42 protein-coding genes, 1 pseudogene and 1 riboswitch (1 of these 44 running past the window's edge) are annotated in these 40,505 nt (G+C 64.3%); of the genes and pseudogenes, 18 read left to right on the top strand and 25 right to left on the bottom strand.

Annotated features, from left to right (window positions below; all coding sequences use genetic code 11):
• On the bottom strand, positions 1-824 hold the 5' portion of the coding sequence (locus QCE64_RS31660) for an OpgC domain-containing protein (RefSeq protein WP_309926495.1). 325 nt of this gene lie to the left of the window's left edge; 824 of the gene's 1,149 nt are visible here — the first part of the coding sequence; its start codon is at positions 822-824; its stop codon lies beyond the left edge, outside the window.
• A gap of 307 nt (positions 825-1,131) precedes the next feature.
• On the opposite strand from QCE64_RS31660, the gene QCE64_RS31665 reads away from it, so the two are divergent.
• Together QCE64_RS31665 and QCE64_RS31670 are read left to right on the top strand one after the other, a co-directional pair.
• Positions 1,132-1,884 carry a TerC family protein gene (locus QCE64_RS31665; RefSeq protein WP_310008106.1) on the top strand — a complete coding sequence of 251 codons (753 nt, stop codon included), beginning with the start codon at positions 1,132-1,134 and terminating at the stop codon, positions 1,882-1,884.
• Between the two features lie 176 nt (positions 1,885-2,060).
• Positions 2,061-3,506, top strand: a complete 1,446-nt coding sequence (locus QCE64_RS31670) for an acyltransferase (protein ID WP_310008108.1) — start codon at positions 2,061-2,063, stop codon at positions 3,504-3,506.
• A gap of 20 nt (positions 3,507-3,526) precedes the next feature.
• Here QCE64_RS31670 and QCE64_RS31675 read toward each other — a convergent pair whose 3' ends face one another.
• The 8 genes from QCE64_RS31675 to QCE64_RS31710 form a co-directional block, all read right to left on the bottom strand.
• Positions 3,527-3,928, bottom strand: coding sequence for a DUF4186 domain-containing protein (locus tag QCE64_RS31675; RefSeq protein WP_310008110.1), 402 nt, complete (start codon positions 3,926-3,928; stop codon positions 3,527-3,529).
• 7 nt (positions 3,929-3,935) lie between these two features.
• Positions 3,936-4,658 carry a precorrin-4 C(11)-methyltransferase gene (gene cobM / locus QCE64_RS31680; RefSeq protein WP_309926504.1) on the bottom strand — a complete coding sequence of 241 codons (723 nt, stop codon included), beginning with the start codon at positions 4,656-4,658 and terminating at the stop codon, positions 3,936-3,938.
• Positions 4,655-5,389, bottom strand: a complete 735-nt coding sequence (locus QCE64_RS31685; protein WP_310008112.1) for a cobalt-precorrin-6A reductase — start codon at positions 5,387-5,389, stop codon at positions 4,655-4,657. Before QCE64_RS31685 ends, cobM begins: the two co-directional genes overlap by 4 nt.
• 37 nt (positions 5,390-5,426) lie before the next feature.
• Entirely contained in the window at positions 5,427-6,638 is a 1,212-nt protein-coding gene (gene cbiE, locus QCE64_RS31690) for a precorrin-6y C5,15-methyltransferase (decarboxylating) subunit CbiE (RefSeq protein WP_309926508.1), read from the bottom strand.
• Positions 6,639-6,928: 290 nt separating this feature from the next.
• Positions 6,929-7,384 carry a type VI secretion system tube protein Hcp gene (locus QCE64_RS31695; protein ID WP_310008115.1) on the bottom strand — a complete coding sequence of 152 codons (456 nt, stop codon included), beginning with the start codon at positions 7,382-7,384 and terminating at the stop codon, positions 6,929-6,931.
• Positions 7,385-7,520: 136 nt separating this feature from the next.
• The gene (locus tag QCE64_RS31700; protein WP_310008117.1) at positions 7,521-7,718 is read right to left on the bottom strand and encodes a hypothetical protein; all 198 of its coding nucleotides are present in this window, start codon (positions 7,716-7,718) and stop codon (positions 7,521-7,523) included.
• The gene (locus QCE64_RS31705) at positions 7,712-8,068 is read right to left on the bottom strand and encodes a hypothetical protein (protein WP_310008119.1); all 357 of its coding nucleotides are present in this window, start codon (positions 8,066-8,068) and stop codon (positions 7,712-7,714) included. The genes QCE64_RS31700 and QCE64_RS31705 overlap by 7 nt, the downstream gene beginning before the upstream one ends.
• Before the next feature lie 172 nt (positions 8,069-8,240).
• Positions 8,241-8,462 (bottom strand): hypothetical protein, encoded by a 222-nt coding sequence (locus QCE64_RS31710; RefSeq protein ID WP_310008121.1) that lies wholly within the window; start codon positions 8,460-8,462, stop codon positions 8,241-8,243.
• Between the two features lie 644 nt (positions 8,463-9,106).
• On the opposite strand from QCE64_RS31710, the gene cobG reads away from it, so the two are divergent.
• From cobG to cobJ, 4 genes are read left to right on the top strand one after another with little or no spacing between them, the layout of a single operon-like run.
• Positions 9,107-10,387, top strand: a complete 1,281-nt coding sequence (gene cobG / locus QCE64_RS31715) for a precorrin-3B synthase (protein ID WP_310008123.1) — start codon at positions 9,107-9,109, stop codon at positions 10,385-10,387.
• Entirely contained in the window at positions 10,380-11,006 is a 627-nt protein-coding gene (locus QCE64_RS31720; RefSeq protein ID WP_309926518.1) for a precorrin-8X methylmutase, read from the top strand. The genes cobG and QCE64_RS31720 overlap by 8 nt, the downstream gene beginning before the upstream one ends.
• Complete coding sequence (locus QCE64_RS31725) at positions 11,003-11,731, top strand: precorrin-2 C(20)-methyltransferase (RefSeq protein ID WP_309926520.1); 729 nt, start codon at positions 11,003-11,005, stop codon at positions 11,729-11,731. The genes QCE64_RS31720 and QCE64_RS31725 overlap by 4 nt, the downstream gene beginning before the upstream one ends.
• The gene (gene cobJ, locus QCE64_RS31730) at positions 11,719-13,398 is read left to right on the top strand and encodes a precorrin-3B C(17)-methyltransferase (protein ID WP_310008125.1); all 1,680 of its coding nucleotides are present in this window, start codon (positions 11,719-11,721) and stop codon (positions 13,396-13,398) included. The genes QCE64_RS31725 and cobJ overlap by 13 nt, the downstream gene beginning before the upstream one ends.
• 4 nt (positions 13,399-13,402) lie before the next feature.
• Here the strand turns inward: cobJ and QCE64_RS31735 are convergent, their stop codons facing one another.
• The 6 genes from QCE64_RS31735 to cobW form a co-directional block, all read right to left on the bottom strand.
• The gene (locus QCE64_RS31735; protein ID WP_310008127.1) at positions 13,403-13,804 is read right to left on the bottom strand and encodes a type VI secretion system amidase immunity protein Tai4; all 402 of its coding nucleotides are present in this window, start codon (positions 13,802-13,804) and stop codon (positions 13,403-13,405) included.
• A gap of 38 nt (positions 13,805-13,842) precedes the next feature.
• A complete protein-coding gene (locus QCE64_RS31740) occupies positions 13,843-14,343 on the bottom strand; it encodes a type VI secretion system amidase effector protein Tae4 (protein ID WP_310008129.1) in 501 nt (166 codons plus the stop codon).
• 146 nt (positions 14,344-14,489) lie between these two features.
• Positions 14,490-15,071 (bottom strand): VWA domain-containing protein, encoded by a 582-nt coding sequence (locus QCE64_RS31745; RefSeq protein WP_310008621.1) that lies wholly within the window; start codon positions 15,069-15,071, stop codon positions 14,490-14,492.
• Between the two features lie 104 nt (positions 15,072-15,175).
• The gene (locus QCE64_RS31750; protein WP_310008131.1) at positions 15,176-16,195 is read right to left on the bottom strand and encodes an ATP-binding protein; all 1,020 of its coding nucleotides are present in this window, start codon (positions 16,193-16,195) and stop codon (positions 15,176-15,178) included.
• A complete protein-coding gene (gene cobN / locus QCE64_RS31755) occupies positions 16,192-19,968 on the bottom strand; it encodes a cobaltochelatase subunit CobN (protein ID WP_310008133.1) in 3,777 nt (1,258 codons plus the stop codon). The genes QCE64_RS31750 and cobN overlap by 4 nt, the downstream gene beginning before the upstream one ends.
• A gap of 6 nt (positions 19,969-19,974) precedes the next feature.
• Positions 19,975-21,060, bottom strand: a complete 1,086-nt coding sequence (cobW, locus tag QCE64_RS31760) for a cobalamin biosynthesis protein CobW (protein WP_310008135.1) — start codon at positions 21,058-21,060, stop codon at positions 19,975-19,977.
• A gap of 600 nt (positions 21,061-21,660) precedes the next feature.
• On the opposite strand from cobW, the pseudogene QCE64_RS31765 reads away from it, so the two are divergent.
• The 3 genes and pseudogenes from QCE64_RS31765 to QCE64_RS31775 form a co-directional block, all read left to right on the top strand.
• Positions 21,661-21,957: pseudogene (locus QCE64_RS31765) on the top strand (tlde1 domain-containing protein); the annotation flags it as partial.
• Positions 21,954-22,469 carry a hypothetical protein gene (locus tag QCE64_RS31770; RefSeq protein WP_310008137.1) on the top strand — a complete coding sequence of 172 codons (516 nt, stop codon included), beginning with the start codon at positions 21,954-21,956 and terminating at the stop codon, positions 22,467-22,469. The pseudogene QCE64_RS31765 and the gene QCE64_RS31770, both read left to right, overlap by 4 nt.
• Positions 22,470-22,563: 94 nt before the next feature.
• Positions 22,564-22,986, top strand: coding sequence for a cobalamin biosynthesis protein (locus QCE64_RS31775; protein WP_310008139.1), 423 nt, complete (start codon positions 22,564-22,566; stop codon positions 22,984-22,986).
• A gap of 155 nt (positions 22,987-23,141) precedes the next feature.
• On the opposite strand, the gene QCE64_RS31780 is transcribed toward QCE64_RS31775, so the two are convergent.
• Entirely contained in the window at positions 23,142-23,276 is a 135-nt protein-coding gene (locus QCE64_RS31780; protein ID WP_309934929.1) for a hypothetical protein, read from the bottom strand.
• A gap of 244 nt (positions 23,277-23,520) precedes the next feature.
• Between QCE64_RS31780 and QCE64_RS31785 the strand changes: the two genes are divergently transcribed.
• The 4 genes from QCE64_RS31785 to QCE64_RS31800 all read left to right on the top strand — a co-directional run bounded on the left by QCE64_RS31785 (position 23,521) and on the right by QCE64_RS31800 (position 26,509).
• Positions 23,521-24,063, top strand: coding sequence for a hypothetical protein (locus QCE64_RS31785; RefSeq protein ID WP_310008141.1), 543 nt, complete (start codon positions 23,521-23,523; stop codon positions 24,061-24,063).
• 303 nt (positions 24,064-24,366) lie between these two features.
• The gene (cobO, locus tag QCE64_RS31790) at positions 24,367-24,969 is read left to right on the top strand and encodes a cob(I)yrinic acid a,c-diamide adenosyltransferase (protein ID WP_310008143.1); all 603 of its coding nucleotides are present in this window, start codon (positions 24,367-24,369) and stop codon (positions 24,967-24,969) included.
• 5 nt (positions 24,970-24,974) lie between these two features.
• Positions 24,975-26,276, top strand: coding sequence for a cobyrinate a,c-diamide synthase (locus QCE64_RS31795; RefSeq protein ID WP_310008145.1), 1,302 nt, complete (start codon positions 24,975-24,977; stop codon positions 26,274-26,276).
• Positions 26,273-26,509 carry a DUF1289 domain-containing protein gene (locus QCE64_RS31800; RefSeq protein ID WP_309926548.1) on the top strand — a complete coding sequence of 79 codons (237 nt, stop codon included), beginning with the start codon at positions 26,273-26,275 and terminating at the stop codon, positions 26,507-26,509. Before QCE64_RS31795 ends, QCE64_RS31800 begins: the two co-directional genes overlap by 4 nt.
• A 65-nt stretch (positions 26,510-26,574) precedes the next feature.
• Here the strand turns inward: QCE64_RS31800 and QCE64_RS31805 are convergent, their stop codons facing one another.
• Entirely contained in the window at positions 26,575-27,372 is a 798-nt protein-coding gene (locus QCE64_RS31805; protein ID WP_310008147.1) for a CbtA family protein, read from the bottom strand.
• Positions 27,373-27,381: 9 nt separating this feature from the next.
• Entirely contained in the window at positions 27,382-27,615 is a 234-nt protein-coding gene (locus QCE64_RS31810) for a CbtB-domain containing protein (RefSeq protein WP_309820468.1), read from the bottom strand.
• 28 nt (positions 27,616-27,643) lie between these two features.
• Positions 27,644-27,770: riboswitch (cobalamin riboswitch) on the bottom strand.
• 48 nt (positions 27,771-27,818) lie between these two features.
• Between QCE64_RS31810 and QCE64_RS31815 the strand changes: the two genes are divergently transcribed.
• From QCE64_RS31815 to QCE64_RS31825, 3 genes are all read left to right on the top strand, one after another.
• The gene (locus tag QCE64_RS31815; RefSeq protein ID WP_310008149.1) at positions 27,819-28,376 is read left to right on the top strand and encodes a histidine phosphatase family protein; all 558 of its coding nucleotides are present in this window, start codon (positions 27,819-27,821) and stop codon (positions 28,374-28,376) included.
• Positions 28,377-28,456: 80 nt separating this feature from the next.
• A complete protein-coding gene (locus QCE64_RS31820; protein ID WP_309934935.1) occupies positions 28,457-28,828 on the top strand; it encodes a DUF1428 domain-containing protein in 372 nt (123 codons plus the stop codon).
• A 47-nt stretch (positions 28,829-28,875) separates the two neighbouring features.
• Positions 28,876-29,190, top strand: coding sequence for an antibiotic biosynthesis monooxygenase (locus QCE64_RS31825; RefSeq protein ID WP_309820471.1), 315 nt, complete (start codon positions 28,876-28,878; stop codon positions 29,188-29,190).
• A gap of 112 nt (positions 29,191-29,302) precedes the next feature.
• Here QCE64_RS31825 and QCE64_RS31830 read toward each other — a convergent pair whose 3' ends face one another.
• Both QCE64_RS31830 and lhpI read right to left on the bottom strand, forming a co-directional pair.
• Positions 29,303-29,623, bottom strand: a complete 321-nt coding sequence (locus QCE64_RS31830; RefSeq protein WP_309926561.1) for a hypothetical protein — start codon at positions 29,621-29,623, stop codon at positions 29,303-29,305.
• Positions 29,624-29,715: 92 nt separating this feature from the next.
• On the bottom strand, positions 29,716-30,666 hold the full coding sequence (lhpI, locus tag QCE64_RS31835) for a bifunctional Delta(1)-pyrroline-2-carboxylate/Delta(1)-piperideine-2-carboxylate reductase (RefSeq protein ID WP_310008152.1): 951 nt from the start codon (positions 30,664-30,666) through the stop codon (positions 29,716-29,718).
• A 287-nt stretch (positions 30,667-30,953) separates the two neighbouring features.
• Here lhpI and ppk2 point away from each other — a divergent pair, with 287 nt between their 5' ends.
• The gene (gene ppk2 / locus QCE64_RS31840; protein ID WP_309926565.1) at positions 30,954-31,856 is read left to right on the top strand and encodes a polyphosphate kinase 2; all 903 of its coding nucleotides are present in this window, start codon (positions 30,954-30,956) and stop codon (positions 31,854-31,856) included.
• A 43-nt stretch (positions 31,857-31,899) separates the two neighbouring features.
• Here ppk2 and QCE64_RS31845 read toward each other — a convergent pair whose 3' ends face one another.
• The 5 genes from QCE64_RS31845 to QCE64_RS31865 all read right to left on the bottom strand — a co-directional run bounded on the left by QCE64_RS31845 (position 31,900) and on the right by QCE64_RS31865 (position 39,171).
• Entirely contained in the window at positions 31,900-32,124 is a 225-nt protein-coding gene (locus QCE64_RS31845) for a hypothetical protein (RefSeq protein WP_309926568.1), read from the bottom strand.
• A gap of 176 nt (positions 32,125-32,300) precedes the next feature.
• The gene (locus QCE64_RS31850; protein ID WP_404987674.1) at positions 32,301-33,824 is read right to left on the bottom strand and encodes an efflux transporter outer membrane subunit; all 1,524 of its coding nucleotides are present in this window, start codon (positions 33,822-33,824) and stop codon (positions 32,301-32,303) included.
• Complete coding sequence (locus tag QCE64_RS31855; protein WP_309926572.1) at positions 33,821-37,021, bottom strand: efflux RND transporter permease subunit; 3,201 nt, start codon at positions 37,019-37,021, stop codon at positions 33,821-33,823. Before QCE64_RS31855 ends, QCE64_RS31850 begins: the two co-directional genes overlap by 4 nt.
• Before the next feature lie 31 nt (positions 37,022-37,052).
• The gene (locus QCE64_RS31860) at positions 37,053-38,249 is read right to left on the bottom strand and encodes an efflux RND transporter periplasmic adaptor subunit (protein ID WP_309820483.1); all 1,197 of its coding nucleotides are present in this window, start codon (positions 38,247-38,249) and stop codon (positions 37,053-37,055) included.
• A 103-nt stretch (positions 38,250-38,352) separates the two neighbouring features.
• Complete coding sequence (locus tag QCE64_RS31865; protein ID WP_310008156.1) at positions 38,353-39,171, bottom strand: alpha/beta hydrolase; 819 nt, start codon at positions 39,169-39,171, stop codon at positions 38,353-38,355.
• 218 nt (positions 39,172-39,389) lie between these two features.
• Between QCE64_RS31865 and QCE64_RS31870 the strand changes: the two genes are divergently transcribed.
• Positions 39,390-40,400 carry a LysR family transcriptional regulator gene (locus QCE64_RS31870; RefSeq protein ID WP_404986001.1) on the top strand — a complete coding sequence of 337 codons (1,011 nt, stop codon included), beginning with the start codon at positions 39,390-39,392 and terminating at the stop codon, positions 40,398-40,400.
• Positions 40,401-40,505 lie beyond the last annotated feature (105 nt).

The raw sequence follows: 40,505 nt of genomic DNA on the forward strand, positions 1-40,505 counted from the left end.
CAGATCCACGCGATCGCCAAGAAATTGACGATTCGCGGCCCGGCGAGGTCACGCTTGAACGCACTGTCCAGCACCGGGGGCAGCACAAGCAGCTTGTAATACGCCATGCCGGCGATCAGCGCGACAGTGCCCGCGCTGACGATCCAGCCGAAACGATGCGCGCTCACCCGCTGGTACACGGGCTGGCAGCGCGCCAGCACGCCGAGCACGAACATCAGCTGCCAGGCTGCCGGATTGAAGTCCCACAGGTTGTCTTCGGCGGAGGGCAGATATTCGCCGATGGCCGGCGCACACGCCCACAGTGCGAGGCTCAGGCCGAGCAGGATCCAGGGCTTGCTGCGCGCGAGCGGCAGCATCAGCGGCACGGCCAGCGCGAACAGGGCGTACATCGGCAGGACGGCGGCCAGGTACGGCTGGCGCTCGAAGGTGAGAATCTGCGCAATCGACGAGACCGGCTCGGCCATCAGGCTGTCGAGATCGTGTAGCGCGAGATTCGGCGCGTGGCCAAAGAACGGCCGCAGCAGGAAGGACGCGGCCAGCATCAATACGGCGGTGACGAGGAAGGCGCGGTACAGCTCGAACGCCCGCTTCACGAAGCGGCGGCGCGCGACGCTTTCGGAACGGCGCTCGGCGAGCGAGACATAGGCGGTGGCGGTGGCGAAGCCGCCAAGAAAGACGAAGACTTCGGCGGCATCATTGAGCGCGAACGCATGCAGGGTGAAGCGCGACACCATGCTCCCGCCGATATGATCGACGACGATGATGAGCAGAACCAGTCCCCTGAAGAAGTCCAGCTCGACGAGACGTTGTGATTTTCCCTGCATGCGAAAGTGGCGTTTTTTCCCGGAAGTCGGGAAGTGTAGGACGGCCGGATTTTCAGCCGGCTCGAGAGGGTTGGAGTTTACCCGTAAACCGAACTCAACCGCTTCTCAAGAGATGCAAAAATCCGTTTCAAATCCGGTATTTGTGGCCAGTTGGCCATATTTAGTCGCAAGACACGACCCGGCCCGCGGAAGATCGCTATCGTGTGGCGCTTCGATACGAATTAATATTTCAGGTTCCTTTCATTTCTGCAATCGAGCAGGTTAGCATTCCGCCATTGACGTCAATCCCTGACCAGGCCCGCACCGCATGGACTATCTCTTCGCCCTTCTCGCCGATCCTGCCGCCTGGGCCGCGCTCGCGACGCTCGTCGTCATGGAAGTCGTGCTTGGCATCGACAACCTCATCTTCATTTCCATCCTGACCAACAAGCTGCCCGAAGCGCACCGGGCACGCACCCAGCGCCTGGGAATCGGCCTCGCGCTCTTGATGCGGCTTGGCTTGCTCGGCACGGTGGCGCTGATCGTCCGGCTCACGGCGCCGATCTTCGAAGCCTTCGGGCACGGCTTCTCGTGGCGCGACCTGATCCTGATCGCGGGCGGCGTGTTTCTCGTGTGGAAGGCCACCACCGAGATCCGTCATCACGTGACGCACGACGCCGACGACCACGACGGCGCGAACGCGGGGGGCCGTCTGACGCCACTCTCGGCGATCGGCCAGATTTTGCTGCTCGACCTCGTGTTTTCCATCGACAGCATCGTGACCGCGGTCGGCATGACCGAGCACATTCCGATCATGTTCGTCGCGGTGATCGCCGCGGTCGCCGTGATGCTGTTCGCGGCCGGGCCGCTGTCGAGGTTCATCGAACGGAATCCGACCATCGTCATGCTGGCGCTCGGCTTCCTGCTCGCGATCGGCATGACGCTGATTGCGGAAGGTTTCGGCTCGCATGTGCCGAAAGGCTATATCTATGCCGCGATGGCGTTCTCGGCGCTGGTGGAGGCGCTCAATATGCTGGCGCGGCGCGCGAAGACGCGCAAGGCAGGCGCAGCAAGGGATTGAGAGCCTCCAGACGGGCGCATGCTAGCGGACTCTGGCGGTGTGCCAGGCTTAGTTCAGCGTCCGAATAAATTTCCGAGCGTTCGCACAAGGAAATAAAAGCAACCGGGCCAGGTAATATTTTGTATTAAGTCATTGTAGAATCCGCCGAAACGATAATTCCAGACGGCGAGATTCAATTGGCGACAGTTGCAAATACAAAAATAGTCCAGACAGAGGCCAGACCCTACCGTCCCGAGATTGACTCACTTCGCGCAGTCGCTGTCATTGCCGTCCTGATCAGTCACTGGGCGCCCAAAATCATGGGCCCCGTGAATTGGGGACACGCCGGCGTCTACATGTTCTTTGTGATCAGCGGCTTCGTCATTACGCGTGGGCTGCTGCGCGAACGCAACGCAGGTCAAGGCCAGATCAATGTCGTCGCGTTTTACACCCGGCGCGCGCTGCGTATTTGGCCGATCTATTACCTTTCGATGGCATTCTATTTGCTGATCTGGCCTGGAATGAGCGGGTCGGAGGCACTCTGGCACTCCGCATTTCTCTCCAATCTCTTTTTCTCGCTCAACCATGGAGACGGATTTCCAATCCATTTCTGGTCGCTCTCGGTTGAGGAGCAGTTTTATCTGGTGTGGCCGTTCATCACGCTGCTGCCGAGCCGAATCTTGTGGAAGGTCTGCTGCGCCATGATCGTCGCTGCGCCCGTGTCGAGACTCTTCTTCTACGGACACATACACAACGTCGAAGCAACGCTTTACTCCTTGACCAGCAACGTCGATTGCCTCGCGTTCGGTGCACTGCTCGCATTATTCGAGCAGCAAAGGCAGCAAGGTCTTGCTTTTCCTCATGTCGTCACAGGATGCATCGGCGCCGTTCTCACGATGTGTGTTTTCGCCGGCGACCTCACCGGTCACTGGGCCTATGGAATCGTTCTGTGGCCGACGGCCATTGGCTGCCTGACAGCCTCGTTGATTGCCTGGATGGACGGCTCGCCGACTGCGATAGCGATCGCTTGCCGTCCCACCTTGCAATACCTCGGCCGCATCAGCTACGGGATCTACCTCTACCATCTGGCAGTGGGCCGATACCTGTTCGATCAGACCGTGGTTCGGAACATGTCACCGCTGGCTTTTTTCCTGATCGCGTTTGCGATCACCGTCGCGGTCGCATCGGCGAGCTGGTATCTGATCGAAAAGCCGTTCGTGGCGCTGGGACGCAGACATCGCGACGGATCGAAATCTCCGCGTATCGCCATGTCCATGGCGATCGCGTGCGCAGTGCTTCTCGTGCCGCTTGGCATGAACCAGCTCTTCCTTCGCAACGCGCTGCCGGTCGTCTCGCTGCAAACGAAGATCGTCGATTACGGGCCCAGGACCATCGATCTCGCCCACCTGGATCCCGCCGGCACGCCGATCTGGATGAAGATCAACGGCGATTTGCCTCCGGGTACGGTGGCCGTCATTGGCGGTGAACGAATTCCAATGTGGAAGTCCGATGACGTCGTGGCATTCAAGCTGACGCCGGATCTTTTGCTTCGTCCGAGCCATCAGACGGTGTTTCTGGAGCACCGGGGCTTCGTCACTGTTGCGCGAACGGCCCAGGTCGGACTGGAAATCGGCAGCAATTGACCGACGCGCCGCGCTGACCGTCAGAACAGGCTGCGCTGAGGCGCCTCAGGCTCGGACCGCGACGCTTCCGGCAGCGGCTGCGCCCGCAGCCAGCGTTCGATAGCATCGACCACATGCTGCCGCTCGACGGCATCCAGCGCCCGGCCCGCCGGGATCTCATGCCATTTGGCCAGACATGAGCGGCAGCACGTCGCCGTCGCATGCTGTGCGATGAACACCGGATGCCCGCGCATCGGCGTCTGCTTTCCGTCGTTGGGCGGCAGCGGCGGCGCGAGACGCCTGCCGATCATGTCGTGCGCTTGCGCGAGCACCGTCTCCATGCCCTTCGCGCCCAGATACTTCCCTTCCCGCACGCCGAGCGCAAAGCGCCGCCGGAACGCCGACCGGGCGAGTGCGGCAAAAACGGCGTCGAGATCGCGCATGGCGGGGTCAGCTGCCGTAGAGCGTCGAGTCGGCGAAACCGTCGGCGGACAGCACGCGGCCGACGAGAATCATCGCCGTGCGTTCGACGCCCGCCGCGCGCACCTTTTCCGCGATGTCCGCGAGCGTGCCCTCGATGCGCGTCTCGTCGGGCCAGCTCGCGCGAAACACCACGGCCACCGGACAGTCCGTGCCGTAATGCGGCACCAGGTCGGCGACGATGCGCTCGATGTGACGCACGCCGAGATGAATCGCAAGCGTCGCGCGGTGCCGCGCCAGATCCGCGAGCGATTCGCCAGGCGGCATGGCCGTGCGGGTCGCGTAGCGCGTGAGGATGACCGTCTGGGAGATGCCGGGCAGCGTCAGTTCGCGACCGAGCGCCGCCGCCGATGCAGCCGTCGCCGTCACGCCGGGCACAATTTCATAGGGAATGCCGAGCGCGTCGAGCCGGCGCATCTGCTCGCCGATCGCGCCGTACAGCGAGGGATCGCCCGAATGCACCCGCGCCACGTCCTGGCCGGCGACGTGCGCGTCGTGCAACAGCGCGACGATGGTATCGAGATCGAGCTCCGCCGTATCGATGCACTTTTCCGCATGATGACCGGCGAGCACTTCCTTCGGCACCAGCGAGCCGGCATAGAGCAGTACCGGGCAGGTGCGGACCAGCCGCTGGCCTTTGACGGTGATGAGTTCGGGATCGCCGGGTCCGGCGCCGATGAAATAGACGGTCATGCTGTGGATGAGAGTTGAAGTCCGAGCGCATCGAGTGCATCGGCGACGGTGTCGAAACGGCGGTCGGCGGCGGGCAGCTCGGGACGCGCGAGCATGATGACCGGCAGGCCGCGTTCGCGCGCGACCGTCAGCTTCGCCTCGGTCGCGCGTCCGCCGCTGTGTTTGCTGATGACGACATCGATGCGGGCTGCGTCGAACAGCGCGCGTTCGCCGTCGAGGGTGAAGGGGCCGCGCGCATCGATGATCCGCGCGCGTGCATTGCCCGCGTGCGCTTCGAGACAGCGCACGGTCCAGTATTGCGATGCGGGAATCTCGTCCAGATGCGCGAGCGGTTCGCGCCCGAGCGTGAACAGCGGCCGGCCGAATCCGGCGATGCCGGCGACGATGCCGTGCCAGTCGTGAACGAAACGCCAGTCGTCGCCGGACTGTGCAGGCCACGCGGGACGGCGCACGGCCCATAGCGGAACGCCTGTGCTGTCGCAGGCCGCGCGGGCGTGGCGGCTCATTTGCGCGGCATACGGATGCGTCGCATCGACGACGAGCGCAATGCCCGCGTCGCGCAGATACGCGCACAGCCCGTCGATGCCGCCAAAGCCGCCGACGCGCACCGTGCACGCGAGATCGTCCGGTACGCGTCCCAGGCCTGCCAGGCTATAGACGTGACCGGCGGGCAGTGCGCGCGCGAGCGCGAGCGCGTCGCCGGTGCCGCCGAGCAGGAGAATGCGCTTCATGCCGCACCGGCCTTGCGGGAAGACGAACGCAGGCCGCTCATGGCTTGCTCGCTTGCAGCAGCGTGATGGGCAGCGCCTGGCGCCAGGTATCGAAACTGCCGAGCGGCTCCGCCTGCGCAATGGCGATGCGCGTCAGTTCGCCGCCATGCCGCGCGCGCCATTCGACCAGCGCCATCTCGCTCTGCAAGGTCACGGCATTGGCGACGAGCCGTCCGCCCTGACGCAGGCGCGACCAGCATGCATCGAGCACGCCGGGCACGGTCAACCCGCCGCCGATGAACACGGCGTCCGGCGCCGGCAGGCTGTCGAGCGCGGCGGGCGCCTCGCCCTTCACGAGTTGCAGCGCGGGCACGCCGAGCGCGTCGCGGTTGTACTCGATGAGCCGCTGCCGGCTCTCGTTCGCTTCGATCGCAATCGCACGGCAGGCGCGGTGCGCGCGCATCCATTCGATGCCGATCGAGCCGCAGCCCGCGCCCACATCCCACAGCAGTTCGCCCGGCTGCGGCGCGAGATGGGCCAGCGTCACGGCACGCACCGCGCGCTTGGTGAGCTGGCCGTCGTGCCGATAGGCGTCGTCGGGCAGGCCCGGCGTCAGCGGCGGGCCGGCGTGGCCCGCGTGCGTACGGCAGTCGATCGCGATCAGATTGAGTGCGGCGACGCGCGGCTCGCGCCAGTCGTCGGCCCGTTCGTCGATACGGCGTTCGCTGGCGCCGCCCAGATGCTCGAACACGCTCATGCGGCTCGCGCCGAAACCATGCGCGGTGAGCAGCGTGGCGACTGCGGCGGGCGTGGCGCCGTCGGCGCTCAGGACGAGCAGGCGCGCGCCGCGATGCACGTCGGCGAGCAGCGACGCCGCCGGCCGGTTGACGAGCGACACGCACGCCACGTCCTGGAGCGCCCAGTGCAGGCGCGCCGCGGCCAGCGACAGAGACGACGGCGCGGGCAGCACGCGCATTTCCTCGCCGGCGACTTCACGCGCGAGCGTCGCGCCGACGCCGAAGCACATCGGATCGCCGCTTGCGAGCACGCAGATGCGGGTCTTGCCGTCCCCGCGTCCGGCGAGCACGGCGTCGATCGAAAAGGGCCGGGGCCACGGCACGCGGCGCGCGGCGATACGGGACGGCAGCAGCGCAAGATGGCGCTCGCCGCCATGGATGGCCTGCGCTTCGACGAGCGCGCGGCGGGCGGCGCGGGACAGGCCGTGCCAGCCGTCCTCGCCGATGCCAACGACGGTCAGCCAGGTCGACATGCGGCATCTCCTCGATTGGGATCCGGGCCTGTCAGGCAACCCGCTCAGCAAAGCGCCCGAGGGGCCGTCAGGGCCGGATGGTCGGTAAAAGCGGGCATGATACAGGTCCAACGGAGCCCGGGTTGCCCTTGCAGTGGACGGTACGGTTGTTATGTTTCTCGAGCTTCGTGAAGGCGCGTCAAATCTTGATGGCCCGAAGAATCGACTCTCATAGATTACATGGGTACGACCGGTTTCTCGTGGTCTGAATCAAATCGAAGCCCAAGTGGCGGCGCGCGACAGCGCTTGATTCAAGAACGCGCAACGGAAGGCGGCAAATCTGCGCAAGTGAACGCGAACGATCTGTTTGACGTGGTCCGCATACGGGTGACGATGCTCTCTTGGCTGCGGAGATCGAACAAGGCGGTGACGGTTCCGCCTCTCTGCCCCAGGTTCGTCAACAGGACATACTCGTATTTCATTCGAACAAAAGAAAGCGCGACGCGTTCTACGATGGCGCCCCCCGCGCCGACGGGTTCCACGACCGTGACCCTCACGTCATCCATGCTCCACCGCATGAATTCCTGTGGCGTTCCTCCGGCCATACGTGAAAACAGCGCGGCTTTAGGGATGGACCGACCCACGGCGCAGTACTTGGCCAAATTCGGGCTGGCGCGGTCCAGGCGGTGAACGAATTCCACGTCGCGAATGGTTGCCCTCGGTCCGCTTCCTGCATTGCTGTGTGATGCGCCGGACGCCTGATGCAATGATCACTTGAAAGAGATGACATCAATGGCCTTGGGCACGCTCTGCGATTCGCCCTCGATACCGTCAACAAGGATAAAAGTCTCCATGCGTTCCTTTTCTTGAACAGAATGAACTTGTAATGCGCATCAAACAATTTCAGCTGTGAGAGACAAAGCCGATCGACGACGACAAGCCAAGTCCGTCAATCAAACCCTCACTGATACCCTTCATGACAATCATGGCCCTGGCGTTTCTTGCCGCCATACCGATCAAGGCCGGACTGGCAGCGCACGCAAGCATCAGTGCCTCCGGAATGCCCATGTGCATGATTGTGCAAGCCTTTGCAATCAGCATGCCGCCACCCATTTCGGCGTTGAACGCGCCGCCGCCAAAACGGCTGCGGACAGTTCGTCGCCTTGGAAGGAGTAGTTCATAAAGACGATGCCGTCGCCCCAGAAATCCGTGGTGGAGCCCGAACCGGTCAATCCACGCCCTTTAGGCAAGGGCAATTCAGGAAGCTGAAACTGCTTCGGAATTCTCAGGCCAAGAAGATTGATTCCAAACGTGGAAAAGTTGAACTGGTGGGATACCTTCGCGGGATCGACCAGCACGAGTATGCCGCGTGCAGCAGATAAAGGACCCAACGCGCCAGCCACACTGGCACCGGTGTTATATCGCCAACGACTCTTTCTATAACTGATCATTCCTCGATCCGAAGTTGAGCAAGGACCTCCCCATTAGTCCCGATATGACCACCACCACGCCAAACAGGAGCGGCATGAAATCGAACAGGTTTAATGTCTGGTTGACCTTCGGTTGCATACCGGGCGCGCTGCGCAGATAACGCACCTCAAGGCGGTCACCCACCTCCACCGGTTAGGTACTGCTTCCGGGGAAAGTGACCGTTACGCCCTTGTCTGTCGTGAAAGACACTTCCGGGTGATAAGCACCGTGATTCAACTTGACGACTTCGCCCACTGTCACTGTGGATTCGAGATAGAAATCAATATCCATCCAGGTGAATTGACCAAAAATCGCGATCAGGCAAACGCCCAGAAAAACCGTGAGCCAATCGATTCGGGCCGTGCTCCGTTTCATGACCTCTGGCTCGTTTTCACGTGCGCGGGATTTCCTACGTTCCTATCTCTTGCCCGGTTCAACTTGACTGCGCCACAGCCTGATTCGACAACGCTGAAATCGCCGAGTCGTGTTCCGCTTCGCATCGCGCAGAAGGACTGCTGGTCAGGCAAATGCATCATGCGTCACGTCTCCGTGTCATCAAACCATTCATCAAAAATATCGCGATAACGAAAGTATGTGTGTCGCTTTGTGTAACGACATCAAATGCCCGCATGAAGAAAATGTCCGCACACATACAAGCGGGATAAATGCTTGCCCAACAGCATTGACTCGGTTCTTCAGAGGCCAAGGGATCGCGTTGATGACCAGCGTCCCGATAACGTTCATGCGTGCCATGCCGAGCACCGGCTTGAGTCGCGATGTTCGATGTTAGAATTCGGACCTGCCTTGCCTGACAAGGCTTTGCGGCATATTTTGGAGACGCCGGCAGGGCCTGGCGCTTGTACGCAGCGAGTCCGCGCACTCGCGCCCCTGATTCACTGCAAACAGCGCGGCGCGAATGACGCCTCCAAGCCAGGCGACTTGCCAACCGAACGTTTTCGCGCGACACCCACCGGCCGATGCAACCCGGTCAGCGCCACACACGCGAAGCCTCACGGGCCATGCCTTTGATCACACTCGACCATCCCGTGCCTGCGACCGCCCCCCGCATCTCCGCGTGTCCGGGGCTGATGCGCATCGTGCCCGCGCGCGATGGCGGTCTCGCGCGTTTGCGCCTGACGGGCGGCTCGCTGAGCGCCGACGCTGCGCGTGCCGTGGCGCGGGCCGCGCGCGAGTGCGGTTCCGGTGTGATCGAAGTGACCAATCGCGCGAACCTGCAACTGCGCGGCATTCGCGCCGACGCCCACGCGCGCCTCGTCGACATTGCTTCCGCTGCGGGCCTGGCGCCCGCGACCGAGAGCGCCGACGACATCCGCAACCTGATGCTGAGCCCGCTCGCGAGCGATGCCACCCGCACGCTGGCCGCCGATCTCATCGCTGCCATGCAGGCCGATGCCGCGCTGCATGCGCTATCGCCGAAATTCGCGCTGCAACTGGATGGTGGCGAGCAACTCGCGATGCTCGATCATCCGCATGACCTGTGGCTCGCCGCGCTCGATGACGGCGCGCGGTTCGCCTTCGGCCTCGCCGGCACGATCCCGCTGCATGCGCACGACACGCCCGCACTCGGCGTGATTTCCCGTGACGATGTCGTTACTTTCGTGACCGGCGTGCTGCGCCGCTTCCTTGCGCTTGCACGGCCCGACGAGCATCGCATGCGCGATCTGCTGGCGCGCGCCGGCACGCACGCCCTTGCCTTTCCGGAGCCGGAAGCGGCGCTACGGTCGTGGCGGCGCGCCCCCTCCGATGCCACGTTGCGGCTCGGCGCGCACGCCGACAACACCATGGCCTACGCCGGCGCACAGGCTCCGCTCGGACGCCTCGACGCCGCCACGCTCGACGCCCTCGCTGCCATCGCGACGAGTTACGCCGCGGACCGTCTCGCGATGACGCCATGGCAGAGCGTGCTGATCCCGGATCTTGCGCCGCACGCCGCGCACGATGTCCTGCATGAACTGCGGGCACTCGGTCTCGCGACGGAGCCGCGCGATCCGTTCGCGCGGTTGATCGCGTGCGCTGGTTCCGCCGGCTGCGCCAAGAGCCGCGCAGACACGAAATCCGATGCACAACGCCTTGCCCCGCTTCTGCCCGCGCACGCACTGGCGCAGGTGCATCTGAGCGGCTGCGAGCGTTCGTGCGCAGCGGCGCATCCGGTCGCGACCACTCTGCTGGCACGCGCACCGGGCCGTTACGACCTTTACCGCGGCGAGCAGCTCGCCGCCTGCAACCTGACACTCGAAGAGGCAGCCGAACGGCTCGCCCGGAGCACGACCGATGCTTGACTACATCCGCGACGGCGCGGAGATCTATCGCCAGTCGTTCGCGACGATCCGCGCCGAAGCCGACCTCGCCGCCGTCCCCGCCGATCTCGAAAAAGTCGCGGTGCGGCTGATTCATGCCTGCGGCATGGTCGATATCGTGAGCGACCTGCGTTTCTCGCCCGGCGCGGGGCTTGCTGGTCGCCGCGCGCTCGCGGCCGGCGCGCCGGTGCTGTGCGACGCGCGCATGGTCGCCGAAGGCATCACGCGCGCGCGGCTGCCGGCGGCCAATCGCGTGATCTGCACGCTCGCCGATGCCTCGGTTCCCGAACGCGCCCGCGCGCTGGGCAACACGCGTTCGGCTGCGGCGCTCGAACTCTGGCGGCCGGATCTCGAAGGCGCGATCGTCGCGATCGGCAATGCGCCCACGGCCCTGTTCCATCTGCTCGACATGCTCGATGCCGGCGCACCCCGGCCCGCGCTGATCCTGGGCTTTCCGGTGGGATTCATCGGCGCGGCGGAATCGAAGGCGATGCTCGCCGCCGACAGCCGCGGCATCCCGTACGTCGCGTTGCTTGGCCGGCGCGGCGGCAGCGCGATGGCCGCCGCCGCCGTGAACGCGCTGGCCTCGGAGGTCGAATGATGAGCGGACGTCTCTATGGCCTGGGCGTCGGTCCGGGCGATCCGGAACTGCTCACCCTGAAGGCGCTGCGCCTGCTGAAGGCCGCGCCGGTGGTCGCGTATTTTGTGGCGAAGGGCAAGAAGGGCAATGCGTTCGGCATCATCGAGGCGCATCTCGACGATGCGCAAACCCGCCTGCCGCTCGTCTATCCGGTCACGACCGAAGCGCTCGAACCGCCGCTTTGCTACGAAACCATCATCAGCGCGTTCTATGACGACGCGGCCCTCGAAATCTCGGGACATCTCGAATCCGGACACGATGTCGCGGTGATCTGTGAAGGCGATCCCTTCTTCTACGGCTCGTACATGTATCTGCACGACCGCCTCGCGACGCGATTCGACGCGGAAGTCGTGCCGGGCGTGTGTTCGATGCTGGGCGGCGTCGCGGTGCTCGGCGTGCCGCTGGTGTATCGCAACCAGAGCTTGTCGGTGCTGTCCGGCGTGTTGCCGGAAGCGGACCTGAAGCGCCGTCTCGAAGCCGCCGACGCCGCCGTCATCATGAAGCTCGGCCGCAACTTCGAAAAAGTGCGCCGCGTGCTGGCCGAACTCGGCCTCGACGACCGCGCGCTCTACGTCGAACGCGCGACGATGGCGAATCAGCGCATCGTCGCCCTCGATGAAGTCGACCCGATGGCGTCGCCGTACTTCTCGCTGCTCGTCGTGCCGGGGAAAAAATGGCAGGCATGACGGGCAGGAACACGCCGGCGATCGTCGTATTGGGCAGCGCCGCGCTCGACACCGCGCGACGCATCCAGGCGCACGTTCCGGGCGCGCGCATCCATGGGCTGGCGAGCCGCGTGGACGCTCATTCCGCCGACATCGCCTATGACGATTTCGGCGCGCACCTGCGTTCGCTGTATGTGTCAGGTACGCCGGTGATCGCGCTGTGCGCCGCGGGCATCGTGATCCGCGCGCTGGCAACGTGTCTCGCGGACAAGGGCGCGGAACCGCCGGTGCTGGCCGTCGCCCAGGACGGCAGCGCAGTCGTGCCGCTGCTCGGCGGCATGAGCGGGGTGAACGTGCTGGCGCGCGAGATCGCGGCTTCGTTGCACATCGCGCCCGCCATCACGACGAGCGGCGAGCTGCGCTTCGGCCAATGTCTGCTCGCACCGCCCGAGGGTTACGCGCTGGCGGACATCGAGCAAGGCAAGCGCTTCGTGTCCGGACTGCTGGCGGGCGAGACGACGCGCATCGAAGGCCACGCGCCCTGGCTCGACGACGCGCCGCTGCCGCGCGCCGCCGACGCTCGCCTCGCCGTGCATATCACGCCGTATGGCGCGGGCACAGCCACGGCCGCGCTTACGCCGGACGATCTCGTGATTCATCCGCGCTGCGTGCTGGCGTGGCTCGACGATGCGGGCATCGAAGGCGATATCGCGGAACGGGTGCGCGTCGCAATGCGCGAGCGCGGTCTCGCGCCGCTTGCGCTCGCGGCGCTTGTTGCACCCGTGCGGCAAGGTTCACTCGAAGCGCTCACGGAGGCCGCGCATGCGCTCGGCGTGCCGCTGCGCCTGTGCGATGCGCGGCCCTTCGACGCAGCCAGCTCGAACGGCGTCGCGCTGCATGTCGCGGATACGCCGGTCGATGCGCTTGCCATCGGCCGTGCGCGCGGCACGCTGACCGTGCTGGGCCTCGGCCCCGGCAGCGCGGATTTGCTGACGCCCGCCGCGCGCCGTGCGCTCGATGAAGCGCAGGACGTGCTCGGCTATGAGACCTACGTGCGCATGGCCGGACCGTTCCGCGACGACCAGTGCGTCCACATGACCGACAACCGCGAGGAATTGCAGCGCGCGCGGCGTGCTTTCGAACTGGCGAGCGAGGGACGGCGCGTCGTCGTGGTGTCGTCGGGCGATCCGGGCGTGTTCGCCATGGCGGCGGCAGTGCTCGAAGCACTCGACACAGGCCGCGCCGATCACGCCGACTGGCACGCCGTGAAGCTTGCGATCGTGCCGGGCGTGTCGGCATCGCTGGCGACGTCGGCGCGGGCGGGCGCGCCGCTCGGTCACGACTTCTGCGTGCTCTCGCTGTCCGACAACCTGAAGCCGTGGAGCGTGATCGAGAAACGCATCGCACATGCCGGCGAAGCCGATCTGGTGATGGCGTTCTACAACCCGCTATCGAAGGCGCGGCCCTGGCAGTTTGATCGCGCGATGGAGATCGTCAGGCAGCATCGGCGGGCGGAGACGCCGGTCGTCTTGGGACGGGACATCGGCCGTCCGGGGGAACGCCTGAGCATCGTGACGCTGGGCGCACTGACGAGCGATCTCGTCGACATGCGGACGATGGTGATCGTCGGATCATCGACGACGCGGACGGTGGGGAACTGGGTTTATACGCCGCGGTGGTATGCGTGAAGAGTTAGCGGGAAGGTGAATGGATGCGGCGGTTCGGGTCAATCACCATGGCCTGCACCAGATGGTCCAGGTCCATGCTGTGATACAGGTCGAGGCATTTGAGAAAGTCGAAGCGAATGTTGAGGCCGTTCGTTTCGGCTTCGGCAAGCGGATTTCGATAGTCCCGTTCAAGGTAAGCCTTCACAAGTGACGTGATGGCCTGGGGCGTCCGGTCCAGATCGTAGTAGGTCCAGTCACGCAGCGCACTCACGCTGCTTCCGGAATCGATTCGTGCGTCCGCGCTGCTGTCGTAGGCCGTTGCGACGCAAGTAGCCAGCACCATGTCTCTGTAATTATCGGCGTAGGTGCGCGTGGACCCTTCTGGCGAGTCGGCGGCAGCGATGACTGATGGGCTAATGAGCACCATCCACATTGAAATAAGTGGAAAGATGGCGTTCCGAAGCCTCAACGCAAGCTCCCAAAATGGGCGCGATTAGTTCGGAAAGTCGCCTCCGGTTCGTTGAAATAACACCGGTCATAGCGAATGATTCCGTTGTACAACGTCGCATGCCCTTGAGCATCGCCCCACCCAGAAACCTCGAAAAGGATGACACCTCTTTTGTTTGCCAGCGCGCCACCGCCTGAAGGCGGAAACTCAACCACCTCTGCTTCACCCCAGCAATGCTGAAGGAAGTCGATCAGATCTCGCACCCGAAAAAAGTACTGTCGCTTGTCTCCGCCGGTCACTGTTTTGCCACGGATCGTCGGAATTGGGATGCCGCAGTGATTGAGGATGTAACTCATCCGAACAGCACACGTATTTTTCCACCTCGAGGCCGCATTCGGTAAGTCGATGTTTCGAGCCACCACGCCACCGATAGTGCTCGCGACCTTCGCTTCAGGATTGGACGGGGCATAGACCTTCATCGCGGCAGACCACGCCGTTGCAAACATCGGACGATGCATGGGGAATCCTCATCAAAGTTCCGAGTGATTCTGGATCCTAGCCTTGAAATCCACGCATAACCATGGAGAGCAAACTATCTATCATCAATTTCAGAAAAATCACAGTCGAACGCGGTTAGTCCACGCAATGCATGCGATTCACCGCCTCATATAGCTGCCCCTTCCTCCTCTAACTCCCCCGCCGTCAAATACTCCGCCTCCCACTCCCGCGCGAACGCCCTGCACCGTCCGACGCGCACGGCATGCTCATCAAAATCCACGACCACAATCCGGTCCGCATCCCGTGGCCGCTGTGGCTGCTCATTCGTCCGCCCGTCCGTCAGCAGCCACAGCGAGCGACGCTGCGAAGGCCTGCGCCGTGCCGCACGCGTCAGCAGCGCCGCCGCACGCGCAAGCCCAAGCGTTAGCGGCGTACCCCCGCCTCCGCCGATCGGCGCCACCCAGCGCTCGTTGAACACATGCGCCGCGCCCGGCTGACGGCGCACTTCCGCGCGCCCGCCGCCAAAACACACCAGCGCAATTTCCGCACGCTTGCGATACGCGCGATCGAACAATGCCACCAGCATGCCCTTCGCGCGGGCGAGCCGTTCGCCCGCGAGCATCGATGCCGAGCAATCCAGCACGAAACAATGCAACGCCGCGGCCTCGCCTTGCTTGCGCCGATGCCGCAGATGCCCCGGCTGAAGACGCGCCGCGCGCCGGGCACGCAAAGTCGCCGGCCAGTCGATGGACACGCTTGCATCGCCCTCGCGCGACACGTGACGACCAGGTGAACGCGCCGCTTTCCATCGAAGACGATGCTCTCCGGCATCCGCGTCCCGCCTTCGATGGTTCAGGCTTTTTTTGTGGTGAGTGGCCTCACGTGCTTGATCTTCGTGATGCCGGCGGGCTCGGGCGGCAGATGGCCCCAGTCGGCATCGCCGGAATCCGCTTGCGAAGGCGCGGACTCGCGGTCCGGCGGCGGCAAGGAAGAAGACGACGAAGACGCATCCCCCTCATGCCGGCGATGCCGCAATACCGCATTCGCCACCTGCTCGACATGCGTGACCGTGACGTCAGCGGCCCCCTCCAGCGCCGCCAGTGCACGCGCCGCGCGCAGCATCACGAGATCGGCGCGCAGACCGTCCACATTCGCCGCGATGCACAGTTCACTCACACGCGCGTGAACGGCATCGTCGAACGTGAAGTAAGCAAGCGCCGCGCGCGCCGCATGGATGCGTGCATGCAACGCAGCCTGCGCCGCTTCATGCCGCGCGCGAAAGGCGGCCGGGTCGGCATCGAATGCAAGCCGCGCCTTCACGATCTGCTGGCGCACGGCCGCGTCGAAACAATTGCTCATTTCCACCGCAAGCCCGAACCGGTCGAGCAGTTGCGGCCGCAATTCGCCCTCTTCCGGATTCATCGTGCCGATCAGCACGAAACGCGCGTCATGCCGGTGCGAAATGCCATCGCGCTCGACGATGTTCACCCCGCTCGCCGCGACATCCAGCAGTTGATCGACGAGCGGATTCGGCAGCAGGTTCACTTCATCGACATACAGGACGCCGAGATGCGCCTTCGCGAGCAAGCCCGGCGCAAAGCTCACGCCGCCGTCGCGCAACGCGCTCTGCAGATCCAGCGTGCCGATCAGCTGCTCCTCGCTCGCGCCGAGCGGCAGGCTCACGAGCCGCCCTTCCGGCAACAGTTCGGCAAGCGCGCGCGCGGCCGTGGACTTCGCCGTGCCGCGCGGCCCGCTGACCAGCACGCCGCCGATAGACGGGTCCACCGCCGCCAGCAACAGCGCCTGCTGCAAGCCGTCCTGACCGACTAGCGCGGCGAACGGAAACACCGAAGAAGAAAGAGATGAGTTCAAGACTGTCTGCCCTCGATGCGTTGCTCGACATCGAGCAGATGCCGCTCGACCTGGTCGCGATAATCAGCGGGGTTCTGCCACAGGCCGCGCTCCATGGCTTCGAGCAGCCGCTCGCAGATCGATTGCAGCGCGTGCGGATTGTGCCGCGAGATGAAGTCGCGCGTGGCGGGATCGTTCACATAGGCATCGGTGACGAGCGCGTATTGATGATCCGACACCACGCGCGCGGTTGCGTCATAGCCGAACAGGTAATCGACCGTCGCGGCCATTTCCGACGCACCCTTGTAGCCGTGCCGCTTCACGCCGTCGATCCATTTCGGATTCACGACCCGCGCACGCACCACGCGCGCAATTTCCTCGTGCAGCGTGCGCACTCGCGGCGCGGCGGGATTGCTGTGATCGGCGTTATAGGCCTGCGGCTGCACGCCGGACAGATAGCGCACGGCCGCGATCATGCCGCCCTGGAACTGGTGATAGTCGTTCGAATCGAGCAGGTCGTGCTCGCGATTGTCCTGGTTCTGCAACACGACATCGAGGGTCGAGAGCCGCGTGCCGAAACTCGCGCGCGCCTCCACGCCATCGCCGGACTGCGCATACGCATAGCCGCCCGTGGTTTGATAGGCGGCGGACAGATCGGCGTCCGTCTGCCATTGCTTCGCGTCGATCAGTTCCTGAAGCCCCGCGCCATAGGCGCCCGGCTTCGTGCTGAACACACGCCAGCCCGCTTGCCGCCGCGCCGCTTCGGCATCCATGCCGCGCGCCATCAGTTCGTCGCGTTCGCGCAGGATGCGGGCGCGGATCGGATTGACGTCGGCGGGTTCGTCGTCGAGGGCGGCCACGGCCTGCACAGCGGCATCGAAGAGATGCATCAGGTTCGCGAAGGCATCGCGGAAAAAGCCCGACACCCGCAGCGTCACGTCGATGCGCGGCCGGTTGAAGATCGAGATCGGCAGAATTTCGAAGTCCGTCACGCGATGGCTGCCCGCCGCCCACTTCGGCCGCACGCCGATCAGCGCAAATGCCTGCGCGATGTCGTCGCCGCCGGTGCGCATCGTCGCCGTGCCCCACACGGACAAGCCGATGGCGCGCGGAAAATCGCCGTGATCCTGGACATGCCGCTCGACCAGCGCGTTCGCCGACTTGAGTCCGAGCGACCAGGCGGCTTGCGTCGGCAACGCGCGGGTATCGACCGAATAGAAGTTGCGGCCCGTCGGCAAGACATCGGGCCGGCCGCGCGAAGGCGATCCGCTCGGACCCGGCGGCACGAAGCGCCCTTCGAGCCCACGTTTCAGTTGCAGCAGTTCCTGCGGTCCGCACGCATCGAGACGCGGCAGCACCTCACGGCGCAAGCGCCCGAGCACGAGCGACGCGTGCGCGCCGGGCGCTTCCCGTGCGTCGTCCGACAATAGTTGCATCGCTAACCATTCGAGGCGTTCGCGCGTATCGCCATGATGACGCCATGGCGCATCGCTCACCGCCGCGAGCGTCAGCGGACGCGGACCGGTCCATCGCGCGGCCCAGTCCGAGTCGAGCGGGTCGAAGTGATCGCCGAGTTGCAAATCGCGCGCAAGCGCGGTGATGAGACTGGCGTTCGCGCCCTGTCCGTCGCCGACGGGAAAACGCCCGAGCGCCAGCAGCGTGTCGCTTCGCTGCGTGCCCTCCGGCGACACGCCGAACACATGCAGACCGTCGCGGATCTGCGCTTCCTTCAGCTCGCAGAGATAGGCATCGGCGCGCGTGAGCAGTGCGTCTTCTCCCGCGATGTCGCGCGGGGCGTCGAGCCCGAGTTCCTCGTGCAGCCGGTTCTCGACGATGGTCCTGAGAATCGACTGGCGCAGCAGTTTCGCGCGGCGCACGTCCACCATCAGCGCTTCGTAGTATTCGTCGACCTGGCGTTCGAGGTCCTGCAAGGGCCCGTAGTTTTCCGCGCGCGTGAGCGGCGGCATCAGGTGATCGATGATGACGGCCTGCGCACGGCGCTTGGCCTGACTGCCCTCGCCCGGGTCGTTGACGATGAAGGGATAGAGATGCGGCATCGGGCCGAGAATCGCATCGGGCCAGCACGATGACGACAGCGCCACGCTCTTGCCCGGCAGCCATTCGAGATTGCCGTGCTTGCCGACATGCACGATCGCATCCGCCTGGAAACGCACGCGCAGCCAGAAGTAGAACGCCAGATACGCATGCGGCGGGACGAGTTCGGCGTCGTGATAGCTCGCGTAGTCATTGCGTTCGCGCGAACGCGCGGGCTGGATGCCGACGAATATCTCGCCGCAGCGATACCCCGCGATCATGAAGCGACCGCGCCGCACGGTGGGATCGTCTTCAGGCGCGCCCCAGACGGCTTCGAGCGCGGCGCGCGCGTCAGCGGGCAGGGTGCGGTACGCGTCGAGGTAATGCGCCATCGACAGGCTTTGCAACGCGGGCCGCAAGTCGCGCACGAGTGGGTCGTTGGTCACGCCTTCCGTCAGCATGCCGATCAGCGCGTCGCCATCGGCCGGAATCTGGCCGACGCGATAGCCTTCGCGCCCGAGCATCGACAGAATGCCGATGGCCGATGCCGGCGTATCGAGCCCGACGCCATTGCCGATGCGTCCCTCGCTGGCCGGATAGTTGGCCAGCACGAGCGCGACGCGCTTCTGCGCATTCTGCGTCTGACGCAGCCTGCACCAGCGCCGGCTCAGTTCGGCGACGAAGCGCACGCGCTCGTCGTCGGCCTGATAGCGCACCACGTCGACCTGCGTCTGCTTGCAGTGATACGCAAGCCCCTTGAAGCTCACAGCGCGCGTGATGATGCGGCCATCGACTTCGGGCAGCGCCACGTGCATCGCGACGTCGCGCGAGTTCAGGCCATGATTGGACTGCTGCCAGTCCTCGCGATTGCCGCCGCTCAGGATCACCTGCAGCACGGGTGCATCGCCCGCGACTTCGAACGCCTCGCTCTCGCCGATCACGCCCGCCGCGAATGCCGTGGTATTCAGCACGAGCGCCGCGCGCTGCTCCGCGCACACGCGCTCGACCACTTCGCGGCTCACGCTGTCCTTCAGCGATGCAATGGCGATCGGCAACGGGTTCAGCCCTTCCCGCTCGAGCGCGTCGACGAGGGAATCGAATACGGCCGTGTTGCCCGATTGCAGATGCGCACGATAGAACAGGATGGCGACGACCGGCGCGTCCTTCGTCCAGCGCGCCTGCCAGTCCGCGACCGTGGCGATCTCGCGTTCGGGATGATAGATCGCCACCGCGGGCAGTGCGGCGGGCGGCGGCGGCTCAGTGCCGTAATCCAGCGCATGCCGCGCGATGGCGCGCAAGAACGCTTCTGCATTGCGCGCGCCGCCTTCGCGCAGATAGCGCGAGAGCTGGCGGCAGAACGCGGGATCGACAGTGCTCCTGGCGATCAGGTTTGGGTCTTCGGTCAGATCGCCCGAGAACATCGCGAGCATCTGGCGCTGCTTGTTCGCCAGCGTCACCAGGCGCTCGATGCCATACGGCCAGTACGATTCGCCGCCGAGATGATCGACGACCACGACCTGTGCATGGCTCAGGACATCGTCGACGTAGAAATCGACGGAAGCCGGCTGGCGCAGGAACGACTGATTGGCGAGCCGCACTTCGGGGAAACCGGGCTCCAGACGTGGCACCACGCTTGCCAGCAGGGCGAGCGTGGTGTCGGCGGAACTGAGAATGACGATCGGCGCGCGGGTCTGCTCGATGCGCATGACGCCCTGCGCGTCGTCGACGAAACCGCCCGGGGTCGTGCGCAGCAGATGCATGGCGGCCTACGCCTGCGCTGGCGCGCTCGCAAGCGCGGCTTCGAAGGCCCGCTGCAAGGCGTCCGCGCTCAGGTCCTCGCCGATCAGCACGAAGCGGCTCTGCTGCCGGTCTTCGTGCACTTCCCAGCGACGGTCGAAGTAGCTGTCGAAGCGCTGCCCGACGCCCTGCACCACGAGCCGCATGGCCGCGCCCGGCAACGCCGCGAAACCCTTCACGCGATAGATCGTGTGCTGGCCGACCAGCGTCTGCAATGCGGCGATGGCCTGCTCGCGCGATTCGACCGGCGCGTGCACGACGACCGAATCGAACTCGTCGTGATGGTGATCGGCGTGACCTGCTTCGTCGGGCGAGCCATGATGATCGTGGCGCAGGTGAATGGTCTCTTCCGATGCCGCTTCGAGACCGAGCAACGCGTGAATGTCGAGCTTGCCCATGTGCGCGGGCACGATCTTCACTTCGGCGGGAATCTCGGGGCGCACGAGCGCTTCGACCTTGTGCAGGGCCTCGGCGTCCATCAGGTCGGTCTTGTTCACGATGACGAGGTCCGCCGACGACAACTGGTCTTCGAACAATTCATGCAGCGGCGATTCGTGATCGAGATTCGGATCGGCCTTGCGCTGTGCATCGACGGCGACCGGGTTCGCCGCGAACTGGCCGCTCGCGGCGGCGGGTCCGTCGACCATGGTGACGACCGCATCGACGGTGAAGGCGTTGCGGATGGACGGCCAGTTGAACGCCTGCACGAGCGGCTTGGGCAGCGCGAGACCTGATGTCTCGATCAGCACGTGATCGATGCTGTCGCGCCGTTCGAGCAACTGTTCCATCACGGGATAGAACTCCTCCTGCACGGTGCAGCAGAGACAGCCGTTGGCGAGTTCGTAGAGATTGCGGTCGGCGGATGCTGCTTCGTCGTCGCAGCCGATGCCGCAACCCTTGAGGATCTCGCCGTCGATGCCGAGTTCGCCGAACTCGTTGACGATGACTGCAATGCGCTTGCCCTGCGCGTTGGACAGGATATGCCGCATCAGCGTGGTCTTGCCGCTGCCGAGGAAGCCGGTCACGACGGTAACGGGAATCTTGCGGGTCTGCATCGTGGCTCCGGGAGTGGTGTTGCGTTTGGGATGCGCGAGGCGGGATGAAGGGCTGCATCGACTGAACGATGACGCGCGTTTTGTGTTCGGGTCTGGCGAGGCTGGGGCGCAGATTGCTGCGCTGTTGCCGGAGCCGGACTGGAATGCCGCAAAGCCTTGTCAGGCAAGCCGGACACAAATTTTAGCACGGGGGGTTTTCGTTGTTTCACGTTCGAAGTGCGTGGGTCGGCGGCGGCCCTGCTCATTCGCTATATCACTCGCCGGTCATCGTTACGTTCTTATCGACTGCGCGGGAGCATCGGATTTATCTCAGGACCTTGATCCAGTCACACAAAAGCACACATTTAAGGACGTTGGTGCGCTAAGTTCACCGGTCACATCATTTTTTGAGGCTTGCGCCCGCAAAGAATGGATCGAGATGCCCGTCACATGTACTTTCATCCTGAACAATCGCTCCACATCCACGCTAGTTTGCTCGGGATATGGAACCGTCGAAGCGTTTTCAGGCAACGAGCGAGGTCTTGACAATCCGGCCGAGGTTGCGTCAAAAGGCATCGGACCCATCCGCCTGGAACGTATTACCTCGTTGACCGTCAATCAGGTGGCCGGTTGGGTCAACTCCGTGATGTTTTCTCGCCGCAGCCCGGGTCAACGGATCGAAGCAAATGGTTCATGCTCTGGAATCCACGGTCGGGCGATGAGACCAACATCAAAGGCGTAAAACGCAGCAACTTCCGATTGCACGCTGTGGGAGCCGATGAAAGAAGCGAGGGGTGTATCACGCTCGTCAATCCCGCCGAGTTCGAGCTGTTGCAACGTTTCATTCGTAGATCGCCGCCCTCAATGTCCGTTCCTGGTTCCACCCTCAAGTCGTATGGGATGGTGACGGTTCGATGATCCGAAAAGCAGTCCGCAAGCTTTGCCTCGTCGCTTCGGCGCTCCTCGCCTCGCTCCTCGCCGCCCTCGCCATGACTCGCTTCGCGAACCTTCGGGCCGGCGCCATACCTGACTGGATGGCCGACGGCGTGCGCGCCACGTTCGAAGCCATGAGCGACCGGCCAGTCGGAATCGAAAGCATCATCGACGGAAGCCTGCTGTTCAAGCTCGCGTTCTTCTGGCTCATGGCCGCGCTCGTGATGACAGGCAGTCTTCTGGCTGCTCGCCGCTTGCTGCACAAGCCATCACTGGGCCTTGCCTGTAGTGCTGGCGCGTTTCCCATTGCGTGGTTTCTTGCGCATTGCGTGCACCTGGCATCGACCACGTTTAATGGCGTTCGGAAAGATTCTCAAATCCTGTACGTGTCAGGCTTGTTGCTTGCATGCTGGGTTGGCATGGTGATGGTTCTGCTTGCCGTTCTCGCCTTGAGGAGCCGGCGTTCTGCACAGAACAATCAAAAGAAGGACGACTAGTTCCCCTTTGGCGCGGTCGAAAGCCCGAACAAAAGCGTCCGGCTGAGCCACGTTAAAATCCCCGCTCACCCCTCAACAACCTACCCGCCTCGCGATGAACCCCGCCATTGATCGCGCCCCGCCGCTCCCTTCGAAGCTCGCCGTAGGCATCGGCTGCAGGCGAGGCACGAGCGCGGATGCAATCGAACGCGCGGTGCAAGCCGCACTCGGCCCGCATGCATTCGGCGATATCGCCGTTATGGCCACCATCGACACCAAGCGTGCCGAAGCCGGTCTGCTCGCCTTCTGCACACGCCACCATCTGCCGTTGCGCTTCTTCAGCGGCGCGGAGATCGCGCAGGCGCCGCACACGGCGCGCTCGCATCACGCGCGCAAACATCTGAACGTGGATGGCGTCTGCGAGCCCTGTGCGCTGCTGGCGGGCAACTCGGCCACGCTCATCGTGCCGAAGACGATCGATTCCGGCGTAACCGTCGCGATCGCAGCGGCGCGCGGAGCATTCGGAAGCGGCGCTTGATGACAGGATCGACCCCGGCCGCCATGGCTCCCTTGCGCACCAGCGGCTTGGCGACCACGGGCTTCAGTTTGTCGTAACAAAGCCAGATCAGTATGGTCAGTGCCACGAGTTCCAGATAAAGGTAAAACGCATCCATCGACTTGCTCCAATAACAGTCACCGCTGATCCTTCATGGAAGGATCGACATCGCTTTCCCGCGGCGGCCGCAACGACCAGATCCAGCCGAGCAGCACGCCGTAGAACACGAGCGAAGCCACACCGACGACGATCACGACAAGCAGGCTGTCCATGGATCTCTCCCTGAATGGTTCACGGATGCAGCAAGCGAAGGGCGATGAGCCATGTTTCGTGATTCCTCGTGAGGCCGTTTCGTTGTTGCGCAACGAATGATGACCGCCATGAATTAGCCCGGTATGAGCACTTCACCAGCGCCATGTCTCGCTCGCCAGCGCAGGGTTTGCTCGCGCCAGCCTCATTCGGCGCTAATGCCGTCCCCGTAGCGTGGCTTCTCCCGCTTACTGGAAGGAGGTTCTTATGAGGTCGATGAAGGCGCACGTGATGGTCGCAGGCGTCCTGGGCACGGCGTCAGCGGGGTTCGACGGAATAGCCGCAGCAGCGCCGGAATACAGCTTTGACATGCGGCGGCATGCGCAACTCGGCCTGCCGGGCGGGCCGGGCGGGCCGGGCGGGCCGGCAGCAGGCGCAATTCCGCAGCCCGAGTTTGCAGCGAGGGCTGCGCAGACGCAGGACACGATTGCGGAGATGCAACGCATCCAGACTACGATTCGGCTCGCACAGGAGGCGGTGGTGTGTATCGATTCGATCTTGTCCGCAGGCCCGCATGACTGCTGGGCACGTACTTACCAGATCATTGCAGAGCTCGACCTCAGCCACGGTGTGAGCATCGATGCTCATACGCCGCCGGATCGGGTCGAATCGGCTCGGTTGAAAGCGGCGCTCGAAGGCTACATCTCCGAGCTGGCGGCGGCTGTGCAGCGGCTCATGCTGGAGGCAAATCGGGGCGGCTTCACGCCACCGGTAGTCGTTAAACCGCCGGTCATGCCCAGGCTGCCCTGAACTCCATCGCTCAAAGCCGAACGTCTTGCCTGCGCCATGGACAAGCTTGCAAGCCCTCTTCAACCTGACCGGCGCGGTGTAAACTGTGCCGCTCTGCGTCCCGCGCTTCGCGATGGCTTCCATGCTATCCGCGAAGTCGGTGCTTATAAGGCTCAAACAAGCACCGAGACAAGCACGACGTTCTGCAACGTTCGTGTGACTTCGCGGCGCATTCCAACTACATCAACCCTCAGGCCTCTGTCCGGCTTGGGTTTCCGCGCTGAGCCCACGAGCAGCGGACCGATCGGGAACGTCACTCATCCCATGCAGAAAGATACCGAAGCGCATCTGCGCATGACCCAGCGGCGCAAGGAAGGCCACGAGAAAAAGCAGGCCGCTGCGGATCACGAGAAAGGCCTGCTGATCGTGAACACCGGCAACGGCAAGGGCAAGACCACCGCTGCGTTCGGCATGGCGGTACGCGTGCTCGGACATGGCATGAAACTCGGCGTCGTGCAGTTCATCAAGGGCGCGCTGCATACGTCGGAGCGCGATTTCCTCGGCGCCATCGCCAACTGCGATTTCGTCACGATGGGCGACGGCTACACCTGGAACACGCAGGACCGCGAGGCCGACATCGCCACCGCGCGGCGCGGCTGGAACGAGGCGCGCCGGATGATCGAGAGCGGTGACTACCAGATGGTGGTGCTCGACGAACTGAACACCGTGCTGAAGTACGAGTACCTGCCGCTCGATGAAGTGCTCGACGTGCTGAAGGCGCGTCCCGCGATGCTGCATGTCGTCGTGACGGGACGCCATGCACCGGATGCCCTCGTTGAACTGGCCGATCTCGTCACCGAGATGCGGATCGTCAAGCATCCGTATCGTGAGCAGGGCGTGAAGGCGCAACGCGGCGTGGAGTTCTGAACGCGATGCCGCTCTGTCCCGCCCTCTTCATCAGCGCGAGTGCATCGCATCAGGGCAAGACCACGGTCACTGCCGCGCTGGCGCGCCACCACGCGCGTCGCGGACTGAAGGTGCGCGTCTTCAAGACCGGCCCGGACTTTCTCGATCCGATGATCCTCGAACGCGCGTGCGGCGCGCCCGTGTATTCATTGCATCTGTCGATGGTGGGCCTCGACGCATGCCGCGCGCTGCTCGCCCAGGCGGCGCGCGAGGCCGATCTGATCCTGATCGAAGGCGTGATGGGCCTGTTCGACGGCACGCCGAGCAGCGCCGACCTCGCCGCCGCATTCAAGGTACCGGTGCTCGCGGTGATCGGCGCACACGGCATGGCGCAGACCTTCGGCGCCATCGCATTCGGACTCGCGCGCTATCGCGAGGATGTGCCGTTCCACGGCGTGCTCGCCAATCGCGTGGCGTCGCCGCGCCATGCGCAGATGTTGTCCGAGACCATTCCCGCAGGGCTGCTTTACTGCGGGCATCTGTCCAATGCCGACGATATCGCGCTGCCCGAACGGCACCTCGGTCTGACGCAGCCCGCTGAAGTCGCGGACCTCGATGCACGCCTCGACCGCGCCGCCGACGCCATCGCACAGACCTCGCTGTGCGACCTGCCGCCGCCCGTGCAGTTCGACGACGCGACCCTGCCCGAGCCGCCGCGCCTTCTCGAAGGCGTGCGCATCGCCGTCGCGCACGACGCCGCGTTCTCGTTCATCTATCCGGCGAATCTGGATCTGCTGACCGCGATGGGCGCGCGCATCGAGCGCTTCTCTCCGCTCGCCGACGAACCCGTGCCCGCCGCTGCCGATGCGCTCTACCTTCCCGGCGGCTATCCGGAACTGCACGCGGCCACGCTGGCCGGCAACCGGCGCACGCGTGCATCGATCGATGCGCATGTCGAACAAGCGAAGCCGGTCGTCGCGGAATGCGGCGGCATGCTGTATCTCGTCGAGTCGCTCACGGTCCTCGACGGCGCGCAGCACGCAATGCTCGGCATCCTGCCCGGCGCGGCCTTCATGCAGCGCAAGCTGTCGCGCCTCGCGATGCAGCGCATCGACACCGCGCACGGCGCGATGACGGGCCACACGTTCCACTACTCGACGCTCGACACCCCGCTGCAACCCGTGCTCAAGGCCGCACACGCGACCACGGGCGCCGAGGGTGAAGCCCTCTATCGGCATGGACCGGTGACGGCCACCTACATGCACGCTTACTGGCCGTCGAACCCGGCCGCAACTGCCGCGCTGTTTCGCGGCGCCTCGCTCTCATGACGCAAGACACTCAAGCACCGCTGGACCTGGCCTTCACCATCGAGCGCGCCATGACGCAGGAACCGGTCGGCTCGCCCTGTACGAACGTCTGCAAGCTCGACGCCGATACCGGCCTGTGCCTCGGCTGTTTCAGAAGCCGCCAGGAGATCAAGACCTTCCGTTCGCTCGATGATGACGCGAAGCGCGCGCTCTTCGATGAACTGCTGGCCCGCCGCGCGGCACAACGTCGTTAAGCAAAAAAGCCCGCGCTCCTCACGGAACGCGGGCTTCGTCATGTCAGTACAGGCGATTTGACGATTCAGGCCGCAGCCATTCTCCGCACTGGCGGCCGTTCGAGTTCACGCGCGGCCAGCGCACCGAACAAAAGCCCGAGCGTCGTCCAGATCAGCGCTTGAATACCGATGGCGGTCACGCGGAAGTTCCACAGCAAGGACGCCGAGAAGCCTTCGGGCACTTCATCGACGTGCGGCAGCGCGACCTGCGCAATCACGATCACGACCACGTAAGCGAGCGCGGCGACGAGCGTTGCGTTCCACGCGCCTTGCCGTGCCGTCAGACGCCGCTGCCAGCGCACGGCCCACACCATGGCCGCAATCGAAATCGCCACCATGGTGAAGAACAGCGCGGTGCGCGGTCCGATCGTCGCGGCATTGCCCACGGCAGGCGGATTGGGCGGGTACTTGAGGAACGGCACGATGGCCACGCTCACGAAGCCGAACAAGGCCAGCAGCGCCGACGTGCCCCGCGCGTGCAACGCGCCGAGCCGGCCATACGCAAACGCGAAGACGAGCGAGAAGATCCCGCCCAGCGCGGTGCCGAACACGACGACGCCCGTCAACAAGCCGAGGCCCGCCTGGGTGCCGCGTGAGACGAGTTCTTCATCGCCGTGATCGTGGCTCTGGTCCGCGTTCGCGGAGGCATTGGCGGCTTCATGACCGTGCTCGTGTGCGGGCGCGGCCTCCGCATGCTCATGCTGCTCTTCGAAGGCGATGGCCTGCGCCACCGAAGGTTCGCCGAAGCCACGCGCGAAGCCGAAGCCGATGAGGCCCGCGACCAGTCCCGCGAGCATGCCGCGTATCAGCAGGGTGCGAATCATGCTGCGCCCTCAGTGGCAGGGAAAGCCGAGCAGATGCCGGCCGTCGTGAACGAATTCGTGGATGTACATGCCCGAGAAGATCGACGTCGCGCCTTGTTCGGCGCCGACGAAATAAATCGCGATCAGCAGGATCAGGCCGATGAACACGGCCCAGGGCAGGACTTCGCGCACCGGCAGCGGCACGGGTGCGTCGAAGGAAGGGGAAACCGGTGCGGCAAAGCCCGGCGCGTTGGAAGCATTCATGGTGTTTCTCCAGGGATAGGCGCGTCCCGATTGACGAAGAGCATGCAGCGGGGTCTGACTCGCGGCGCGCCTCATGGCGCTGACGGACCGCTTACAGTGGCGCGACCGTGCCGGGTTTGCACCGGCTTCCTCGCACTGCAGGCTTGCCATTCTATGACGATTGCCCGCAAAGTAAAACGATAACCTCAGAACCGCCGATTGCCTTGGAACTCGTTCTCCTCTGCCACCCCGCCACGCGCGCGATGAAAACCGGCCGCTTTCCTGTCGGCGACGAACCCGCCGATGACACCCCGCACGCGCCCTTGCCCGCCGATGACACCGCGCGCGTGATCTCCAGCCCGGCCCGCGCGGCGCGCGAGATGGCGGCGTGCATCGCGCCTGATGTCGACATCGATGCCGCCTTCGACGACATCGACTATGGCAGTTGGCGCGGACGTTCCATCCGCGAACTCGCCGATGGCGAAGCCGCGCAACTCAGGGCATGGCTAACCGATCCGCGGGCGCGTCCGCACGGTGGCGAAAGCATCGGGATGCTGGCTGTGCGCGTGGTCGAAGGTCTCGACCGGATCGAACGCGAGATGCGCGGCGAGCGCTGTATCGTGGTGACGCATGGCATCGTCGTAAAGGTGGCCGTCGCGCATGCGCAGCGCAAGCCGCTGACCTCCGTCTATGCGATGAACTTCGCGCCGTGCTCCATCACCGTCCTGACCCGCAGTCGAAGCGCACAGGACTGGACGGTGAGCCTGCCCCCGCCGGCCTGAACTTCAGCGCGTGCAGGACGCTCCAAGCATGCAGCGCAGCGATTGCGCGAGCCCGCTATCAAACCGCTCAGGAGATACACATGGCGCATTACGTGGATGGATTCGTCGTACCCGTGCCGTCCGACAAGATCGAAGCCTACCGGGCCATGGCCGAAGCGGCCGGCAAGATCTGGATGGAGCACGGCGCGCTGCAGTTCGTGGAAGCTGTCGCTGATGACGTGAAGCCCGGCAAGCTCACCTCCTTCCCGCAGAGCGTGCAGATGAAGGAAGGCGAGACCGTGGTGTTCTCGTATATCGTCTATGCGTCGCGCGAGGAACGCGACCGCGTCAATGCGAAGGTGATGGAAGACCCGCGCCTCAAGGCCATGATGGAAACCGGCGAGCCGCCCTTCGATGCGCAACGGATGTTTTTCGGCGGGTTCAATGCCATCGTCGAACTTGGACGCGACTAGTATTTTTTGTTGTCTGACCGCGCTTGCCACAAAGGAACTGCATCGACATGTATATCGCCATGAACCGCTTCAAGATCGTACCCGGCGCCGAAGCCGATTTCGAACGCCTCTGGACCAGCCGCGACACCTATCTCAAGGACGTGCCGGGCTTCGTGGAGTTTCATCTGCTGAAGGGACCCACGAAGGACGACCATGTGCTCTATTCGAGCCACACCATCTGGGCAAACCGAGAGTCCTTCGACGACTGGACGCGTTCCGACGCGTTCCGCGCCGCGCACCGCAATGCGGGCGGGGAAACGCGCCAGCTTTACCTCGGACATCCGGAGTTCGAAGGCTTCGAAGTGATCCAGACGGTCAAGTGAGGTCCGGCGAACGACCGGTCCATTCAGCCGTCCGTTCGCGCCCGGAGCACGCGCGTTTTACACACGTATGAAAAAACGCGCTTCGCCGACAGGCGCTTGTCAGAACTTCCTGTCAGGCCTTCGCGCCGCGCGCCATACGCTGGAGTGTCGACGAATCGATGGCCGCGGCGCAGATGCGCACCGCCTCCTTCAGCGTGCGCGGGCGGCCCGCGCCGAACTGCGATTCGAGCATGGCCACGGCGCGCAGACGCTCGTCGTTGCCGAGCTTTTCGCCGGTCGCCAGTTCCAGTACCGAGATGAAGTAAGCCGCGGGCGGCGCGGCATTGGGCGTGGGGCGCGGCGGGCGGCTTGCGCTTGCCGCGCCGCCGCTTTCATGGCCGTCCTCGTGGGCGGGGATCCAGGGGTGCCACTTGCTGTCGTATCGACTCTTCATGAGTGTGTTCGCTGGCTGAATTGCAGGGACACGCCGTTGCGCGCCTCGTCATCAAGCCAAATGACAGCAAGGACCGTTCCAAGCAGCTTCAATTAGCCCCCGCCCGGGCTTTCCTCCGACAAAATCACCCGCGCGACGCGGCATGCCGCCAGGTCCCAGGCCGCGCAGCCAACCGACTTGAACATGACGGGCCGGGGGGCGGCGTCCGCCGAAACCGGAGCCGCCAGCGCCTCGGCAAGCGCCCGCACCGCGCCCCACTCGACGCCTGCCAGGATGAAATCGCCGGCTTCGTGGCGGGCGCCGGCCAGATCGTCCACGTAAAGCGCGCTGCCATGCACAATGTCAGCAGCGATCTCGGCGGCATCGGCGGTGAAGGCGCCCACGCCGATCACCAACCGTCCGGCGCGCGGAGGCGCCGTGTACACCGGCGTCTTGCTGGTGGTCGCGGCGATCACCACATCGACCGATGCGGGGATCTCCGCCGCCTCGAGCGGCGCGAGGTGGCGGCCGGGCGCCGCATGCGCGTCGCAGAACGCGCGCGCACGCTCCGCCCGCGAACCCTGCACGAGAATGCGTGCCTCCGGATACACGGCCGCCAGCGCCTCGACGTGAAACGCCGACTGCCTGCCCGTGCCGATTACCAGCACCTCGCGCGGCGCGGCGCCGTGCAGCGCGCGGATCGCCAGCATCGAAACCGCAGCCGTGCGCCGCCCGGTCACCGTCGGGCCGTCCAGCATGAATTGCGGCACGCCGGTGGCGGCATCGTAGGCGGTGACCTGACCGTGAATCGTCGGCAGGCCGAGCGCGCCGTTGCCCGCGCACACGTTGACGAGCTTGTGCATCGCGAGATCGGCGGCGCTCGCGGGCATCGACAGCATCACGCCGCCCTCGATCGGCACGACCATGCGCTCCGGACTCACGATGCGCCCCGCCGCGTAGTCGAGCATCGTCGCGGCGAGTGTGTCCACGAGACGGTTGTACGGCACGAGACGGGCGGTCTGCACGTCGTCGAAACTCTGGAGGGCGCGTGGCGTTGGGGTCATCGTGTTCTCGTCTGGCTGGAAGAAAGTGGACATGCCATCGGCATGCCATTGAAGCGCGGAATTATTCTAACGGCGCGCACAACGACGGCGCGACCGCGTCATAAAGCCACTTAACCGGCGCGGCGCGCGCCTGTCACAATGATTTCCCTGTTCGACGAGTCAGGCGGGAGCGCCGTTGTCACATGCCTGCCACTGGCGACGGTCATACTCGGCGGACCCGCGTCTTCGTCTCGCGCCGCCTGGCGCAATGCACCACGACAGCCCAGCACACAATCACGGAGCCCACCATGAGCATCGACACGACGGACAAGCAGCGCCGTTTCCACGCGGACCTCATCGACAGTTACGACGAAGAGTTCGAGATGGAAATCGATGACCGCTTTCTGGACGGTGAATCGACCTTCTCGGATGAAGAGCGCGCGCTGCGCAAGACCTATTTCCGCGAACTGTTCCGTCTGCAAGGCGAGCTCGTGAAGCTGCAGGACTGGGTCGTGCATACGGGTCATCGTTTGGTCGTGCTGTTCGAAGGACGCGATGCGGCCGGCAAGGGCGGCGCGATCAAGCGCATCACGCAGCGTCTCAATCCGCGGGTCTGCCGCGTCGCCGCCCTGCCCGCGCCGAACAATCGCGAGCGCACGCAGTGGTATTTCCAGCGCTATGTGTCGCACTTGCCGGCAGCCGGCGAGATCGTGCTGTTCGACCGCAGCTGGTACAACCGCGCGGGCGTCGAGCGCGTGATGAACTTCTGTACCGATGAGGAGTATGAGGAATTCTTCCGCTCGGTGCCCGAGTTCGAGAAGATGCTGGTGCGCAGCGGCATCCAGATCGTCAAGTACTGGTTCTCGATCACCGATGACGAACAGGAAGTGCGCTTCCAGGCGCGTATCGAGGATCCGCTCAAGCAGTGGAAGCTGAGCCCGATGGACCTTGAAAGCCGTCGCCGCTGGGAAGCGTACACGGCGGCGAAGGAAGTCATGCTGGCGCGCACGCACATTCCGGAGGCGCCGTGGTGGGTTGTGCATGCAGTGGACAAGAAGCGTGCGCGTCTGAACTGCATCCACCATCTGCTGAACCAGGTGCCGTATCACGATGTGGAGCATTCGCCGATCGAGCTACCCGACCGCGTGTTCAATCCTGACTATCTCCGGCAACCCGTGCCGGATGAGCTGTACGTTCCTGAGGTTTATTGAAGCAAGTTATTGATCGAGTGTGTTTGTCGAAGCGCGAACCGGTTCAGCAGCAGTTGCTGCAAGGAACGTGCTTCACTCTTTCGACATCGCGCCGGCGCGTGAATGCATGGCGCAGCGCGAACTGATACGCCTGTTGCGAACCCTTGAGCATCACGACGAACATGACCTGCGCGAGGTTGAAGTCGAGCGTGACCATCAGGCGCATCAACAGCAGCAGTGGCAGCACCACCGCCGGCTGATACAGTTGTTTTGCTATCAAGTCTTTCATCTTCGGCTCCTTATCCCATGTTCGTATTTTATGGACTGGAGCCTCGCGGATAAACGCTCCGCAGGTGAAGACATATGTTCCGTGAAGCGAACAATCAGCCGTGAATGCGCATGAGCCGTCGGCCCTCATGCAAATGGCCCTGCGCGAGGCAGGGCCATGTTCACGTTACTTCTGCGTTACTTCTGCGCGAGACTCGCGTCAGGCACCGGCGTGGGCTTCGCATCGCCCCAGCCGCCGCCCAGTGCGCGTATCAGATTCACCGTCGATACCGCCTGCAAGCCCTGCAACTGCACCGATGACCGCTGCGTTTGCAGCACCGTGCGTTCGGCGTCGATGACATCGAGATAGTTCACCGCGCCCTCGGTGTACTGGGTGCGCGACAGCTGCGCGGCGCGTACCGAGTACTTCACCGCATCGTCCTGCGTCGCGGTCTGGTCTTCGAGAATGCGCAGATCGGACAGGTTGTCCTCCACTTCGCGGAAGGCCACGAGCACCTGCTGCCGATAGCTCGCGACATCCTCTTCATACACTGCCCGCGCATTCGCGAGATTGCCCTTGCGGCGGCCGCCATCGAAGATCGGCAGGTTCAGCGCCGTGCCCGCGAACGGCCCGAGCAGGAACGTGCGGCTCGACCAGTTGAAGAGATCGCCGAGCGTCGCCGACTCGAAGCCGCCCGAGCCCGTCAGCGTCAGCGACGGGAAGAAAGCCGCCTTCGCCACGCCGATGCGCGCATTGGCTGCGGCCATCGCGCGTTCCGCTGCGGCGATGTCGGGACGGCGTTCGAGCAGCGCCGAAGGCAGCCCTGGCGGGACACGAATCGTGACCGGCTTGAGCGGATTCGCGGCCATCGAGAACTCCGCGGGCGTCTTGCCGAGCAGCACCGCAAGGCTGTGCTCGGAGGCCGCGCGCAGACGCTGCACGGTCATCGCGTCGGACCGGGCAGTCGCCAGCTCCGACTTCGCGCGAGCAACGTCCAGCTCGCTGATGTCGCCTTCGGTGAAGCGTCGTTGCACCAGCTTCAGCGCCTGTTCGCGCAACTGCACGGTGCGCGTGAAGACGTCGGTTTCAGCGTCCAGCTCGCGCAGGTTGAAGTAGTTCTGCGCGACGTCCGCTTGCAGCGCCAGCTGGACCGAGCGGAACAGCGCCTCGCTCTGCGCAGTGTCCGCGTTGGCCGCCTGCACCGAGTTCGACACGCGGCCGAACAGATCCACTTCATACGACGCGCTCGCCTGCGCACGCCACAAGGTCTGCGCGGGCACATTGGCATTCGCCGGCAGGAACTGCGATGCCGGCGAGAACTTCTCGCGAGTCGGGCCGAAGCCCGCGTCGAGCGTCGGGAACAGCCCCGCGCGCGCCGTCTGGTTGATCGCGCGCGCTTCCTTCACGCGCGCGGCCGCCGCCTTCAGGTTCTGGTTCGCGTCCTGCGCCTGCTTTTCCAGATCGTTGAGCGAAGCGTCGTCGAAGATCGTCCACCATTCGCCGCGGAGCATCTCTTCCGAGGGCTGCGCGGTCTTCCAGGTGCCTGCTTCCGATGCGTCCAGCGTCTTTTGCGGCGTTTCCTTGTAGGCGGACGGCGCGCCGACATCCGGCTTTTCGTAAGTGGGCGCGAGCGAGCAGCCCGCAACCACCAGCAGCGCCGCCATCAGGCCCGGCACACCCAACCATCGTTTCATATGCAACTTGTTCATCATCGACCTCATTGCGCTTCAGGCGAAGCACCGATACCGCGCATCTGCGGATGCGAGCCATGCTTGTCCGTCACGTGTTCGGTGCGCGACAGCTTGCGCAGGATCACGTAGAACACGGGCGTCAGCATCAGACCGAACAACGTGACGCCGAGCATGCCGAAGAACACCGCGACACCCATTGCGTGACGCATCTCCGAACCCGCGCCCGACGACAGCACGAGCGGCACCACACCCATGATGAACGCGATGGACGTCATCAGGATCGGGCGCAGACGCAGCCGGCTCGCTTCGATCGCGGCCTGCACGATGGAGCGTCCCTGCATCTCCAGTTCGCGTGCGAACTCCACGATCAGGATCGCGTTCTTCGCCGACAGCCCCACCAGCACCATCAAGCCGATCTGCGTGAAGATGTTGTTGTCGCCATCCGTGAGCCATACGCCGAGCAGCGCGGACAGAATGCTCATCGGCACGATCAGGATCACCGCGAGCGGCAGCGTCAGGCTTTCATACAGCGCGGCCAGCACCAGGAACACCAGCAGCACGCTGATCGGGAACACCCACAGCGCTGCGTTGCCCGCGAGGATCTGCTGATACGTGAGATCGGTCCATTCGAACTTGATCCCGCGCGGCAGCACTTCCGCCGCAATGCGTTCCGCCGCCGCCTGCGCCTGTCCCGACGAATAACCCGGAGCCGGGCCGCCGTTGATGTCCGCCGCCGTGTAGCCGTTGTAGCGCACGACCATTTCCGGCCCGTAGGTCGGCGACACCTTCACCAGCGACGACAAGGGCACCATGTCGCCATTCGCATTGCGCGTCTTGAGCAAGCCGATGTCCTCGGGATGCGCACGGAACGGTGCATCCGCCTGCACGCGCACCTGATACACGCGGCCGAAGCGGTTGAAGTCGTTCACGTACAGCGAGCCGAGATAGACCTGCATCGTGTCGAACACATCCGTCACCGAGACGCCGAGCTGCTTCGCCTTCACGCGGTCCAGATCGACATTCAGTTGCGGCACGTTGATCTGATAGCTCGAGAACGTCGGTCCGAGTTCGGGCGTCTGCGAAGCGCGCTTGATGAATGCCTGGGTGGCATCGGCGAGCGCTGCATAGCCGAGCGCGCCGCGATCCTCCAGCTGCATCTTGAAGCCGCCCAGCGTGCCCAGCCCCAGCACCGGCGGCGGCGGGAACACGGCGATGAACGAATCCTTGATGCCGGCGTACTTCTGGTTCAGCGCACCCGCGATGGCATTGGCCGACAGCGCCTTGTCATGCACGCGGTCCTTGAAAGGCTTCAGCGTGACGAACACGATGCCCGCGCTGGACGAATTGGTGAAGCCGTTCACCGACAGACCCGGGAACTCCACCGCGCTTTCCACGCCCGGCTGCTTCAGCGCGATAGCCGACATCTGGCGGATCACGCCTTCAGTGCGGTCGAGCGAAGCGCCGTTCGGCAGTTGCGCGAAGCTGATGAGGTACTCCTTGTCCTGCGCGGGCACGAAACCGCCCGGCACGACCTTGCCCATCAGCACCGCGCCCGCGAGCAGCACGGCATACACCACCATCATGATCGACTTGCGGCCGATCACACCCTTCACACCCTTGCCATACGCTTCCGAACCGCGATGGAAGACCTTGTTGAAGCCCCGGAAGAAGCCGCCGAACACGCGATCCATGGCGCGCGTGAGCCAGTCCTTCGGTTCATCGTGGCCCTTCAGCAGCAGCGCGGCGAGCGCAGGCGAGAGCGTCAGCGAATTGAACGCGGAGATCACCGTCGAGATGGCGATGGTCATCGCGAACTGCTTGTAGAACTGCCCCGTGAGACCGGACATGAATGCGAGCGGCACGAACACGGCGACCAGCGTCAGCGCAATCGCGATGATGGGTCCGCTGACCTCGCGCATCGCCTGATAGGTGGCCTCTCGTGCTGACAGACCCGCCTCGATGTTCCGCTCGACGTTTTCGACCACCACGATCGCATCGTCGACGACGATACCGATTGCCAGCACCATCCCGAACAGCGACAACGCGTTGATCGAGAAGCCAAACGCAAGCAGCAGTGAGAAGGTCCCGACGATCGACACCGGCACCGCGAGCAGCGGAATGATCGATGCGCGCCAGGTTTGCAGGAACACGATCACCACGAGCACGACCAGCGCGATGGCTTCAGCGAGCGTATGGATCACCGCTTCGATGCTGGAACGCACGAACTGCGTCGGGTCATAGACGATCTGGTATTCGAGGCCTGCGGGCATGTCGGCCTGAAGTTCCTTCATGGTCTTGCGGACTTCGTCGGAGATCTGCAGCGAGTTCGCGCCCGGTTGCTGGTTGATCGCGATGGCCACCGCCGACTTGTTGTCGAGCAACGAGCGCAGACCGTATTCCGATGCTGCCAACTCGACACGCGCGACATCGCCGAGATGCGTGACGGCGCCGTCCGGCGAAGTCTTCAGCACGATATCGCGGAACTCGGCTTCGTTCTGCAAGCGGCCGCGCGCATTCACGTTCAGTTGCAGCGGCACGTTCGGCAGCGTGGGCGAGCCGCCGATCACGCCGGCCGCGACCTGCACGTTCTGCTCGCGAATCGCGTTCGCGACGTCAGTGGCCGTGAGACCGCGCTGCGCGACCTTCTGCGGATCGAGCCACACGCGCATCGAGTAATCGCCCGAGCCCCACAGCTGCACTTCACCCACGCCCGCGATGCGCTCCAGCCGGTCCTTCACGTTGATCAGCGCGTAGTTGCGCAGATACGTCATGTCGTAACGGCCGTTGGGCGAGTTCAGATGGACCACCATCGTGAGCGTCGGCGAGGACTTGATGGTCGTCACGCCGAGCCGCTGCACGTCCTGCGGCAGACGCGGCAGCGCCTGGTTCACGCGGTTCTGCACCAGCTGCGTGTTCTTGTCGGGATCGGTGCCGAGCTTGAACGTGACCGTGGTCGTGAGGTTGCCGTCGCTGTTCGCCTGCGACTGCATGTACAGCATGTCCTCGACGCCGTTGATCTGCTCTTCCAGCGGCGAAGCCACGGTCTCGGCGATCACCTTCGGGTTCGCGCCGGGATACTGCGCATGCACGACGACCGAAGGCGGCACGACTTCCGGATACTCGGAGATCGGCAGCTTGAACATGGCGATCACGCCCGCCAGCAACACGATCACCGAGAGCACGCCCGCAAAGATCGGGCGGTCGATGAAAAATTTTGAAATATTCATGACGAGTTCTGTCTGTTGCGGATGACGCGCATTACTGCGCGGATGCCGTCTTCACGACCGGGGCATCGCTGTCGTTGTTCATCGCGACGTTGTTGGCCTTGATCACGTCGTTCGGACGCACACGCTGCAAGCCGTTCACGACGATGCGCTCGCCCGGCTGCAAGCCCTTGCTGATGACGCGCAAGCCTTCATGCGTCTGACCGAGCGTCACTTCGCGGTACTGCACGCGGTTGTCCTTGTCGACGACCATCACGTACTTCTTGTCCTGGTCCGTGCCGATAGCCTCGTCCTCGACCAGCACCGCCGGATGCGGCGTGCCGCCGCCCACCTTGACGCGCGCATAGAGCCCCGGCACCAGCGAGCCGTCCGGGTTGTTGAAGCGCGCGCGCACGCGGATCGTGCCGGAGGTGGTATCGAGGCGGTTGTCGACCGAATCGACGACGCCATCACGCGAATACCCATCCTCGTTCGCGAGACCCAGCGACACCGGCACCTTCGAACCCGCATCGCGGCCGAGATAGCGCAGATAGGTTTGCTCGTCGACGTCGAAGGAAGCGTAGATCGGCGAGACCGACACCAGCGTGGTCAACAGCGGCGCGTTCGCACCCGTCGACACGATGTTGCCCACCGTCAGTTCCGCGCGCGACACACGGCCCGACACCGGCGCCGTGATGTGCGTGTAGGCGAGATTGATCTTCGCGGCTTCGAGCGCAGCCTGCGCGGCCTTCAGGTTGGCGACGGCCTCGCGGGCGGCGTTCTGCTTCTCGTCGTAATCACGCTTGGCGATGGCGTTGTCGGCGAGCAGCCGTTCGGCGCGCGCGGCGTCGGTCGACGTGTAGCCGTTGCGCGCCTGGGCCGCCGCGAGCTGCGCCTGCGCGCGGTCCACTTCGGCTTCGTACGGGCGCGGATCGATGGTGAACAGTGCATCACCCTTCTTCACGAGCTGGCCGTCCTTGAAATGCACGGCGACGATGGTGCCCGGCACGAGCGGACGAATATCGACGTGATCCACCGCTTCCAGCCGGCCCGAGTAGCTCTGCCAGTCGGTGATGGTCCGCGCGATCACGGTGGCGACGTCCACTTCGGTGGCCGTCGGGCTGTGTGCGGCCGCCTTGGCTTCGTTCATGGCCGCGTCGCCGTGGCCGTGCAGGGCGGTATAGCCGCCCGCGCCGGCAATGATGACTGCCGCGCCCAGCGTGGCGTAGATGCGTTTGCGAGTGAAGAACATGGTGAGAGGCTCCGGTTGCGTTGAGATTGTTGTTGTGTGGTGCTGCGCTGGCGTGCCGATTCTTGCGTTGATGTTGCGAACGTTGCGAACCGGCTTCCCGCGCTTATTTGGTGCGCGCCAGCCGCTTTCTGAAGAACGCGACGACATCGGCAAGCGCATCCGGGTGCGCGGCCAATGCGTGGTGCGAGGTCTTGCCATGACGCGTGACTTCAGTCGGCACGCCTGCGGCGATCAGTTCGCCGGCGTATTTTTCCGCCTCGATATGCAGCAGATCGTGCTCGGCGCTCGCGATCATCGCGGGCGGCAGTCCGCCCAGGCGCCGCGATTCGAGCGGCGCCGCGTACGGATGCAGACGTTGCGACGGGTTCGGCAGATAGGCGCGATACCACTGCGCGCAATCGCAGGCTTCGAAATCGGGGCACAGCACCTTGCGTTCGTCGGCCATGCGCGTCAGGCTCGGATCGAGCAGCGGCGCCAGCAGGGCCTGCGCGGACATGTGGATATCGCCGCGATCACGCGCGATGGCAGCCACGCACGTGGCAAGATTGCCGCCCGCGTCATGACCCGCGATGCCGATGCGCAACGGATCCGCACGCTGTCCGCGTGCATGCGCCACGGCCCATTGCGCCGCGCGATAGCCGTCTTCGGGCGCGGCCGGAAACGGGAACGCGGGTGCGAGCGAATAGCCGACCGACACGACCCATGCGGGCGTATCGCGGGCAATGGTCGCGGCGGCGATGTCCGCGTCTTCGAGCGTTCCGCCGATAAAACCGCCGCCGTGAAAATAGAGCACGATGGGCACGACCTTCCCATCCGATGCAGGGCGATAGCTGCGCACCGTGATGGGCTGCGTGTGACCCGTGATGCGCACATCCTCGATGCACAGCCGGGGGCTCGACTCCAGTTCCAACAGTGTTGCCATGGTTATTCGTGGTGCGGGGCCCGTGCTGCAAGGCCTGCGCGCATAAGTTGCGATGCTGCGAATTCTGGGGGCCGCGCCTTTCTGGATAAATGCCTATAATCCGGCAACACAATTCGGTCGCCCCGAACAATCGTGGTTATCCCTCGCGATTATTCGACCGGTCTTTCTTTGGCGTCCGCTTAATTCCCGGCGGCGCAAAGCATTCAAGGTGAGAGAACATGGATCGGCTTCAAGCAATGCAGGTCTTCACTCGAGTCGTCGACACCAACAGCTTTTCCCGCGCCGCGGACACGCTCAATCTGCCGCGCGCCTCGGTCACGACGATCATCCAGAACCTCGAAGCGCATCTCAACGTGCGCCTGCTCCAGCGCACCACGCGCAGGCTCAATCTCACGCCCGACGGCGCGGCGTACTACGAGCGCTGCGTGCGCATTCTCGCGGACATCGAGGAAGCCGAAGGTTCTTTCTCGAACAACGGCAAGGGTCCGCATGGCAAGCTGCGCGTGGACATGCCGGGCGCGATAGGACGTCTCATCGTGATGCCGCAGCTATGCGATTTCCACACGCGCTACCCGGACATCGAGCTGATGATGGGTTTCGGCGACAAGCCGGTCGATCTGATTCAGGAAGGCGTCGATTGCGTGATCCGCGTGGGTACGCTGCAGGATTCGAGTCTGGTGGCGCGGCGTATTGGCGTGTTCCAGGGCGTGACCGTGGCCGCGCCGCAGTATCTCGAACGGCACGGCATTCCTGAGACCATCGACGATCTGCAGGACCACACCGCCGTCAATTATTTTTCGAGTCGCACGGGCCGCGTGATGGACATGGACTTCGTCGTCGACGATAAGACCGTCGAAGTGAAGATGCGCGGCATGATCGCGGTGAACGATGCCGAGGCGTATCTCAGCTGCGGCCTGAAGGGCGTCGGCATCATCCAGGTGCCGCGCTTCATGGCGCTGCCGCATCTGCGCGCAGGTGAACTCATCGAAGTGCTGCCGCAATGGAATCCGCTGCCCATGCCGATTTCAGCCGTGTATCCGCATAACCGGCATCTGTCGCCGAAGGTGCGCGTGTTCGTCGACTGGGCGGCCGAGTTGTTCGAACGCTGCCCGCTCCTGCAAGGCCAGAAGGATGCGGAAGACCGCTGCCTGCCGACGAGCACCGCATCGCCGAAGGTCGTGCGTCATGGCACGCCGGAAGTCGCGGGTACTGAAGATGTGGTTGCATAGCTAATCAATTTGCTGACCGGCGCGGGGGCCAATGCCTGGATAGTCGCCCCGCGGCAACACCCCACCAACCCCCCCCCCCAACCCCAGCGCGCGGTTTGACCCGCA

The organism is Caballeronia sp. LZ043 (assembly GCF_031451075.1).
In the GTDB taxonomy this organism is placed as follows: Bacteria; Pseudomonadota; Gammaproteobacteria; order Burkholderiales; family Burkholderiaceae; genus Caballeronia.

Bases quoted from the DNA above. Each gene is read 5' to 3' on its own strand.
- QCE64_RS31665 (WP_310008106.1), top strand. From the start codon at position 1,132: ATGGACTATCTCTTCGCCCTTCTCGCCGATCCTGCCGCCTGGGCCGCG.
- QCE64_RS31675 (WP_310008110.1), bottom strand. From the start codon at position 3,928: ATGCGCGATCTCGACGCCGTTTTTGCCGCACTCGCCCGGTCGGCGTTC.
- cobM (WP_309926504.1), bottom strand. From the start codon at position 4,658: ATGACCGTCTATTTCATCGGCGCCGGACCCGGCGATCCCGAACTCATC.
- QCE64_RS31685 (WP_310008112.1), bottom strand. From the start codon at position 5,389: ATGAAGCGCATTCTCCTGCTCGGCGGCACCGGCGACGCGCTCGCGCTC.
- cbiE (WP_309926508.1), bottom strand. From the start codon at position 6,638: ATGTCGACCTGGCTGACCGTCGTTGGCATCGGCGAGGACGGCTGGCAC.
- QCE64_RS31700 (WP_310008117.1), bottom strand. From the start codon at position 7,718: ATGCTGATTGCAAAGGCTTGCACAATCATGCACATGGGCATTCCGGAG.
- QCE64_RS31705 (WP_310008119.1), bottom strand. From the start codon at position 8,068: ATGATCAGTTATAGAAAGAGTCGTTGGCGATATAACACCGGTGCCAGT.
- QCE64_RS31710 (WP_310008121.1), bottom strand. From the start codon at position 8,462: ATGAAACGGAGCACGGCCCGAATCGATTGGCTCACGGTTTTTCTGGGC.
- cobG (WP_310008123.1), top strand. From the start codon at position 9,107: ATGCCTTTGATCACACTCGACCATCCCGTGCCTGCGACCGCCCCCCGC.
- QCE64_RS31720 (WP_309926518.1), top strand. From the start codon at position 10,380: ATGCTTGACTACATCCGCGACGGCGCGGAGATCTATCGCCAGTCGTTC.
- QCE64_RS31725 (WP_309926520.1), top strand. From the start codon at position 11,003: ATGATGAGCGGACGTCTCTATGGCCTGGGCGTCGGTCCGGGCGATCCG.
- cobJ (WP_310008125.1), top strand. From the start codon at position 11,719: ATGGCAGGCATGACGGGCAGGAACACGCCGGCGATCGTCGTATTGGGC.
- QCE64_RS31735 (WP_310008127.1), bottom strand. From the start codon at position 13,804: ATGGTGCTCATTAGCCCATCAGTCATCGCTGCCGCCGACTCGCCAGAA.
- QCE64_RS31740 (WP_310008129.1), bottom strand. From the start codon at position 14,343: ATGCATCGTCCGATGTTTGCAACGGCGTGGTCTGCCGCGATGAAGGTC.
- cobN (WP_310008133.1), bottom strand. From the start codon at position 19,968: ATGCATCTGCTGCGCACGACCCCGGGCGGTTTCGTCGACGACGCGCAG.
- cobW (WP_310008135.1), bottom strand. From the start codon at position 21,060: ATGCAGACCCGCAAGATTCCCGTTACCGTCGTGACCGGCTTCCTCGGC.
- QCE64_RS31770 (WP_310008137.1), top strand. From the start codon at position 21,954: ATGATCCGAAAAGCAGTCCGCAAGCTTTGCCTCGTCGCTTCGGCGCTC.
- QCE64_RS31775 (WP_310008139.1), top strand. From the start codon at position 22,564: ATGAACCCCGCCATTGATCGCGCCCCGCCGCTCCCTTCGAAGCTCGCC.
- QCE64_RS31780 (WP_309934929.1), bottom strand. From the start codon at position 23,276: ATGGACAGCCTGCTTGTCGTGATCGTCGTCGGTGTGGCTTCGCTCGTG.
- QCE64_RS31785 (WP_310008141.1), top strand. From the start codon at position 23,521: ATGAGGTCGATGAAGGCGCACGTGATGGTCGCAGGCGTCCTGGGCACG.
- cobO (WP_310008143.1), top strand. From the start codon at position 24,367: ATGCAGAAAGATACCGAAGCGCATCTGCGCATGACCCAGCGGCGCAAG.
- QCE64_RS31795 (WP_310008145.1), top strand. From the start codon at position 24,975: ATGCCGCTCTGTCCCGCCCTCTTCATCAGCGCGAGTGCATCGCATCAG.
- QCE64_RS31800 (WP_309926548.1), top strand. From the start codon at position 26,273: ATGACGCAAGACACTCAAGCACCGCTGGACCTGGCCTTCACCATCGAG.
- QCE64_RS31805 (WP_310008147.1), bottom strand. From the start codon at position 27,372: ATGATTCGCACCCTGCTGATACGCGGCATGCTCGCGGGACTGGTCGCG.
- QCE64_RS31810 (WP_309820468.1), bottom strand. From the start codon at position 27,615: ATGAATGCTTCCAACGCGCCGGGCTTTGCCGCACCGGTTTCCCCTTCC.
- QCE64_RS31820 (WP_309934935.1), top strand. From the start codon at position 28,457: ATGGCGCATTACGTGGATGGATTCGTCGTACCCGTGCCGTCCGACAAG.
- QCE64_RS31825 (WP_309820471.1), top strand. From the start codon at position 28,876: ATGTATATCGCCATGAACCGCTTCAAGATCGTACCCGGCGCCGAAGCC.
- QCE64_RS31830 (WP_309926561.1), bottom strand. From the start codon at position 29,623: ATGAAGAGTCGATACGACAGCAAGTGGCACCCCTGGATCCCCGCCCAC.
- lhpI (WP_310008152.1), bottom strand. From the start codon at position 30,666: ATGACCCCAACGCCACGCGCCCTCCAGAGTTTCGACGACGTGCAGACC.
- ppk2 (WP_309926565.1), top strand. From the start codon at position 30,954: ATGAGCATCGACACGACGGACAAGCAGCGCCGTTTCCACGCGGACCTC.
- QCE64_RS31845 (WP_309926568.1), bottom strand. From the start codon at position 32,124: ATGAAAGACTTGATAGCAAAACAACTGTATCAGCCGGCGGTGGTGCTG.
- QCE64_RS31850 (WP_404987674.1), bottom strand. From the start codon at position 33,824: ATGAGGTCGATGATGAACAAGTTGCATATGAAACGATGGTTGGGTGTG.
- QCE64_RS31855 (WP_309926572.1), bottom strand. From the start codon at position 37,021: ATGAATATTTCAAAATTTTTCATCGACCGCCCGATCTTTGCGGGCGTG.
- QCE64_RS31860 (WP_309820483.1), bottom strand. From the start codon at position 38,249: ATGTTCTTCACTCGCAAACGCATCTACGCCACGCTGGGCGCGGCAGTC.
- QCE64_RS31865 (WP_310008156.1), bottom strand. From the start codon at position 39,171: ATGGCAACACTGTTGGAACTGGAGTCGAGCCCCCGGCTGTGCATCGAG.
- QCE64_RS31870 (WP_404986001.1), top strand. From the start codon at position 39,390: ATGGATCGGCTTCAAGCAATGCAGGTCTTCACTCGAGTCGTCGACACC.